This is a genomic window from Streptomyces yerevanensis (assembly GCF_000716805.1).
Taxonomy (GTDB): domain Bacteria; phylum Actinomycetota; class Actinomycetes; order Streptomycetales; family Streptomycetaceae; genus Streptomyces; species Streptomyces flaveus.
On the sequence record NZ_JNWJ01000030.1, the window covers coordinates 1 to 56741 of the forward strand.

50 protein-coding genes and 3 pseudogenes (1 of these 53 running past the window's edge) are annotated in these 56741 nt (G+C 69.6%); 22 read left to right on the forward strand and 31 right to left on the reverse strand.

Annotated features, from left to right (window positions below; genetic code table 11):
• Positions 1 to 670: 670 nt before the first annotated feature.
• The gene (locus OP79_RS28360) at positions 671 to 2200 is read right to left on the reverse strand and encodes a glycosyltransferase family 39 protein (RefSeq protein WP_033324134.1); all 1530 of its coding nucleotides are present in this window, start codon (positions 2198 to 2200) and stop codon (positions 671 to 673) included.
• 128 nt (positions 2201 to 2328) lie between these two features.
• On the opposite strand from OP79_RS28360, the gene OP79_RS28365 reads away from it, so the two are divergent.
• The 4 genes from OP79_RS28365 to OP79_RS55405 all read left to right on the forward strand — a co-directional run bounded on the left by OP79_RS28365 (position 2329) and on the right by OP79_RS55405 (position 5878).
• Positions 2329 to 3009, forward strand: a complete 681-nt coding sequence (locus OP79_RS28365; protein WP_033324135.1) for a response regulator transcription factor — start codon at positions 2329 to 2331, stop codon at positions 3007 to 3009.
• Positions 2996 to 4492, forward strand: coding sequence for a sensor histidine kinase (locus tag OP79_RS28370; RefSeq protein ID WP_033324136.1), 1497 nt, complete (start codon positions 2996 to 2998; stop codon positions 4490 to 4492). The genes OP79_RS28365 and OP79_RS28370 overlap by 14 nt, the downstream gene beginning before the upstream one ends.
• A 114-nt stretch (positions 4493 to 4606) precedes the next feature.
• Positions 4607 to 4981 (forward strand): transposase family protein, encoded by a 375-nt coding sequence (locus OP79_RS52210; RefSeq protein ID WP_169786222.1) that lies wholly within the window; start codon positions 4607 to 4609, stop codon positions 4979 to 4981.
• Positions 4982 to 5551: 570 nt separating this feature from the next.
• On the forward strand, positions 5552 to 5878 hold the full coding sequence (locus OP79_RS55405; RefSeq protein WP_157857373.1) for a hypothetical protein: 327 nt from the start codon (positions 5552 to 5554) through the stop codon (positions 5876 to 5878).
• 26 nt (positions 5879 to 5904) lie between these two features.
• On the opposite strand, the pseudogene OP79_RS58615 reads toward OP79_RS55405, so the two are convergent.
• The 3 genes and pseudogenes from OP79_RS58615 to OP79_RS28390 all read right to left on the reverse strand — a co-directional run bounded on the left by OP79_RS58615 (position 5905) and on the right by OP79_RS28390 (position 8388).
• Positions 5905 to 6334 (reverse strand): annotated as a pseudogene (locus tag OP79_RS58615) (hypothetical protein).
• Between the two features lie 232 nt (positions 6335 to 6566).
• Positions 6567 to 7238, reverse strand: coding sequence for a response regulator (locus OP79_RS28385; RefSeq protein WP_033324140.1), 672 nt, complete (start codon positions 7236 to 7238; stop codon positions 6567 to 6569).
• Positions 7213 to 8388 (reverse strand): sensor histidine kinase, encoded by a 1176-nt coding sequence (locus tag OP79_RS28390; RefSeq protein ID WP_033324142.1) that lies wholly within the window; start codon positions 8386 to 8388, stop codon positions 7213 to 7215. The genes OP79_RS28385 and OP79_RS28390 overlap by 26 nt, the downstream gene beginning before the upstream one ends.
• Before the next feature lie 203 nt (positions 8389 to 8591).
• Between OP79_RS28390 and OP79_RS52220 the strand changes: the two genes are divergently transcribed.
• The 3 genes from OP79_RS52220 to OP79_RS28400 all read left to right on the forward strand — a co-directional run bounded on the left by OP79_RS52220 (position 8592) and on the right by OP79_RS28400 (position 12198).
• Positions 8592 to 8807 (forward strand): hypothetical protein, encoded by a 216-nt coding sequence (locus tag OP79_RS52220; RefSeq protein ID WP_078492054.1) that lies wholly within the window; start codon positions 8592 to 8594, stop codon positions 8805 to 8807.
• A gap of 5 nt (positions 8808 to 8812) precedes the next feature.
• Positions 8813 to 10996 (forward strand): MMPL family transporter, encoded by a 2184-nt coding sequence (locus OP79_RS28395; RefSeq protein WP_078492055.1) that lies wholly within the window; start codon positions 8813 to 8815, stop codon positions 10994 to 10996.
• A gap of 416 nt (positions 10997 to 11412) precedes the next feature.
• Positions 11413 to 12198: an alpha/beta fold hydrolase gene (locus OP79_RS28400; protein ID WP_033324270.1), complete on the forward strand. Its 786-nt coding sequence runs from the start codon at positions 11413 to 11415 to the stop codon at positions 12196 to 12198.
• Positions 12199 to 12311: 113 nt separating this feature from the next.
• On the opposite strand, the gene OP79_RS28405 is transcribed toward OP79_RS28400, so the two are convergent.
• The 3 genes from OP79_RS28405 to OP79_RS28415 form a co-directional block, all read right to left on the reverse strand.
• On the reverse strand, positions 12312 to 13409 hold the full coding sequence (locus tag OP79_RS28405; protein WP_033324143.1) for a Gfo/Idh/MocA family protein: 1098 nt from the start codon (positions 13407 to 13409) through the stop codon (positions 12312 to 12314).
• A complete protein-coding gene (locus tag OP79_RS28410) occupies positions 13402 to 13794 on the reverse strand; it encodes an ester cyclase (protein WP_033324145.1) in 393 nt (130 codons plus the stop codon). Before OP79_RS28410 ends, OP79_RS28405 begins: the two co-directional genes overlap by 8 nt.
• Positions 13795 to 13996: 202 nt before the next feature.
• Entirely contained in the window at positions 13997 to 14602 is a 606-nt protein-coding gene (locus OP79_RS28415) for a TetR/AcrR family transcriptional regulator (protein WP_033324147.1), read from the reverse strand.
• A 148-nt stretch (positions 14603 to 14750) separates the two neighbouring features.
• Between OP79_RS28415 and OP79_RS28420 the strand changes: the two genes are divergently transcribed.
• The 3 genes from OP79_RS28420 (at position 14751) to OP79_RS57205 (ending at position 17082) form a co-directional block, all read left to right on the forward strand.
• Positions 14751 to 15722 carry an aldo/keto reductase gene (locus OP79_RS28420; protein WP_033324148.1) on the forward strand — a complete coding sequence of 324 codons (972 nt, stop codon included), beginning with the start codon at positions 14751 to 14753 and terminating at the stop codon, positions 15720 to 15722.
• A gap of 222 nt (positions 15723 to 15944) precedes the next feature.
• Positions 15945 to 16301 (forward strand): hypothetical protein, encoded by a 357-nt coding sequence (locus OP79_RS28425; RefSeq protein WP_245685471.1) that lies wholly within the window; start codon positions 15945 to 15947, stop codon positions 16299 to 16301.
• A gap of 376 nt (positions 16302 to 16677) precedes the next feature.
• Entirely contained in the window at positions 16678 to 17082 is a 405-nt protein-coding gene (locus tag OP79_RS57205; protein ID WP_245685472.1) for a transposase family protein, read from the forward strand.
• 508 nt (positions 17083 to 17590) lie between these two features.
• On the opposite strand, the gene OP79_RS28435 is transcribed toward OP79_RS57205, so the two are convergent.
• Together OP79_RS28435 and OP79_RS28440 are read right to left on the reverse strand one after the other, a co-directional pair.
• Positions 17591 to 18286 (reverse strand): DUF899 domain-containing protein, encoded by a 696-nt coding sequence (locus OP79_RS28435; RefSeq protein WP_033324149.1) that lies wholly within the window; start codon positions 18284 to 18286, stop codon positions 17591 to 17593.
• A 190-nt stretch (positions 18287 to 18476) separates the two neighbouring features.
• The gene (locus OP79_RS28440) at positions 18477 to 18887 is read right to left on the reverse strand and encodes a hypothetical protein (protein ID WP_051744985.1); all 411 of its coding nucleotides are present in this window, start codon (positions 18885 to 18887) and stop codon (positions 18477 to 18479) included.
• A gap of 155 nt (positions 18888 to 19042) precedes the next feature.
• On the opposite strand from OP79_RS28440, the gene OP79_RS55410 reads away from it, so the two are divergent.
• Together OP79_RS55410 and OP79_RS28445 are read left to right on the forward strand one after the other, a co-directional pair.
• The gene (locus tag OP79_RS55410; RefSeq protein ID WP_157857374.1) at positions 19043 to 19198 is read left to right on the forward strand and encodes a hypothetical protein; all 156 of its coding nucleotides are present in this window, start codon (positions 19043 to 19045) and stop codon (positions 19196 to 19198) included.
• A gap of 378 nt (positions 19199 to 19576) precedes the next feature.
• On the forward strand, positions 19577 to 20212 hold the full coding sequence (locus OP79_RS28445; protein WP_033324150.1) for a hypothetical protein: 636 nt from the start codon (positions 19577 to 19579) through the stop codon (positions 20210 to 20212).
• Between the two features lie 269 nt (positions 20213 to 20481).
• Here the strand turns inward: OP79_RS28445 and OP79_RS28450 are convergent, their stop codons facing one another.
• From OP79_RS28450 to OP79_RS58095, 3 genes are read right to left on the reverse strand one after another with little or no spacing between them, the layout of a single operon-like run.
• On the reverse strand, positions 20482 to 21204 hold the full coding sequence (locus OP79_RS28450) for a hypothetical protein (protein WP_033324152.1): 723 nt from the start codon (positions 21202 to 21204) through the stop codon (positions 20482 to 20484).
• The gene (locus tag OP79_RS28455; RefSeq protein ID WP_033324154.1) at positions 21204 to 23324 is read right to left on the reverse strand and encodes a coiled-coil domain-containing protein; all 2121 of its coding nucleotides are present in this window, start codon (positions 23322 to 23324) and stop codon (positions 21204 to 21206) included. Before OP79_RS28455 ends, OP79_RS28450 begins: the two co-directional genes overlap by 1 nt.
• Positions 23324 to 23458, reverse strand: a complete 135-nt coding sequence (locus tag OP79_RS58095) for a hypothetical protein (RefSeq protein ID WP_281193260.1) — start codon at positions 23456 to 23458, stop codon at positions 23324 to 23326. The genes OP79_RS28455 and OP79_RS58095 overlap by 1 nt, the downstream gene beginning before the upstream one ends.
• Positions 23459 to 24173: 715 nt before the next feature.
• On the opposite strand from OP79_RS58095, the gene OP79_RS28460 reads away from it, so the two are divergent.
• Positions 24174 to 25349, forward strand: coding sequence for a low temperature requirement protein A (locus OP79_RS28460; RefSeq protein ID WP_033324156.1), 1176 nt, complete (start codon positions 24174 to 24176; stop codon positions 25347 to 25349).
• Between the two features lie 61 nt (positions 25350 to 25410).
• Here the strand turns inward: OP79_RS28460 and OP79_RS28465 are convergent, their stop codons facing one another.
• Positions 25411 to 26478 (reverse strand): ferritin-like domain-containing protein, encoded by a 1068-nt coding sequence (locus tag OP79_RS28465; RefSeq protein ID WP_033324158.1) that lies wholly within the window; start codon positions 26476 to 26478, stop codon positions 25411 to 25413.
• 437 nt (positions 26479 to 26915) lie between these two features.
• On the opposite strand from OP79_RS28465, the gene ilvC reads away from it, so the two are divergent.
• Positions 26916 to 27914, forward strand: a complete 999-nt coding sequence (gene ilvC / locus OP79_RS28475; protein ID WP_033324161.1) for a ketol-acid reductoisomerase — start codon at positions 26916 to 26918, stop codon at positions 27912 to 27914.
• Positions 27915 to 27993: 79 nt separating this feature from the next.
• Here ilvC and OP79_RS28480 read toward each other — a convergent pair whose 3' ends face one another.
• The 6 genes and pseudogenes from OP79_RS28480 to OP79_RS57210 form a co-directional block, all read right to left on the reverse strand.
• Positions 27994 to 29412 carry a sugar porter family MFS transporter gene (locus OP79_RS28480; RefSeq protein WP_033324163.1) on the reverse strand — a complete coding sequence of 473 codons (1419 nt, stop codon included), beginning with the start codon at positions 29410 to 29412 and terminating at the stop codon, positions 27994 to 27996.
• Entirely contained in the window at positions 29396 to 30466 is a 1071-nt protein-coding gene (locus tag OP79_RS28485) for a Dyp-type peroxidase (protein ID WP_078492056.1), read from the reverse strand. The genes OP79_RS28480 and OP79_RS28485 overlap by 17 nt, the downstream gene beginning before the upstream one ends.
• A gap of 57 nt (positions 30467 to 30523) precedes the next feature.
• Positions 30524 to 31039, reverse strand: coding sequence for a hypothetical protein (locus tag OP79_RS28490; protein WP_033324165.1), 516 nt, complete (start codon positions 31037 to 31039; stop codon positions 30524 to 30526).
• A gap of 65 nt (positions 31040 to 31104) precedes the next feature.
• Positions 31105 to 31908 carry an SDR family oxidoreductase gene (locus tag OP79_RS28495; protein ID WP_033324167.1) on the reverse strand — a complete coding sequence of 268 codons (804 nt, stop codon included), beginning with the start codon at positions 31906 to 31908 and terminating at the stop codon, positions 31105 to 31107.
• A 124-nt stretch (positions 31909 to 32032) separates the two neighbouring features.
• Positions 32033 to 33248: pseudogene (locus OP79_RS49870) on the reverse strand (serine hydrolase domain-containing protein).
• Positions 33249 to 33695: 447 nt separating this feature from the next.
• Complete coding sequence (locus OP79_RS57210; RefSeq protein ID WP_033324169.1) at positions 33696 to 33965, reverse strand: hypothetical protein; 270 nt, start codon at positions 33963 to 33965, stop codon at positions 33696 to 33698.
• Here OP79_RS57210 and OP79_RS57215 point away from each other — a divergent pair.
• Positions 33906 to 34055, forward strand: a pseudogene (locus tag OP79_RS57215) (GNAT family N-acetyltransferase); the annotation flags it as partial. The gene OP79_RS57210 and the pseudogene OP79_RS57215 sit on opposite strands and share 60 nt — an antisense overlap.
• A gap of 120 nt (positions 34056 to 34175) precedes the next feature.
• Here OP79_RS57215 and OP79_RS28510 read toward each other — a convergent pair.
• The 3 genes from OP79_RS28510 to OP79_RS28520 form a co-directional block, all read right to left on the reverse strand.
• Complete coding sequence (locus OP79_RS28510) at positions 34176 to 34943, reverse strand: SDR family NAD(P)-dependent oxidoreductase (RefSeq protein WP_033324171.1); 768 nt, start codon at positions 34941 to 34943, stop codon at positions 34176 to 34178.
• Positions 34944 to 35053: 110 nt separating this feature from the next.
• Positions 35054 to 35773 (reverse strand): sigma factor, encoded by a 720-nt coding sequence (locus OP79_RS28515; protein ID WP_033324173.1) that lies wholly within the window; start codon positions 35771 to 35773, stop codon positions 35054 to 35056.
• Between the two features lie 182 nt (positions 35774 to 35955).
• A complete protein-coding gene (locus OP79_RS28520; protein ID WP_033324175.1) occupies positions 35956 to 38769 on the reverse strand; it encodes a helix-turn-helix transcriptional regulator in 2814 nt (937 codons plus the stop codon).
• A 180-nt stretch (positions 38770 to 38949) separates the two neighbouring features.
• Here OP79_RS28520 and OP79_RS28525 point away from each other — a divergent pair, with 180 nt between their 5' ends.
• On the forward strand, positions 38950 to 40686 hold the full coding sequence (locus tag OP79_RS28525; RefSeq protein ID WP_051744986.1) for an FAD-binding protein: 1737 nt from the start codon (positions 38950 to 38952) through the stop codon (positions 40684 to 40686).
• 21 nt (positions 40687 to 40707) lie between these two features.
• On the opposite strand, the gene OP79_RS28530 is transcribed toward OP79_RS28525, so the two are convergent.
• Positions 40708 to 41109: a winged helix-turn-helix transcriptional regulator gene (locus OP79_RS28530; protein WP_033324178.1), complete on the reverse strand. Its 402-nt coding sequence runs from the start codon at positions 41107 to 41109 to the stop codon at positions 40708 to 40710.
• 105 nt (positions 41110 to 41214) lie between these two features.
• Here OP79_RS28530 and OP79_RS28535 point away from each other — a divergent pair, with 105 nt between their 5' ends.
• Complete coding sequence (locus OP79_RS28535; RefSeq protein ID WP_033324180.1) at positions 41215 to 41823, forward strand: malonic semialdehyde reductase; 609 nt, start codon at positions 41215 to 41217, stop codon at positions 41821 to 41823.
• 16 nt (positions 41824 to 41839) lie between these two features.
• On the opposite strand, the gene OP79_RS28540 is transcribed toward OP79_RS28535, so the two are convergent.
• The 3 genes from OP79_RS28540 to OP79_RS28550 form a co-directional block, all read right to left on the reverse strand.
• Positions 41840 to 42181, reverse strand: coding sequence for an antibiotic biosynthesis monooxygenase family protein (locus OP79_RS28540; protein WP_245685473.1), 342 nt, complete (start codon positions 42179 to 42181; stop codon positions 41840 to 41842).
• 15 nt (positions 42182 to 42196) lie between these two features.
• On the reverse strand, positions 42197 to 43057 hold the full coding sequence (locus OP79_RS28545; protein ID WP_033324183.1) for a helix-turn-helix transcriptional regulator: 861 nt from the start codon (positions 43055 to 43057) through the stop codon (positions 42197 to 42199).
• 143 nt (positions 43058 to 43200) lie between these two features.
• A complete protein-coding gene (locus OP79_RS28550) occupies positions 43201 to 44634 on the reverse strand; it encodes an aldehyde dehydrogenase family protein (RefSeq protein WP_033324185.1) in 1434 nt (477 codons plus the stop codon).
• A 211-nt stretch (positions 44635 to 44845) separates the two neighbouring features.
• Between OP79_RS28550 and OP79_RS28555 the strand changes: the two genes are divergently transcribed.
• Positions 44846 to 47524, forward strand: coding sequence for a helix-turn-helix transcriptional regulator (locus OP79_RS28555; RefSeq protein ID WP_245685481.1), 2679 nt, complete (start codon positions 44846 to 44848; stop codon positions 47522 to 47524).
• Positions 47525 to 47661: 137 nt separating this feature from the next.
• A complete protein-coding gene (locus tag OP79_RS28560; RefSeq protein ID WP_033324188.1) occupies positions 47662 to 48087 on the forward strand; it encodes an OsmC family protein in 426 nt (141 codons plus the stop codon).
• Between the two features lie 16 nt (positions 48088 to 48103).
• Here the strand turns inward: OP79_RS28560 and OP79_RS28565 are convergent, their stop codons facing one another.
• The 5 genes from OP79_RS28565 to OP79_RS28585 all read right to left on the reverse strand — a co-directional run bounded on the left by OP79_RS28565 (position 48104) and on the right by OP79_RS28585 (position 54123).
• Positions 48104 to 50875 (reverse strand): ATP-binding protein, encoded by a 2772-nt coding sequence (locus OP79_RS28565; RefSeq protein ID WP_033324189.1) that lies wholly within the window; start codon positions 50873 to 50875, stop codon positions 48104 to 48106.
• Between the two features lie 83 nt (positions 50876 to 50958).
• Positions 50959 to 51300: a hypothetical protein gene (locus OP79_RS28570; protein ID WP_033324191.1), complete on the reverse strand. Its 342-nt coding sequence runs from the start codon at positions 51298 to 51300 to the stop codon at positions 50959 to 50961.
• A 96-nt stretch (positions 51301 to 51396) separates the two neighbouring features.
• Positions 51397 to 52116, reverse strand: a complete 720-nt coding sequence (locus tag OP79_RS28575) for an alpha/beta fold hydrolase (protein ID WP_033324193.1) — start codon at positions 52114 to 52116, stop codon at positions 51397 to 51399.
• A gap of 152 nt (positions 52117 to 52268) precedes the next feature.
• Entirely contained in the window at positions 52269 to 53219 is a 951-nt protein-coding gene (locus OP79_RS28580) for an alpha/beta hydrolase (protein WP_033324195.1), read from the reverse strand.
• Positions 53220 to 53331: 112 nt separating this feature from the next.
• A complete protein-coding gene (locus OP79_RS28585; protein WP_033324277.1) occupies positions 53332 to 54123 on the reverse strand; it encodes a DUF427 domain-containing protein in 792 nt (263 codons plus the stop codon).
• Positions 54124 to 54320: 197 nt separating this feature from the next.
• Between OP79_RS28585 and OP79_RS28590 the strand changes: the two genes are divergently transcribed.
• The 3 genes from OP79_RS28590 to OP79_RS28600 all read left to right on the forward strand — a co-directional run.
• Positions 54321 to 54791, forward strand: coding sequence for a carboxymuconolactone decarboxylase family protein (locus OP79_RS28590; RefSeq protein WP_033324196.1), 471 nt, complete (start codon positions 54321 to 54323; stop codon positions 54789 to 54791).
• A 190-nt stretch (positions 54792 to 54981) separates the two neighbouring features.
• Positions 54982 to 56532, forward strand: coding sequence for an MFS transporter (locus OP79_RS28595; RefSeq protein WP_033324198.1), 1551 nt, complete (start codon positions 54982 to 54984; stop codon positions 56530 to 56532).
• Between the two features lie 78 nt (positions 56533 to 56610).
• Positions 56611 to 56741 carry the 5' end (the start) of a cupin domain-containing protein gene (locus tag OP79_RS28600; RefSeq protein ID WP_033324200.1) on the forward strand. Its footprint extends 364 nt past the window's final position, so only the first 131 of its 495 coding nucleotides appear in the window; it begins with the start codon at positions 56611 to 56613; its stop codon lies off the right edge, out of view.

Genomic DNA, 56741 nt, shown 5'->3' on the forward strand with positions numbered 1-56741 from the left:
GAGAGCCGGATGCCTGGAAACGGGCACGTCCGGTTCGGACCGGGGGTCGTGGGAAAAGGGCCTGCCTCGCAGGCACCTCGCCCACGGCCTACCGGTGCATCAGCGCACATGGCTGCGGGTTTCCGTGGCAGTTCCCACGCGCACGTTGATCGTTTCCCAGCCTGCATGGTGTGACCCATCGGTGGATGTTCCGAGACCGGGAACGCTCAAGGCCGGCGTCGCCCCGGATCCAGGTCGTCAGCAGGTTCTGCCTTCATCCTGCCGCCCCATTCGTCGTCGCGGTGCGTGTGCGGGCACGCAGGCGGCCCGCTCGTCGCATCGGGAGGGCGCCGGTTGCCACGGTCCGGTCGGTGGCTCTGCTGCTCGTCGGGGTCCGAGGAGATCGACATCGCCGACATCCCCGACGTCCCGGATCTTCCCCCGGCTGTTGTCGGTCAGCCTGGGTCCGGGAAGGTGCCGAGCCGACTGATCGTGTCGGCGATCTCTTCCGTCCATGGCCGGTGGCGGGCGAATCGCAGGCGCCGTTGGCGTGCGGTCGCGATGAGGTGGGCAGCGGCGGAGAACAGCCGCAGCCTCCCACGGCAGCAGCGACCGGCAAGTCAAGGTCCGCGGCTTCCGGGTCGAGACAGCGTGACCGCGGTGGTGCCGGCCCGGCCGGCACCAGTCGCGGTCACCTCATCACCCCACCGCTCGCTCCCGGGCTGTTGGATCCAGGACCGGCCTTCGGAGACGGGTCGTGGTCTCGGACATAGACGGTGACTCGCGCCCCGTTGACACGGGTTGTTCCGTACTCGCGGAAGTGGCGCCGCAGGGTGCTCGTTTTCGCTTCCTCCTGCGGGTTGGCCGGCGGGTGCGCACCCGCTGCGCGGACTGCGACGATCCGGTCGAATTCCAGCATGCGTGCCGCTATTTCCTGGGCGGGAAGCTCGACACCTGCCAGTGTGTTCGACGAAACGGGATCCTGTGCCAGGGCGAGATCTGTCAGAAAACGGGTGTCCTCGGGGTTGGCCGCGGTCAAGATCCGGTGCTGGCCGGCGAGATAGAGCAGCCCGTCGCCGGGACGGCCTTCCTTGCGTACGGTGGCGCCGATGGCGGTGACGTCATTGCTCCGGCTCTGGGGCGTCCTCAGCGAAAGGCTCGGCGGGACGAGCGCGGCCAGTACGGCAACCGCCGCGATCCACGCGTTGCGGGAAGACCGCTGCCGCCGATGGAAGTAATCCATCCAGGCGCCCAGCAGCAAGGCGATTCCGAGATTGCTGTAGAGCACATACCGGTCGACGAAAAGGGGCTTGACCAGTGAGGCGATCAGCAGCAGAAGGCCCGGAAGCACAAGAATCAGCACAGCCAGCACGGAAAGCTGAACGGGCCCCCTCACCCCCAGGGGTGCTCGGGCACACGCCACGCCCACGACCGCCACCACCAGGAAATAACGAAGCCGCACCGGTCCGCCGATCCAGGACACCTGCTCGGACTGCCCCGCACTGTAGATCGCCAGCGGCAACAGCCCGGCCACAACGCCCGCGGCAGCCACACTCCACGCTCTCAGCACCGGTCGTGGAACACGGGAGACGACCAGTGTGACGCCATGTGCAATCAGGGCGAGGACCGCGAACTCATGGAGCAGACAGGCCAGCAGCATGGTGGAGCCATAGACGGCCCACCGCCACCGGGCGCGATGCGGGACGCTGACCACGAGCGCATAGGTGGCCCAGGTGACCAATGCACAGACCATGGCATACGAGCGGCCTTCCTGCGCGTACTTCTGTACCTGGGGAAGGAGTGGAAACACCAGCCCGGCCAGCAGCCCGGCACGGGGCCCCGCCAGGCGTAGCCCCAGAAGCCCGACTCCGCTCGCCGCCACGGACATGGCCAGCACGGACGGCAGCCGCAACGTCAGCAGCCCTCCGGCGAAGAGACCGAAGATCTCATGCATCACGGCGTAGTAGAGGGCATGGACCAGATCAATATGCTGGGCGGTGTGCCATATCTGTGAAAGATCGCGGTGCGCGAGCTGATAGGTGACGGACTCGTCCCCCCACATGGTGTTCTGCCTGCGGATACCCCAGAGCCCCAGAGCGATGGTCAGCGCCAAGGGCGCGATGACGACTACGGCTTTGGCCGGGCTAGGTGATTGTCGACGGGCGGGTACGGGAGGGGAAACCGTCCTGGCCACGGCGGGGGCACGTTCATCAAGGGACATCGGCGGCAGGGCCTTTCAGCAGTGGCGAAGACATTCCGCCAGCGTGCCGGGACCTCGTTGACCGGTTGCTGATCCAACCTGACCGGCCGATCAGGAAGGCGGGCCGGTGCTGTGCGAGGCTGCACCACATGCGCATTCTGGTGGTCGAAGACGAGGTGGACCTTGCCCACACCCTGCACACCGGTCTGACCGCCGAGGGCTACAGCGTCGACCTCGCCCATGACGGCCGGCAGGGACTGTGGATGGCCCGGACCGGCGAATACGCCCTTGTCGTACTGGACTTGATGCTGCCCGGACTCAACGGCTACAAGGTCTGCGCCCAGCTGCGCCGGGAGGGCAACGCGACCCCCATCCTGGTACTCACCGCCAAGGACGGGGACTGGGATCAGGCAGAGGCCCTGGACACGGGGGCCGACGACTACCTGGCCAAGCCCTTCTCCTACATGGTGCTCGTCGCACGGCTGCGGGCCCTGGTCAGACGAGCCGCCACGGTCGCCCCGCCCGTCCTTGCCGTGGGTGACCTCTCGTTGGATGTCGCCGGCCGGGTCTGCCGCCGGGCCGGGGCCCGGGTGGACCTCACACCCCGGGAGTTCGCCGTGCTGGAGCTGCTGGCCCGCCGGGCGGGCCAGGCGGTCTCCAAAACGGATCTGCTCTATCACGCGTGGCCCGACGAAGCCTGGGATCCCAACCTGGTGGAGGCGCGCGTCAGCGCACTGCGCAAGAAGGTGGACGCCGCGTTCCACCGGCAGTCCCTGCAGACCGTACGAGGTACCGGCTACCGGCTGGTGGACGACCGTGAACGCGACTGAGCCGCGACGCCGCTGGTGGCCTCGTTCGGTACGAGCCCGCACAGCCCTGGCCGCCGCCCTGGCCGCCGCCGTCGTCCTGGTCGGCATCGGCTGGTGGGTGCACCAGGAGGTCTACCGCGAGAGCATGACCATCGCCGAAGAACGTGCCGAGCGGAATCTCGCCGCTCTCGTCGATCAGCTGAGGGATGGTTCGGTTCCCGGTCCCAGAAGCGCCGCGCCGTACGAGGTCGTCGCGACCGGCCGACGCACCGCTGTCGCCTCCGGCGGAGCCATGCAGGACTTCGATCCCCGCGCCCGCCATGTGCTGCCCGCCCCACCCGCGCTCTCCGCCCCGACACGGGATGACAATGACGGTGGGGGCTATGCGATGCGGCCCCTCCGCATACCCGAGCGCCGCGACTACAACTCCGTGTACGGATACGACTTGGCCGGCAAGACCTATTTGGTCTTGTACAACGACATCTGGGCCGGTGAACTGGGCAAGGACAAGGCCGCCGCCCTGGGCGTCACCGCCGGCGCCACGCTGCGGGCCTATGTGGTGGTGCTTCCGGACACAGCCGAGGAGATCGCCGGCACCACCGACGACCTGCTGCTGCGGGCCGGTCTCGTCGGCCTTGTGCTGATCGCCGCCATCGCCTACTTCACCGTCCGCATCGCGCTGCGGCCGGTCGAAGCCATCCGCGTCCTCACCGCCTCGGTCACCGCGAGCGACCCCCGCGAACGCGTCACCGTCCCCGCCACGGGACACGAGATCACCGCCCTGGCCACCACCATCAACACCACCCTCCAACGCCTCGACGACGCCGCCGCCCAGCAACGCCGCTTCGTCGCGGACGCCGCCCACGAACTACGCAGCCCCCTCACCACACTGCTGGCCAGCCTGGAAGTCGCGCTCGCCTACCCGGAACGCACCGACTGGCCCGCCGCGGCCACCACCGCCGCACGACAGACCCGCCGCCTCCAGGCCCTCGCCGAAGACCTGCTGCTCCTCGCCCGCCTCGACACCCGCACCCCCATAGCCGGCCCCGACACCGTCGACCTGACAGCCCTCGCCTCTCGGCTGACCGAGCAATACCCCCTCACCGAAAGACCGTTGACCCTCACCTGCGACAGCACCGCCCCCGCACACGCACACGGAAACCCCGACGAATACGAACGACTGCTGCGCAACCTCATCGACAACGCCGCCCGCCACGCCGCACACCGCATCCAGATCACCATCCGAAACCAGGACGCCTGGGTGGTCCTCACGGTGCACGACGACGGACCGGGCGTGCCCACCGAGGACGCCGAGCGCATCTTCGAACGCTTCGTCCGACTCGACGACGCCCGCTCCCGCGACCACGGCGGCACCGGCCTGGGCCTCGCCATCGCCCGCGATCTGGCCCACCGCCACGGAGGCACCCTCACCCTCACCCCTCGGAGCCTCGGAGCATGCTTCCAGCTACGCCTTCCCCAAGCCCCCACCCCGGCCGAGGAATGACGCGCTTCACCGCGGCAGCCCTACAGAACCGGAAGACCACCAGATGACCACGCCCACCGCCACTGCCGCAGAAACGATCATTCACTTCACCCGCCACCTGGCTGAGCCCGGCTGCTGTGGACCTCCACCGCCCGACCCGCGCGCGGCTCGGAGATCACTGCCTGCCGCCACGACGACCTGGTCGGCCGACTCCGTGCGACCGGCCTCGCCGCGATCGCCGACCTCGGCTTCGTCGGCCTCGACGGTGGTGGCGACAACAGCAGCGACCCGGTGGTCATCACCGGCTACAAGAAGCCCAAGGGCAAGAAGCTCCCGCACGCGAAGAAGCAGGTCAACCAGCTGATCGCCGCAGAACGAGCCGTTTGCGAACACGCCTTCGCACACCTGAAGAACTGGCGCGTACTGACCCGGCTCCGCCTCGACGTGAAGTGGGCCACCCGGCTCGTCCGCGCGCTGATGGTCCTCAACTGGCACGAGATCGCCCGCTGACCGACGATCTTCACCGCAGACAGCCGCCGCCGACCAGCACAAGCATGACTTCACCCACCCATGCCACCCCCGTGACCTGCACGTTCAAGATGAACACAACTGACTGAGGGTCCTGTTCTGTGAAGGAACGCTAGACCCGATCGATGGCTCGCCGGAACGGCCGTAGGAAGTTGTCCGGCGGGCCCATCGGGTCACCGAGATCCTCGTGGGTCCCGGGCCAAGTCCCCAAACGGATCACGGCTTTTGTAGCGCATCCCACGGGGCAGACAGCCAACTTCCATCCGATACGGGGCAATTGCCGCGTGTGGATTCAGTCCTTCATGACGGCAGCCGCCCCCTGGACCCGATGTTATCTAGGGTGCGGAAGCACTTTGCGCAGGTCAGGCGCTACGCTCTGGTGTCAGGCATGTGAGTCGAGTGCTGCTTGGCATGGCCCGGGAAGGCCCTGTGCCCCGGAGGCGTGGAAGGCACCGGCCCTCGGGGCGGTTCCGAACGGAAACTAGCGGCTGCCGCTGCCCCTGGCACGCCTCTAAACTTCCGATTCCCAGAGCAGAGAGGACGGCCCGTCAGATGGCTGCGCCGGAGGATTCGACATCCCAGAGTGGTGATCCTCAGCCCTCCGACCCGCAGCCAGACGGCAGCGACGGCCAACGGACCCTGCGCCAGCGCATCGCGGACAGATGGAACAGCCTCGGGCACGTGCGCCAAGCAGGTGTTGTGATCGGCGGCGTGGCCGTTGCAGTGGCCGGAGTCATCCTCATCTCTCTTTCCAACCCCCGCGCGACTGCGCCCTCCGCGTCGGAGGAGGATGCGGAGGAGGAGGACACCGACCTGCTCATCACCCGCCGGTGGACCAACCATGGGCGCTGTCAACTTATCGAGTGCGTCGTCGGGTGAAGGGGTGTCGGGGTGTGGCTATGTGCTCAGGCCGCAGCGGGCCGGCCGGTGACTCCGGTTACCTGGTCCCAGGTCGCGAAGCGGACGGTCATCTCGGCCCGATGGCCGGGAGCGGTCATCAGATGGCGGCGGGGGCGGAAGTGGGGTGAGATGCCGCTGAACGCGGACAGGAACCGCTGGGCTCCGCCGGTGCTGCGGAAGCTGCCGACGGCGCAGTGCGCTGGCGTAGGTCTGCGCGAACTTCAGACACCAGCGGCGGGCCGTCTCGTAGGACACGACGACACCGCGCTCGAGCATGAGCTCCTCGGCCTCGCGGAAGCTGAGCGGGAAGCGGTGGTACAGCCACACACCGTGGGAGATGACCTCGGCCGGGTACCGGTGCCCCTTGTACGACGGCGACCTGCTCTTCACAAACGCCCCTCCGGCATGATCAACCCGGAGATCATCCCACGTCATCAGCCAACGTGACAGCGCCGTCGTGGCTCATGACTTCGATTGGGCCGCTCGCCAACCACGTGATCATCCGCCAACTACGGCGAATGATCACAATGTCCTTTGACAGTGAAGTCAGTCGTTCGCTCGGCGCTGACCTGCGACGACTAACTTGACTGGCAAGGGAGCTGGTGAGGCCCCTCCGGTCCAACAATGAATCCCCGGCTATCACAAGAATCTGGTGGTAGCCGGGGATTCAGTCCGTCAGCCAACCGGGGCTGACCATGCGGTACTCATAGGCCATGACCACGACTTGCGACCTGTCCCGAGCACCGAGTTTGGCCATGATGCGGCTGACGTGAGTCTTCGCGGTCAGAGGCGAGACCACCAGTCGTGCGGCGATTTCGTCGTTGGTGCATCCGGCGGCGATCAGCTGCATGACTTCACGTTCGCGGCTGGTCAGCGCGTCGAGGCGCTGGTCGGGCTCCCGGGGGTTGTCCGGCCGGCTGGCGAATTCGGCGATGAGCCGGCGGGTGATGGAGGGGCTGATGAGCGCGTCGCCTCGCACGGCGACGCGCACCGCGTGCAGGAGTTCCGCCGGTTCGGTGTCCTTGACGAGGAAGCCCGTGGCGCCGGCTCGCAAGGCCCCGTACACGTACTCGTCGAGGTCGAAGGTCGTCAGCATGACCACCTTCACCGCCGCCAGTTCCTCGTCGGCGGTGATGTGACGAGCGGCTTCGAGTCCGTCCATGACTGGCATGCGGATGTCCATCAGCACCACGTCGGGCTGCAGTTCACGGCAGGCGGCGAGGGCGGCCTGCCCGTCGGCAGCCTCGGCGACCACGTGCAGGTCGTCCTCGTCGTCGAGGATGCCGCGGATCCCGGCGCGCACGAGGCGCTGGTCATCCGCCAGCAGGATCCTGATCATCAACTGCTCCGCCGATCGGCTCGTGGTGGTCTGAGAACGGTAGCTGGCCCCGGACGATGAACCCGCCCGCACGGCCGGGCTCGGCGCTCAGTGTTCCGCCCAGTGCGCGCGCCCGTTCCGTCATGCCCGCGATCCCGCTGCCGCCCCCGTGCCCGGAACGGGTCGCACCTTGCCCGTCGTCCTGGACGCTGAGCGTCAGTTCCCGGTCGCCGTGGTGGATCCGGACGACGACGTGCCGGGCGTCGCTGTGCTTGACGGCGTTGGTCAGTGATTCCTGGACGATGCGATAGGCGGCGAGGTCCGCCGATGCCGGTAGCGGTGAGTGGGTTCCGCTCTGCTCGATGCGTACGTCCAGACCCGCCCGAGCGGCTGAGGAGACCAGCTCGTCGATCCTGGACAGGCCCGGCGACGGCGCGGTGGGAGCCTCGTCGTCGACCTGACGCAGTACGCCGAGGGTGGCGCGCAGTTCCTGCAGGCCCTCCTTGCTGCCCTGCTTGATGGCGGTCAGCGCTTCCTGCGCCTGGGTGGGGTCCTTCCGCAGCCGGTGCAGGGCGGACGACGCCTGCACGTGGATCATCGACATGTTGTGGCCGATCACGTCGTGCAGTTCACGGGCGATGCGCAACCGCTCCTGCGTGGCGCGCAGCCTCGCCTCCTCCTCGGCGTAAGCGACCCGGCCGTGGCGCATCGCCCCCAGCGCCACTACCGCGACCAGCCAGCCGGTCAGCATGAACACCGCTGTGCCGTTGACATCGCCGGTGCCAACCAGAACACCCGCCCCCACGCCGATGACCATCACCGCCGCCATGACGACCGATGCCTGCGTCCGTCCCTGGGCCGCCAGCGCGTACAGCGCGGCGATCGGGATCACGACGAGCGGGCCGTCGACCGTGCTCAGCAGGTAGTAGACGCCTGTGCCGATCACCGTGAACCAGCCGACCGCCACCGGGTGGCGGCGGCGCAGAGGCAGCGCTGCACACACCGCCACCGCCAGGAGCCAGGAGCCGATCACCGATGTGGTCGCGTCCCAGTTCGAGCCCAGTCGCTGCCCCTCGGCTACCCCTGCCAGCACCAGCACGACCCCGGCGAGCGCCATGTCGGCACGTGGCCCTGTGGGCAGGCGGAGGCGCGTGGCATCGAGGTGCGGCATTGCTTCATTCTGCCTGCGGCACGACGGGGACTAGGGCTTTATGTCCGTATTTGCGTCGAGGTTGTGTGCTGGAGAGGTACGCAGCAGCCGCGCCGTACATCGGCTGGTGTACGGCGCGGACGTCGCTTCCTGCCGCTGGTGCAGGCCGACTGTCAGCCGTAGGCCGACGCCCGCACCCGGGGTTCACGAGCACGATCGAGGGCATGTCGTCGTCTCTCACCCCCGCCCGGATCAGTGCTGCCTTCGTCGGCGCACTCGTGGGTGCCGCTGCCGGAATTCTGCTGGTCACCGTCGCCGGAACGTTCTCGATCACGGTCAGTGGTGTGTTCGCCGGGCTGGCGCTTGGTGTACCCGCTCTTGCAGGAGCGGTCGTGGGCGTGGCGATGACCCCAGGCAACACTCGCTCGAATTCGAGGTAGGCATCATGTCTTCCCCCCGCGGCTCCGCCGCGTCCCTTGCCCCGCCTGCGCCACAGGGCGCCGCTTCCGCGCCCGTCGGACGGTTCGGTGCCCTGGCAGGCTGGGCGCAGCGTCATCGCTGGGCCGCCCTCCTGCTCTGGGTGGCCGTGGTGGCCGCCATCACGCTGGGCTCCACCGCTGCCGGCTCCGCGTACAAGAACGACTTCTCGCTGCCGGGCACCGATTCCCAGGCCGCCACCGACCTGTTCAAGAAGCACGGCAGTGACCAGGCGGGCGACAGCGTCGAGATCGTCTTCAAGGACACCGCCGGCATCAAGAGCGCCCAGGACAGCCTCGAACCGATGCTGGCCAAGGTGAAGCACATGGCGGGGGTCGCCGACGTGCGCAGCCCCTTCGCCGATGCCTCAGCGGTGTCCAAGGACGGCGCGATCGCTTACGCGTCCGTCACACTGGAGGGCAAGACAGAGGACGTCCCCAAGGAGGACGTCGCCAAGATCATCGACGTCGCGCAGAGCATCGCCACCGAGCACCTCCAGGTCGAGGTGGGCGGCGAGGCCGCGCGCAATGCGGAGGACAAGGCGGGACCGACCGCCGAGCTCGCCGGGATCGTGGCCGCCCTGGTCATCCTGGTGCTGCTGTTCGGTTCACTGCTGGCGGCATCACTGCCGCTGATCACCGCACTGTTCGCGGTCGGCGGCGCCATTGGCCTGATCGTCCTGGCCTCGCACATCTTCACCGTCGCCGACTTCACCCCGCCCATCCTGATGCTCGTCGGCCTCGGCGTCGGCGTCGACTACGCGCTGCTGATCTTCTACCGCTACCGCCATGAACTCCTGGCCGGTGCCCAGCCCGCGGAGGCCGGCCGCAAGGCCCTCGACTCCGCCGGCCGCACGGTCTTCTTCGCAGGTTGCACGGTCATCGTCGCCCTGCTGGGCCTGGTCGCCCTCGGGCTCGGCTCGCTGCAGGGCATCGCCCTCGCGGTGGCCATCACCGTCCTGATCACCATGGCCGCCTCCCTGGTTCTGCTGCCTGCCCTGCTGGCGCTGTTCGGCAGGCGTATCCAACGCCATGTCCTCAAGCAGCAGGCCAAGGCCACCGAGAAGGGCAAGACCGAAGGTAACCGCTGGCGCGCCATGGCACGTGCCGTGCAGCGACGCCCGATCCCGACCCTGCCGGTCGGCGTGATCGCGCTCCTGGCCCTGTCCGCACCGGCACTGGGCATGCGCCTGGGTTTCGCCGACTCGGGCAACGACCCGCAGGAGACCACGTCCCGCCACGCGTACGATCTGCTCGCCGAGGGCTTCGGCCCTGGCTTCAACGGTCCGCTCATCGTCCTGGTGAAGGGCGATCAGGAAGCCGGCAAGGCCGTCCAGGCAAAGCTCGCCACTACCGCCGGCGTGGCCGAGGCCAGCCCTGCGCTGCCCTCCGCGGACGGCGCTCTGTCCACCGTCTTCGTCTACCCGACGACCTCTCCGCAGGACGAGGGAACCGTGGACCTCGTGCACCATCTGCGCGACGACGTGGCCCCGCCCTTGGAGCACACCACTGGCGCCGAGGTGTTGGTCGGCGGTGCCACGGCCGCCTCCCAGGACGTCTCCGAGACACTCGCGAACCGGCTGCCCCTGTTCGTCGCCGTCGTCGTGGGCGTCTCCTCGCTCCTGCTCCTGCTGGTTTTCCGGTCGATCTGGATTCCCGTCAAGGCCGCCATCCTGAACCTGCTGTCCATCTCCGCCGCGCTGGGCGTGATCACCCTGGTGTTCCAGCACGGCTGGTTCGGAGCTCAGCCGGGCCCCATCGAAGCCTTCATCCCCGCGCTGATCTTCGCGATCGTCTTCGGGCTGTCCATGGACTACGAGGTTTTCCTCATTTCCCGCATCCACGAAGAATGGACGCGCACCAAAGACCCTTCGCAATCCGTACGCGAAGGGCTCGCTTCCACCGGCAAGGTCATCACCGCCGCCGCAGCCATCATGATGTTCGTCTTCGGGGCGTTCGTCCTCAGCTCCGACCGCATGCTCCAGCAGTTCGGACTTGGCCTGGCCGTCGCCATCCTGCTCGACGCCGTGGTCATCCGATGCCTCATCGTTCCCGCCGCCATGCAGATGCTCGGCAAATGGGCCTGGTGGCTCCCTGCCCCGCTGGCCCGAAAACTGCCCGAGGTGTCCATCGAGCGCCCTGAGCAGAACTGACCTCGCCTCGGCGCAGCTCGGATCACCACAAGCCCACGTCGCCTCCGCAGTGAGCGGCGGTGCCGGTGAGATCGCAGCGGCGCAGATCACGGTGCACGCCGTGACCCGCGCCGCTGGAGGAACGCATTCCCTTCGCGGGTGGCCCGGTTGGAACGCGTCTCTCGCTGCCGCGGAGGGGGAAGCCCGGCCGTCCAGGGCGAAAAGGGAGATCAAGCCGATCGTGACATCAGCGCCTGGCTGCAACGCATTGACCTTGAGGTCTCCGAGAGTGCTAGGCACTAGGGCGCGTATCGAGTCGTGATCATTGGATGGTCCGAGTGAGGATCAAGCTCTCCTACTGGGCCGATCCCACAGACTGATCAGGACCGATACGCGCCTCGTTGGCCCATATGCTGTGGTCCTGCGATCATCCGCACATGCTCATGCTCGACGATGACCTCGGACACCTTGCCTACGACATAGCCGGTGACGGCTCGCCCGTCGTGCTCGTGCACGCCGGTGTTGCCGATCACCACATGTGGGACGCGGTCGTGCCCTCTCTCGCAGAACGGCACACCGTGATCCGGTACGACCTGCGCGGCTTCGGCGAGTCCGCACCCCCGACCGGCCCGTTCCGCGAGACCGACGACCTGCGCCGTCTCCTGGACCACCTCGGCCACGAACGTGTCCGGCTCGTGGGCGCGTCCTGGGGTGGCCGCGTGGCCCTGGACTTCACGCTCACCCACCCGGACCGGGTGCACTCACTGGCGATGCTCGCCGCGCCCTGGCCGCGATACCACTGGTCCGCGGACATGATCGCGTACGACGAGGCCGAGACGGCGGCTCTGGACGCGGGCGACCTGGACGCCGCCGTACGTATCAACCTGAACATGTGGCTACGCGGACCCGCTCGAAGTTGGGATGAGGTGGCCGACGGACTGACCGACCAACTCCGCGGCCCCCTGCGGACATCGCTGGTGAACCAGGCCACCGTGGGCCAACACTCCCAAGGTCCCGCAACCGGCGACCTCGCCGCCATCTCCGTCCCCACACTGGTGGGCGTCGGCAAACTCGACGTCACCGACTTCCAAGACATCGCCCGCCGCTACGCCACTGAGATCCCCGACGCCGCCCTGGTCGAGTTCGCCACTGCCGCCCACCTCATCGCAATGGACGCGTCCGCCGAACTCAGCGCGGTACTGGGTCCGTTCCTCGCCCATTGAGACCTGTGCAACATGAAGTACGCAGGTCACGGGTCTGGTGTGCGGGGCGGGCGGGGTACTCGCGCTGGTCGTCGGCGGGTGTCCATGGTGAAGATCGTCTGATGGCTGCGCGCCTAAGGATGGAGGGCTTTTCGTTGGCCTGTGGCGGCGGACCGTACGATCGCGTCAAGGAGTCGGTGGCGCTTGACGGCGTGGGTGAAGTCCGGGGCGACAGCCGTTCCGTGGATGAGGTCGTCTCGAATCGCGGCGTAGGCGTGGACCAGCGTGTGGATCACTGTTCCGGCCAGGCCGGGATAGTCGTCGTAGCCGCTGGGCAGCGTGACCTTCGTAGGCCGACCGCCGCTGCGTGTGCTACGCACCGTGACCGGACCGATGTGCGGGAACTCGGCGGCGGTAATCTCGAGTCTCCCCTCCGTGCCGTCGATGATCAGAGAGAACCCTGCACTCGATGCCGCGCCTCCACGGTGGTGGACGGACAGGATCGCCCCGCCCGCCACGGTGCCCGAGATCGCGATCTGGTCCTCGGCGGTCATCGGAACGACCTGCCCGGTGCGCCCGAGGGGAACCTGGCGGCGTCGGGTCGCGGTCGTAGCGACCACGTCCTGAAGCTCGCCGACGACCATCGACACCAGGTCGATCGCGTGTCCGAACGCGATGGTCAGCATCGTGGCCCCGAGCTTGCGGTCGAGCGTGTAGACCATGTTCTGAGACACCGGAGTGCCCCATTCGGTCGAAGACGCCACGACGGTGGCGGAGAGCACTTCCCCCACGAATCCCTCGGACACGAGGTCGGCCAGCCAGCGGAAGGTAGGCGAGGATCGTCCCTGAAGACCGACGAAGGTGCGCGTCGTCCCGGCGGCACGCTCCATCTCCTCGGCCTCGCGCAGGTCGACGGCGAGCGGCCACTCGGAGAGCACCGGCACTCCCGCCTTCAGCACGGGCAACACGAGTTCGCGATGCTGAGGCACTTTGACGGCGACAACAACGAGGTCGACGTTCTCGTCGCCGGCGAGCTGCTCGACCGACGTGTACGCGGGTACGCCATACGCCGCTCCCGCGGCCTGGGCCGAGGCTTCGGAGCTCGCCGCCAGCGCGCGAAGCTCGATCCCGTCGACGGCGCTCAGCGCGGGCAGGTGAGCCCCGGCCGCCCAGCCTCCCGTGGCGCTCAGGCCGACGATGCCGACGCCGATCGGCTTACGGGGGTCAGGCACCGAGCTGCCGCCTTAGGGTCTCGGCGTCGTGCAGGGCTGTCATGTGCACGAACCGCCCGTCCCGAACCTGGTAGATGGCGTACTCGACGATCTCGAACGAGGCGCCGGTGGGAGCCACGCCGAGCCACTCCTTGGCGGGCGTGCCCGTGTTGGTCAGACGGGCGGCCAGGCGATCACCATCGACCGCGGTCTCGCGGGGCTCCCAGTGGAAGTCCGGGACCGCGTCGATGGCGCCGTTCAGCACAGCGATGACCTGGTCTCGAGTGCCCGGCTCGCCGTTCAGGGTGGTCTCGTCGTTGATGAACTCGTCCATGCGGGAGATCTCGTGGGCGTTGAGCGCCCCGATGTAGCGCAGGTATAACTCGCGCAGGTCGGTGTCGGACATGATCTCCTTCTTCGGCCCCCGGAGCGGAGGTCATGCTCGGTGTTTCGCGACGGCCCTTGACGGTTTCGTCGCGGTGATCGTCGGCAGGGGGAGGAACCACTGCCCGAAACTTCTGTCCCGAACGGTACAGAAGTTTTGCCGCACCGTCACGGCCCTCGTGCGAGGAGAATGTCTCACCGGGGCGAGCGAAGGGGCGCAGCCGCTACGCAGGCCAGCCGAGCAACGCCGTGTCGACGATCTCATCGAGCTCAGCAGGACCGAGGCCGTTGGCGGCCTGCACGGCGATGCCGAAACCCATCGTCATGATGAACCGGGCAAGACGCCGAGGGTCGACGTTGCACGGAAGATCACCCTCGTTGACGGCGCGCCGGAAGCGCTCCTCAAGGCGGACCCCCGCGTCGTTGCGCCAGTCGACAAGCAGGTCGTGGACGGCCCGGCTCTCCTCGCTCGACGCCAGCGCACCCTGCACGGTCAGGCACCCGGAGGGGCCGCCGGGAGGGGTCGTGGTGCAGACCGCTCCGCGGAGGAACGCCAAGGCCACAGCCCGTGCGGTGGGCTCCTCCAGGGCGCGCGTGGCGTAGGCGGCCGGCCCCGCACCGTAGCGCTGGAGGGCCTTGCGGAACAACTGCTCCTTGTTGCCGAAGGCCGCATACATGCTCGTCTTGGTGATCCCCATGGCGCCGGTCAGTTCAGCGAGGCTTGCACCTTCGTAACCTCGCGCCCAGAACACCCGCATCGCACGTTCCAGCGCCTGGTCGATGTCGAATCCTCGAGGCCGACCCATGACGGCCCTACGCGAGTCACCCATGCCACAAGCGTACCCCTCGGTACAGATCCCCACTGACCAGCAGTTTCATCCTCACAAGGCGACGAACGCAGTTCAGTACCGGCCGGTCTTGATGTGCTACCGTTCTGCACCGACCGGTACTGAACTGATGGGAAGGGAAGTCCGCGCCATGAAAAGCATTTCGCTCGGCAGCCTCAAGGTCTCGCGCATCGGTCTCGGAGCCATGGGAATGTCGGCGTTCTACACCGGCGCCGGCCAGTTCGACGACGAGTCGATCCGCACGATCCACCGCGCTCTGGACCTCGGGGTCACCCATATCGACACCGCTGAGGGGTATGGCCCCTTCATCAACGAGGAGTTGGTCGGCCGGGCCGTGCAGGGGCACCGAGACGAGGTCGTGCTGGCGACCAAGTTCGGACTGATCTCCCACACCGGTGGCTCGGCTCCGGACAGCACCCCGGCCAACATCCGCCTGGCCGTGGAGGGATCACTGAAGCGCCTGGGTACCGACTACATCGACCTCTACCACCAGCACCGGGTGGACCCCGGCACGCCCATCGAAGAGACCGTTGGCGCGCTGGCCGAACTGGTGGCCGAAGGCAAGATCCGCCACATCGGCCTGTCGGAGGCCGGCCCCGCCACGATCCGCCGCGCTCACGCCGTGCATCCGGTCACCGCGGTCCAGTCCGAATACTCCCTGTGGACCCGCGACCCGGAGGCCGAGATCCTGCCCGTCCTGCGCGAACTGGGCATCGGCTTCGTGCCGTACTCCCCGCTTGGCCGCGGCTTCCTGACCGGCAACATCCGCTCCCTGAACGATCTTGACGCCGACGACTGGCGCCGCACCAACCACCGCTTTGCCGACGGCAACCTGGAACGCAACCTGCGAATCGTCGACGAGGTCCGGGCCGTAGCCGCCGAGATCGACACCACGCCCGCACAGGTCGCCTTGGCCTGGCTGCTCGCCCAGGGTGACGACATCGCGCCCATCCCCGGCACCAAGCGAGTCGCCCGGCTGGAGGAGAACGCCGCCGCCGACCACATCGAGCTCACCGCCGGCCACGTCGCCCGCCTGAACGACCTGCCCCCGGCCTCCGGCGAGCGCTACGACGCGGACAACATGGCCGCCATCGACCGCTGATCGAAGACGTACCATCACGCACGCCGCGGGTCGGCATCCGGGCGAAGAGTGCCGCATTCCCAATGAGACTGTGCAACATGAAGTACGCAGGTCACGGGTCTGGTGTGCGGGGCGGGCGGGGTACTCGCGCTGGTCGTCGGCGGGTGTCCATGGTGAAGATCGTCTGAGCCGAGGAGTTGGCCAAGCAGCTGGCGAAGGTCCAAGCCGAGCGAGAAGAGGTTGGTGATCGCCGAGCGGGTCCTGCACCGGCTGGCCGAACAGGACCGGGCTGTGCAGGAGGCCGCCGCGGCCGTCGCCCCTGCTGCGGCCCGGGTGGCGGGGCAGGCGGTTTTGCTGATCCCGCACCGCGGCGAGACGGGCGACGAGGCCGCGCTGCCCGCTGACTACCGCAAGATCCTGGCGATCGTGCGGGCTGCCGACGGCCCGGTGCAGGTCAGGGCCGTCGGAGAGGAGTTGGGCCTTGAGGTGACGGTACGCGGGAAGCTGGAACCGTTGCGGGCGAAGATGACCAAGCTCGCCGACCGCGGCTGGCTGCACAAGCGTCCCGACGGCAGGTTCACCGCACGCGCGCAGGCGTAGGGAGGCGGGCGCCGGCGGGACGTAACTGGCGGGCCTCCGGCGGCAGTTGAGTTTGGTGTGAAGAAAAACAACCATCCCGTCGAGGGCCCTGACGGCCTTGTCTACACCGCCCGCCTGCCGCTGTCGAGTGCCACCCTGAACTGGCTCGCCGACCTGATGCGCGGCCACCTGAAGAAGATCGGCTCGCGGTGGCGGGCCCTGCCTCCGGGATGGATCGCCACCATCGTGCTGGCGGTGCTGCGCTGTGACCAGCGGCCGGGTGACCTGGCCGGCGGCAACGGGATACACCGCACCACCGTGACCCGGTGGGTCAGGGAAGTCCGGCAAAGAGAACCGGAAGAACTACTCCGGCAAGAGCAAATGCCATGGCCTGCTCGTGATCGCGTTCACCGACGACCGCGGCCGACTGCTCTGGGTCTCGGCGGCCCGGCCCGGACGGACCTCGGAGATCACCGCCTGCCGCCACGACCAGCTCACCGCCAAGCTGCGGGCGGCCGGTCTCGGGGCGATCGCCGACCTGGGCTTCGTCGGGCTCGATGACAGCGGTCCCGACGCCGACCCGGCGGTGATCACCGGCTACAAGGCCGCCCGGAACCGGCCCCTGACCCGCGGCCAGAAGCTGTCGAACACCGCGCTGGCAGCAGTCCGGGCACCGGTGGAGCACGGCTTCGCCCACCTCAAGAACTGGCGCGTGCTCGGCAAGGTCCGCACCGACCCGACGTGGGCGACCGCCCTGGTCAGGTCCCTGCTCGTCCTCACGAACCGCGAAGTTTCCCGGTGACCGACGATCTTCACCGAAGTCATCCACCCACGACCAGCACGAGCATCCCGAACCCCGCGCACACCAGACCCGTGACCAGCAACTTCACGATGCACAGTGCTCAGTGGCCGGTTCTGAACCACTCTGGGCCTGATGGAGGCTCGATTCCCTGAGGATCGAGTCATGGCACGTCCGTCCCCTACCCCACGTTCCCTCTCTGCCTGTGGCCATGCAACTGGCACGGGTCGGGCGCTTGCAAGCTGCGCAGCCGGGTTGCCGTCACCACGGAACGCCGGGTCGTCCCGGCGACGACCTCGACCACCGGGCCCGGTCCGGTGATGCGGTAGGCCTCCCCCGCGCGGGTTCGGGCACCTCGGGACGAAGTCCAGCCGATCATCGACCACGGCGCACACCTCGCCGTCCAGCACGGTGCCGATCGGCACCTGCTGCCGCAGCTCGTCAGTCACCCTGTCGCGCTCCGGCAGCATCACCGAGTTCACCCCCGCTCATCGGCCGTGATGCAGGTCGTTCAGCCGCCGCCGGAGCCCGGCCCATAGAGCGCAGCGATGTCTTTGGACGTCGCCCACCGGCTGTAGGTGGGTGACTGCGGCCAGCCCTCGGGCGAGTCCTGCCACTCCTCCTGCCGTCCGTACGGCAGGACGTCGATCAGCGGGAAGGTGTGACTGAGCTGTTCGGTGCCCCGGCCGTTGGTGTGCCAGGTGCGGTAGACGGTGTCGCCGTCGCGCAGGAACACGTTGACCGCGAATCCTGCGTCGGGCGGTGCGCCGACGTCGGCGCCGAAGGAGCTGTCGGCAGTCGAGTACCACGTCATCTGGTTGCCGACCCGCTGCTTGTAGGCGAGTGCCTCCTTGATCGGGCCCTGGGTGACGATGACGAATCGCGCATCGTAGTTGTCCAGGAACTCCAGGCGGGTGTACTGCGAGGTGAACCCCGTGCAGCCCGGGCACTGCCATTCCTTGCCGACGAACCACATGTGGTTGTAGACGATCAGTTGCCGCTTGCCCTCGAAGACGTCCGCCAGCCGAACGGGGCCGTCCTCGCCCTCCAGGGTGTAGTCGGGCATCTCGACCATCGGCAGGCGACGACGCTCGGCGGCGATGGCGTCAAGCTCCCGCGTCGCGGCCTTCTCCCGGGCACGCAGCGCCTCGAGTTGGCGCTCCCACGTGGCGGCGTCGACGACGGGTGGTAGTGCGTGGGTGGTCATGGTCCCCTCACAGAACTCGTGTACAGCTTTCGCTCGTGCAGAGGTAGACCCCACCGGGCCCCGGAACTCATCGGACCGAGCCGCCCTGTGCCGCTCGCACCACTCTGCATGGCGGGCAGTTGCGCGCTCAACTCCTTCCTGTCAGCGAGGCCTTGAGGCGCTCTGGGTCGCGTCCCGAGCGCGGCATGCGTCACCTGCGGTGACGGCGGGCTACTGCTGGCGCCGGCACTGCTTCCGCCCGGTGCACGATGACGTTGAACGCGTCGTTGGAGCATTCGGTGTGGCCGTCGATGAGGACGGCAGAGGCTTCGATGAGAGTGCGTCCGTAGTGGTCCCAGACGGGGGGCGCGAACACCAGGTTGACCATGCCGGTCTCGTCTTCGAGTGCGCCGAAGGCGACGCCGTTGGCGGTGGGCGGGCGTTGCAGGTACTTGGCGAGTCCGCCGACCCGGACCCGGGCCTGGTCGGCCAGGGTACGTACCGCGGCCGCGGGCAGGGCGCCTTGTCGTTCCAGGTAGGCGCGGACGTGCTCGATGGGGTGGGTGGTGGCGCTGGCGCCGGTGGTGGCCAGGTCGGCGGCGGTCTGTTCGGCCGGGGTCATGGCGGGCAGGGCGGGGGCGGGCGCGAGGGCGCCGAGTCCGGGCAGGCAGGGCTGGTGGCTGTGGGGGAAGGCGCCGGCCGTCCACAGGGTGGTGCGCCGGTGTTCGCCGAAGCCGTCGAACGCCCCGGCGATCGGCCGCTACCTGAGCCTCCCCCGTGGAGAACCGCCCGGCAGAGGACTTCGGCTTCCTCGGCATGCTCCTGTCCGTCGACCAGCCGGCCTCCGCCGCACTCACCAACGAACTGCTCGGCTGGCAGCCGATTCAGCCTGGGCTCATAGAGGACATCGGCAAGGGCCACTACTTCATCTGACCCCTTGTTGCCGCCTTTGCGGCCAGGGGGCGCAGCTCGAATTCAAGGACGGGCTTGTTCGGGCTGTTCGGGTCGGGTTTCCGGATCGCCGGTGAGCTGCCGCGAGGGGTGTACGCGGGCGCGTCCGCCGAGCGTGTGGTCGGGACGACGCCGTCTCGCCGCGCTAGCTGAAGGGCTGGCGGTCGGTAACCGGCGTCGTCCGGTCGGAGGCAATCCGGCCTCCAACTACGGCAGTAGGACTAGGCTGTCGCAGCCCGCAGCGGTCGCGGCCTGCGAGCGGCCCAGTTGTCGCAGACGAATACATTCCGCATCCCTTCGCGGACTCGGCACCTGCTACTTTTCACCGCCACGGCCGCGAACTGAAGAAAGGCCCATGCCATGCCTGAAAACCCGGCTCCCGCCACCGAACTCACATCGCAGTACAGCGCCCAGGTGGCGGGCGACCTCGAGCGCAACACCAAGGAACAGGAACGTATCGGTGCGGAGATCGAGGCACTGCAGGGGCAGTTGGATGCCCTTCAGCACGACCACAGTGTGCTGGTGAGCATGCAGCAGGCACTCGGCGGCGCCAGCCTGGCCCGGCCGGACACCACGGCTGTGCCGTCAGCGCCTGAGCAGGCTTCTGCTGAATCCAAGCCGGCCAAGGGGAAGAAGGCAGTCGCCGCAGGCGCGAAGAAGACGGCCTCCAAGAAAGCTGCTGCCAAGAAGACCGCGGCCAAAGCCTCGTCCGTGAAGGCCGCCACGACAGCCGCGACGCCGACTCTCGTCGAGCTGATCCGCACTCACCTGGAGCAGCAGAGCGAGCCGCGCTCCGCCGCGGAAATCTCCTCCGCGCTGGGGCAGTCCCATCCCGACCGCAACATCAAGACCGCCGTGGTGCGCACCACCCTCGAAGGGCTCGTTGCCAAGGGTCGTGCTCACCGCACCAAGCAGGGCTCGTCCGTTTTCTATACCGCCGCGGCCGCTCCGGAGCCCGCTGCGGTCGAGCCGCAGCCGGAGGCAGCGGCCGGCTGAGCATCCGCCGGCCCGGCCATCGCATTCCTCCGTCCCGCAATCCGATGGCCCCGGCGCCGAAGGTCACTGCGCGGGGCGCAACCGGCGTACCGCAGTGCGCGGCTGGGACAGTGCCGAGCAGTCGGGTGACGGAGCTTGTGCTGGGGTCTTGTCCCGTAATTTCGGTGCTGTTGTCGAGTCGGCAGTGCGGCAGCAGGCAGTCGCAGGGCGGGCAGTCACCAGCGGCGGGATGTGGGCGCCTACGATCTCAGCGATTGCGCCCGGATGCATCAGCGCGGGCGCCAGGTGCGGATCTCCAGGTGGATGATGTGCGCATCCGGGCGGATGCGGCCGGTTTCCACCAGCCATTGATGGACGGCTGCGGTGACGTCTCCGCCTGCGGCGTCGACGCGTTGGGCGAAGTCGGCGGCGTCGTGCCCGCCGGTCTGGGCGGAGCCGTAGGAGCGTTCCTCGGTGTGGTCGGCGCGCTGGATGACGTCGCGGCGGATGCCGGGTGAGTCGGTGCGGCTGCCGGAGGGGTGCAGGTAGCCGGTTTTGGCGAGGCGGAGGGTGAAGGCCAGGCGCAGGCCGCGGCGGGCGGCTTCTGCGATCAGGGGGCGCAGTCGGGAGGAGCCGGAGGCGATCGCCTGGGCGCCGACGCGGCCGGTGCCGGAGCCGGTGGGGGTGATCAGGACGGCTTTGCCGCGTACGCGGGCGCGGGCACCGGAGGCGGTGGTGCGGCGGGTGATGTGCTGGCTTGCGATGGAGGCGAGGTCGGGGAGGTCGGTGATGCCGCCTGTCTGGACGGCGGCCAGGACGTGGCGCAGGGCGGGGACGAAGGCAGCGCCTTTGTTCTTTGTGTAGAACTGGGAGACCAGAGAGGCGTCACGGTTGATGATGCGGGCGATGTCGCGCTTGGAGTAGCCGGCCGTTTGCAGCTGGTCAGCCAGCTGGGCGGCCTCGTTCAACTCGCCTTGTCCAGCGGGACGGTTGCGGCGGGGGCGGGGTGGCATCAGGCCTCTCCTGCGTTCGGGGTGAGGGCGGTGCGTCCGGCGTCCCGCAGGGCAAGGAGTTCTCCCTCGGTGGTGGGGGCGGCCACGGGACCGGTGAGGTGGCCCTTGAGAAGGTAGTCGCCGGGCTGGTGGTGGTGCGGCCAGGCCTGCGGCTGGGTGAGGTAGAGGGCGTCGGTGCGGAAGGCGACGACGGTGCCGGGCTCAGTGTGCAGGGCGCCGGCGTAGATGCCCTCGTCGCGGTGGCGCTGGGTGAGCAGGGCGGCGCGGGCGCCGGACCAGATCGCGGCGGCCCATTCGGGGTGAGCGTTGGGGTCCCGGCTGAAGCCGGTCGGCTTCTGCCAGGTGATCCGCTCGTCGTCGAAGCCGATGATTTCGGCGTCCGGCGGTACGTCGCGCTCCAGGGTGCGGGGGGTGGTGCCGGTGACCATGCGGGGTCGCTGGGCGAAGGAGCCGATGCCGTACAGGAGGATGGCGCGCACCGCGCGGGAGGCGAGGTGGGCGGCGCGGGCCTGCTGTGCGTCGCCCTGGAAGTGGGCCTGGGCGGAGAGGTTGGTCCAGGTCTCTTTGAGTTTCTTGGCCCAGTCGTCGAGGGGTTTGCCGTCCTCCCACAGGATCCCGTCGAGGATTTCGATCTTCCACGGGGTGATGGGGTTGGTCAGGGCGGTGTGGATTTCGGGGCCGCCGGCCCAGGTGGTGAAGGGGGCGTTGGGCGCGGCCGGGTAGTGCCAGGCGCGCTCGCCCGGTGCGGGGGCGGGCAGGATGCCGACGTGGTTCCAGGTGTCGGGGACGGTGACCCGCACCTGCCAGTGGCCGCAGCCGTACAGGGCCCGGGTCTGCTCCTTCTCGCTCCAGGAGGCGAAGGTGGCGGCCGTGATCCGGCGGGGGGTGCCGACCGGAGACTTCCAGGTGTGTTTGGCGTAGGCGAAGGTGCGGTCGTACTCGACGAGCTGGGGCAGCTGTTCGGGCACACGGGGCGGAACGATGAGTTCGTTGCGGCCCTGGCCGGCGGTAGCGTGCAGCAGGCCGCGCAGTTCCTCGGACAGGACGGGGAAGCCTTCGGCGTGCTGGCCGCGGGTGGGGATGGTGCGGGTCCACAGGTCGCGGCCGGTCTGGGAGGGGGAGCCCATGATGACCGCATCGGGCCAGTGGCGGCGCAGTGCCTGCCACAGCAGCACGAACGCGTCCCGGACAGTTGCCGGGTCGTCGCCGCCGGTGTCAAACCACTCCCCCACCGAGCGGATCTCCACGTGGCTGTCGCCATCGTCGCGCTGGTAGCGGCCGACGGGGTTGCGGGCGTGGACGAAGTGCCCGGCCATCCGGTCGCGGCCGCGGCCGGTGTCGGTGCGCCAGCCTGGCGTGGGGGCGTTGAGCCAGGCCGCGACCGCATCCCGCAGGTAGGGGTAGCGGTCGGCGTCGCGGTGCCAGGGGTCGCCTGCGGTGATGTAGATGCGCTCCGTGCCTTCGGGAAGGGTCTGGAAGACGGCGGTCAGGATGGCGGCGACCGAGGTGTCGGCCAGGTCGAGGCGGTAGGTCTGGCTGCGGTGCACCAGCACGCCCGTGTCCGTGTCCAGGAAGACCGTGGAGCGGGCCTGCTGGGTGAAGTTCGGTGGCGTGGAGAGCAGGTTCGGGGTGTGCGTGAACCAGCTGTTGCCCGCTGCCCCGTCGGGGATCGACGGGAGGGCACGCGGCGCGTCCGGGGTTGCGGGCTTCGCGGAGGCACGGTCCCCGGCAGGAGCGGCCGGCGGCGAGGCGGCGACGGGCTGCGCTGCTGTGGCGGCGGCCATCGCGGGCGCCACCGCTCCCCTCTGGGCGGTGGGGTGGGGCGGAGTCTCGGTGCCGTCGGCGGCGGCTGGGGCGCCCGGCTCAAGGTGAGACGGGGCGGTCTCGGCGGCGGTGAGGCGGTCGGGGGCCAGCGCGGGGGCCAGGCTGACGACGTGGGCCAGGCTCAGCCCGGCCGCCGGGGCGATCCGTTCCGCCTTCGCCTTCTCGTACCCGGCCAGCTGTGTGATCTGCCGGTCCCGCTCGGCCTCCAGCTTCGCCAGGGCGGCCCGGGTCTTTTTGATCTCGTCCCGTACGGTGCGCAGTTCGGCGAGGGCTGCGGTGTAGCGCTGTGCGTCCATCACGCTTCCTTGTCCGGACGACGGTCGGCGGCGGGTGCGGGGACGTAGGCGATCGCCCCGCCCGAGTGGGAGACAAGCCGGCTGCCCAGCAGCAGATCAGCGAGCATCCGGTCGGCCTGCGAGGATGCGATCACGTGAGCGGGCCGCCGCACGTGGGCGTGGTCCGAACACGTACCGCCGCAGCGAGCCGTCAGGAGAGCAGATCGCTGCGCAACGCTGTCGCCTCGTAGCGGAGTCGAAAGGTGTGAGCGTGGCTGTCGTCCATCCAGTACACCGTCATGGCGGACAGCATGCTCTGCTTCACCCATCTGGTGCGGGCGGGCGTGCCTGCGTCCTGATCGATGATCCACGCCTCGACTTGTTTCGGCAGTCCGAACGTCAGCGTGTAGGCATCCGGTTTTGTCGGCCCTATCCGCCTGGTGCGGCAGCGGCCCGCTGCACGTCGGCTGGGCTCGATCCCTACCCATAGCGGTGGGCCGCCCTACACCATCCCTTCGTGCGCGGCGCCGGTGGTCGGCCCCATGACGGTTACCGCCGAGCCGTCTATCGGCATGCCGGGCACAGGTTGTCGTCGTTGTACTCGTAATCAAAGAACTGACCTCGGCCTCTCCTCTGCTTCGGACACGCCAGGTCCGTGGTGGAGTGTGTCGTCACTGCCATGAGAGGCGGGGTGATGAGCGGTGACGCCTTCGCCCACCGAAGGTCTGTCACAAATTCTCGCCGGGCCCGGTCGTAGACAACGGGCCCCGGCCGACACAACCCGCTTCGGACGGTTCTCGTCGCCAGCGGCCTTCCCGCCCTCCTCGCACGCCGTTTCCGATGCTGTTCCGCCCGAGAGATCAGGACGCCATGAGTCAGTCCACGCACGCGTTCACCGCCTGGTACCGGCCGATGCTCGCCCGCCATGCTGGTGAGGAGCATCGTGCCGCCAGCGCGCTGGAGTTGTTCTTCGACCTTTGCTTCGTTGCCGCTGTCGCCCAGGCGTCGTCGGCGTTCGAGCATGAGATGGTCTCGGGCCATTCGGGGCGTGGTCTGCTGGGTTACGCGCTCGTGTTCTTCGCGATCTGGTGGGCCTGGATGAACTTCACCTGGTTCGCGGCGGCTTATGACACGGATGACGTCCCGTACCGTCTTCTGACGCTGATTCAGATCATCGGTGCCCTGATCGTGGCTGCGGGAGCCGCTGAGGCCCTGGAGAGCGGGGACTTCACTGTCATCACCTGGGGCTACGTGGTGATGCGGCTGGCCATGGTCAGTCAGTGGCTGCGCGCCGCCTGCACGGACCGGGAACGCCGGCGCACCGCGCTGCGGTACGCCGTGGGCATCCTGGTCCTGCAGGTCGGCTGGCTGGTGCGGCTGGCTCTGCCGGTCGACGGCGGGACAGCCACGTTCGCCGTCCTCGCCGCCTTGGAACTCGCGGTGCCGGTCTGGGCCGAGCGTGCCGAGGGCACCACCTGGCATCCACAGCACATAGCCGAGCGCTACGGTCTGTTCACTTTGATCGTGCTCGGCGAGTCCGTCATGGCCGCCAGCCTCGCCGTCGGTACCGCTCTGGACACCCACAAGAACCTCGGCTCCATCCTGCCCATCGCGCTGGGCGGGCTGCTGACCGTCTTCGCGCTGTGGTGGATGTACTTCGCCCAGGACGCGCCGCGCCGTCTCAGGACACAGAGGACGGCGATGCTGTGGGGCTACGGGCACTACGTCGTGTTCGCCGCCGCGGCTGCTGTCGGCGCGGCGCTCGCGGTCAACGTCGCCCACGTCACCGGCAGCCGTACGCTCACCAACGTCCAAGCCGCGGCTGTCTACACGGTGCCCGTCGCCCTCTTCGTCACCTGTGTGTGGCTGCTGCACCGACGGGCCGATCAGTTGTCCACGGCGGCCAACGTTCTTCCGCCTGTCGCGGCTCTGGCCATCCTCTCCTCGACGGTCACACCCTTCCCCGTACTGGGCACCGGCATCATCGCTTCCCTGCTCATCGCGGGCTCGCTCGTCCTCGTGCGGCACGAAGGTTCCGACGCCTGAGGGCACCCCGCGTCGGTCGGAGCGCCCTCAGTACCCTGCCGCGGAGCGTCAACAGTGCGCGCTAGACCCGGTCTTCGGGGGCGATGTACTCAAAGGTCGGGCCGGCCGCCAGGCCGTCGTCGTCCTGCATCGCCATCAGGCTCTGCGCCTGGCCCTTGGCCGCGTACATCGTGCCCACGGACATGCCCAGCATCGCCGGGTTGCCGTTGAAGGCCTGCTCCAGCATCTGCAGCATCTTGCAGTACGTCTGGTTGAACGTCTCCTGTGCGGTGCGGATCGCGCTGCCCTCGGGGTGGTCCGCCAACCGCTGGTTGGGGCGCACGGGCTGGACCCCGGCCAGGTCCACGGTCACAGGGTCGCCTGTGGGACCGGATTCCGGTGTGTCGCCCGGCTGATAGCGGCGCCCCACGGTGAGCTCCTGGAACCGGTAGTAGTGGGAGACGGCCTTGGTCTCGGGGTGGAACAGGTCCTTGTCCCCGTCCCAGACGTCGGCGCGTGCCGCACCCTCCCCCTGTTCGACGATCTCCTCCAGCGCCGCGAGTGCGGTGTTCAGGTCGGTGACGGGGGCGAGGTGGCCCGCCGTGTGAGCGAACGGGCCGCCGGAGACCTGCCGGGCGGGGTCGCCGGTGAAGACCCGCTCCTCGCCCAGTTCGGCGCACAGGTCCCGCAGGCCCTTCTCGACCGCGTCGTAGAACTGCCCGATCGTCTCGTAGTTGTCGCCTTCCGCCGGGTCTCCGGGGTGCGCGGGCTGTTCGAGGCGGAGGAACATGCCGAGGGCTTCCTTGCCGAACGGCAGGAGCGACAGCTCGATGGAGGGGTCGGCGTGCGGCATGGTCCGCGGATGCGGCGGCAGCATCTGCGGTGTGTCCAGGCGGGGTTCGCCGCCGACCGCGTTCAGCAGGTTCGCGACCAGGGCGAGATGGATCATCTCCTCGACGAACACGCCGCTGATCAACTGGGCGGCGTCCGCGTTGCGTTCGGGGTCGAGGGAGTAGAGCGCCGTCAGGTACGGCGGCAGTGTGGAGTGCTCGATCTCGATCGCCCACTGCAGGTGCCTGCGTAGGTCTTCCAGGGTCGCGATGCCGGTCGTCGCAGCGGCGGCGAGCGTGGTGGACTGGTCCTGAGGCATGGCGGAAAGCTCATTTCTGCTGGTCGGCGTAAGGGGTGCTCATGCAGTGGCCACAGGCTGAACGCCGCCGTCCTCACGGAGCGGAGAACGGGCCGGCCGTCCACGGCGGTGCGGGCACACCCTCTGAGGTCAATCCACTGACCGGCGAGTCGGAGCATCTGTGACATGCGCAGGTGCTGGCCTGATGTCACCACCCATGACACTGTTCGCAATATTCCACACTGATTCGATGCACAGCGAACGTGAGATAGTGTCAGTGTTCACGGGTGGCGGGCCTGCGGGCTGTGGCATCCGGGCGCTGGTGGCGGAGGGACAACTTCCCCTCCAAGCCTTCCTCGCCTGTTCCTTTGCGTTCCCGCTCTTCCGGGAGGCCGTGCTCATTCGCAGCTTGGTTTCGGCTGACGTGCCCGAGGAGTCGTCCAAGAAAGGTGTGTTCCATGGCTGAGCTGTTTTACGATGCGGACGCCGATCTGTCCCTCATCCAGAACCGCAGAGTCGCGGTCATCGGCTACGGCAGCCAGGGCCACGCCCATGCGCTGTCCCTGCAGGATTCCGGCGTCGACGTGCGCGTCGGCCTGCACGAGGGCTCCGCGTCCAGGGCCGTGGCCGAGGAACAGGGTCTGCGGGTGGTGACGGTGGCCGAGGCCGCCGCCGAAGCCGACGTCATCATGATCCTCGTACCGGATCCCCTCCAGGGCGAGATCTACGAGGAGCACATCGCCCCGCATCTCAGGGACGGCGACGCGTTGATCTTCGGCCACGGGTTCAACATCCGGTACGGCTTCGTCAAACCGCCGGCCGGCGTGGATGTCTGCATGGTCGCTCCCAAGGGCCCGGGCCATCTGGTGCGCCGTCAGTACGAGGAGGGCCGCGGTGTTCCGTGTCTGGTGGCCGTCGAGCAGGATGCGACCGGTCAGGCGCTGGCGCTGGCGCTGTCCTATGCGAAGGGCATCGGCGGCACCCGTGCCGGTGTCATCAGGACGACCTTCACCGAGGAGACCGAGACGGATCTCTTCGGCGAGCAGGCCGTTCTCGCCGGCGGTGTTTCCGCCCTGGTGAAGGCCGGTTTCGAGACGCTGACCGACGCCGGCTACCAGCCGGAGATCGCGTACTTCGAGTGCCTCCACGAGCTGAAGCTCATCGTGGACCTCATGTACGAGGGCGGCCTGGAGAAGATGCGCTGGTCGATCTCGGAGACGGCCGAGTGGGGCGACTACGTCACCGGCCCGCGGATCATCACCGATGCCACCCGGGCAGAGATGAAGAAGGTCCTCGCCGAGATCCAGGACGGCACCTTCGCCCGTGAGTGGATGGCCGAGTACCACGGCGGTCTGAAGAGGTACCACGAGTACCGGAAGCAGGACTCCGAACTGCTGCTGGAGACCACCGGCAAGGAACTGCGCAAGCTCATGAGCTGGGTCGACGAGGAGGCGTAGGTCGCGCGCCGCGGACGGGGCCGGGCTGTGCCTCCCCGTCCGCGGCGGCCCGTTCCGGGCCGCGGTACGCAGGTCGGATTCAGCCCATTTCCTCGAGTGCCTTGCCCTTCGTCTCCTTGACGAACTTCAGGACGAAGGGAATGGATAGCGCGGCGAAGAGCGTGTAGATCACGTACGTGCCGGAGAGGTTCCAGTCGGCCAGCGAAGGGAAGCTCGCCGTGATGGCCCAGTTGGCGATCCACTGCGCGGAGGCGGCCACTCCGAGGGCGGCGGCGCGGATCCGGTTGGGGAACATCTCGCCGAGCATGACCCAGACGATGACGCCCCAGGAAAGGGCGAAGAAGAGGACGAAGGCGTGGGCGGCTATCAGGGCGACCCATCCCTGGCCGGCCGGAAGCTCGCCGTCGACCGAGCGGGCGGAGAACGCCCACGCCTCCAGCGCCAGGGCGGCGGCCATGCCGACCGAGCCGACGATGGCCAGCGGCCTGCGCCCGACCCGGTCGACGAAGATCATCGCGATCATCGTGCCGACGATGTTGATGATCGACGTCGTGAACGAGTAGAAGAACGAGTCGGTCGGGTCGACGCCGACGGACTGCCACAGCGTCGAGGAGTAGTAGAACGCGACGTTGATGCCGACGAACTGCTGGAAGATCGACAGTCCGATGCCGACCCAGACGATCGGCTTGAAGAAGAAGCCACCGGCGCGCAGGTCCGCGAAGGTCGATCTCTCCTCCCCTCGCATGGCCGTCTCAATCTCGGCGACGCGGACATCGAGGTCGATCCCGTCGCCCTCGACCTCTTCGAGGATGCGGCGCGCCTTCTCGTGATGGCCGATGGAGATCAGGAAGCGAGGGGACTCCGGTATCGCGAAGGACAGCAGTCCGTAGAGCACGGCCGGAACCACCATCACGCCGAGCATGACCTGCCAGGCCTCGATGCCCAGCAGCTTGCCCCGCTGGTCGCCGCCCGCTGCGTTCAGCAGGCCCCAGTTGACCAGTTGGGAGATCGCGATGCCGATGACGATGGCGGCCTGCTGGAAGGAGCCGAGCCGGCCGCGGTAGGCGGGCGGGGAGACTTCGGCGATGTAGGCCGGGCCGATCACGGAGGCCATGCCGATGGCGATCCCGCCGATGACCCGCCACATCGCCAGGTCCCACAGTGCGAAGGGCAGGGCGGAGCCGATGGCGCTGACAGTGAAGAGGACCGCGGCGATCTGCATGCAGCGGATCCGGCCGATGCGGTCGGCGATCCGGCCGGCGGTCGCCGCGCCGATCGCACAGCCGATCAGGGCGATGGCGATGACCTGGGCCAGCACCGCCGAACCGACGTCGTACCGGTCCCGGATGGCCTCGACCGCGCCGTTGATGACGGAACTGTCGTAGCCGAAGAGGAAGCCGCCCATCGCGGCCGCAGCCGCGATGGAGACGACGTGGGCGAGAGGGGCGGGGTGAGCCGCCTGGGCTGGCGACGGGGGTGTCTCAGCAGTGCTGGTCACATGAACTCCTTGTGCCACTGGTCTGGGAGCGCGGTGTCTCGTCCTGAAGACCGGTGGGGCCCGGACGGTGTGACACGGTTGCGTCGGCCGATCGGTTCTGGCTGTCCGGGAGTTCGGGCAGGTCCTCCAGGAAGTCCGCGGACGGCGTGAAGAACAGGGCGCCCGTGACTGCGGTGGAGAAGTCCAGGATCCGGTCGTGCGACACCGTTTCCGTGCCCAGGAACATGCGCTCCAGCATCGTCTCGGTGACTTCGGGGCTGCGGGCGTACCCGATGAAGTACGTACCGAACTCCTCGGTGCCCACCGTGCCGAACGGCATGTTGTCGCGGAGGATCTCCCTCTCGGTGCCGTCCGCGTCCGTCACGGTGGTGAGGGCGACGTGGGAGTCCGGCGGTTTGACGTCCTCCGCCAGTTCCACGTCGGAGAGTTTCCGTCGGCCGATCACCCGCTCCTGGGCTTCGACCGGCAGGGCTTCCCAGGCGTCGAGGTCGTGGAGGTACTTCTGCACCACCACGTAACTGCCGCCTGCGAAGCCGGGATCCTCCTCCCCTACGAGCACGGCGGCCTGTGCCTGGGCACCCGTGGGGTTCTCCGTGCCGTCGACGAACCCGAGGAGGTCTCGTTCCTCGAAGTACTGGAAGCCGTGTACTTCGTCCTGCACCGTGACCGCTCCGCGCAGTCGGCTCATGATCTCGGTGGCGAGGGCGAAGCACAGGTCCTGTCGCGCGGCGCGTATGTGGAGCAGTAGGTCGCCAGGGGTGGCGACGGCTCGGTGCCGCGAGCCGTGCAGTTCCTTGAAGGAGCGCAGACGGGCCGGGCGTTCTCCGGCGAACAGGCGGTCCCAGGCGTGGGACCCGACGCCGGTCACACAGCTGAGCAGGCCGTCGGGGTGGGCGCGGAACCCCACGGCACGTTCCAGTGAGCCGATGTCCGGGAGGAGTTCGCGAACGGTCCTCTCGCCGCCTTCGTCAATCGTGACGACCAGGAAGATCGCCGCACTGGTCAGTGGAGACAAGATCGTCTGAGGCACGGGTTCCTCGACCCCTTCGGACATGGATCATCACTTTCGGCTGCGGCAGCGGTGGTGGGCGGACTCAGCGCCAGGGGGCGCTCAATGGCTCAGTCGATCGGTTCGGGACAGTTCACGCGCTTCCTCGCGCGTCAGGGGACGCGGTGTGGCCGCCGCCGCGATGGCTAGCGAGCGCCCCTCGTCCAGCACCCCGCGCGCGTGCAACTCCTCCAGAAGTTCCGCCAGCGCCCGGGAGTTCGCCATGACCCTTTCCGCGGTCCGGGCGAGGAACGGCTGGTCGACCAGGTCGGGCACCTCGGCCTCCTGGACCTCCTGGACCTCCATCCGGTAGATGCAGATCTCGCGGCGGCCCGTCGAGACTTTGCTCCAGCCGTCCAGGACGCGCCATCGCCCCTCGCTCCCGCGAAGGGGCGGTCCCTCGGCCGTGGCGGCCGCCTGGAGTTCGGCCTCCAGCTCCTGGTGCCGCTCGTCCGGCACATGCAGTTCCAGGGCGAATCGGCGCAGGGGCCGTCCGCTGTGGATGGACGTGTCCGAGGGCAGCTGTGCGGCGGCGAGTTCGCGCATCGCACCGAGCAGCTCGATGTCCAGTGTCGTCATCTGTGGCTCTCTTCTGGCGTAGGGGCGGTTCTGTGGTGTCGCGGGCAGGCGGTCGCCGTGCCGGGTCAGGAACTGACCTCGGGCGCGGGGCGGCCGGCGAGCCATTCCCGGTAGCTGGTCTGCGCGACGAAGGCGCCGGCGCCCGGAAGAAGGTCCACGGGGCGCGGACGGGCGCCGAAGAAGGGGCTGTGGGCGTGTGTGCGGACGGGCCGGCAGTCCGCGTCCGTCGCAAGGGCGATACGTACGAACCGGTCCAGCCCGAACTGTTCGGGACCGGCGATCTCACGCATTCCGCCCAGGGGCCGGGACACCGCGATGTGCGCGAGGTACATCGCCACGTCCGTCAAGGACACCGGCTGCACCCTCAGCGCTGGCACCTGGACGACTCCGTCCTCGGTGGCCGTGTCCGCGATTCCCTCGGCGGCCTCGAACAACTGCGTGCTGCGGAGGATGGAGTAGGAGGTGCCGGAGCGCTCGATCATGGCTTCCCGCGCCTGCAGCGCCCGGAAGGCGCCTTCACCTTGCACCCGGTCCACGCCGACCGCGGAAAGGCACACATGGTGTCGCACCCCGGCGGCGATCGCGGCACGGAGGAGTCGGCCGGTGGAGCTGAGCCACGAACCGAGGTGAGCCGCCTCGTCCCCGGCCTGACCGTTCCTCGTCGGGAACGTGCCGGTGGCCGGGGACGGTTGATGAGCGAGATCGATCACCACCGCACAGTCGTGCAGGGCGTCGGCGACCTCCTCCGGCGTGAGGGAGTCGAGCCCCATGGGCGCCGAGACCATGCCCACCTCGTGCCCGTGGTCTCTGACCCACAGAGCTGTCTCGACGCCCATGAGTCCGCCGTCGTCGAACACCACGATCTTCATGCCACAACCTCCTCTTGCGACCGGCCTCGCGGGCGTTCACGGACCGTGCCGGTGCGGGAACGCCCGGGTCGGCTGAGGGGTTTGACCGGGCTGGTGCCCGATGTGTGACACCTGGGGTCGTGGCTCAGGGGCGCGGGACCTGGGGAGCGACGTCCCCGGTGACCGGCTGGCCGGCAGAGCGGGTGGTCTTGCTCTTGGCGACCGGGTCGACGCGGCAGAACGCGGCCTCCAGCGTGCCCCCGAGCACGGTGTTTACGGTGTCGTTGTTGGACGTGTTCGCCATGGACGTCATGCTGCGTCTGCCGTCATCCGTGGTGAAGGCGTAGGTGTAGTAGCCCTGGACGGTGCCGGTGTGGCCGTAGACCGTCACGCCGCAGGACAGCTTCCTGCCACGCAGTCCCAGCCCGTAGGACTGGGTGCCGTCCGCGTTCACCGAGACCATGCTCATCATGGCCTGCAGTTGCGGCCTCGGAACCAGCTTGCCGGTCGCCACGGCGCCGAAGAACCGGTTCAGGTCCGCCGCACTCAAGATCACGGCTCCGGCGGACTGGGCCCAGGAGGCGGTCTGCTCGGTGGAGTCCACCAGCGGCAGCGTGGCGTCGTCGTCACGGACGTAGCCCCGCGCGTAGGCGCCGGTGAGGGTCGTTCGCGGATGCACGTACGAGGTGTTCTTCAGGCCGGGCGGCTGGAAGATCCGCTGATCGTAGTGCGTGGCCATCGGCACACCCGTGACGTGCTCGATCAGCTCGCCCAGGACCACGAAGTTGGTGTTGGAGTAGCTGTAGGCGGCCCCCGGCGCGTTGGTGAGCTGGTGTGCGGTCGAGAGGTCAATGAGTTCCTGGTACGTGAACACCTTGTTCTGGACCGCCTCGAAGCCAGGAACAGTGTGATAGAACATGTCATTCGTATAGTCCCACAGGCCGCTGCGGTGGCATCAGCAGATACCGCACCGTGATCCGGTCGTCCGGCAGCGGCTCGGCGAGGTAGTCGTTCGCGGGCGCGTCGAGGTCGATGCGCCCCTCGGCGACGAGTTACATCAGCACGACGGTGGTGAAGCTCTCGGTGACGCTGCCGACGCGGAACCTGCGGTCGGCGTCCATCGCAGTGCCGGAGGCGGTGTCCGCCTTGCCCGGGGAGATCCGGTAGCGGGACGTACTGGAGTCGATACGGGTGAGCGCGCTGGGCGCTCCGTCGGCCATCGCCTGCTTCTGGACGGCCAGTACGCCCGCGACCGACGGGGCGGGAAGGGTGGTTGTGCGGGCGGCGCCCGCGGGCGTCACGGCCACGGCGACCATCACGACGGCGCCTGCGAGCACGGTGCTCGCGTTCCTGATACGCATCCAGTTCCTTGTGACGTGATCGGGTGGAGACACTCACGGCACGGCACCCAGGCAGAGGCGGTCCTGGCGGTCGATGACAGGCCGGAGAGCGCCGGACGCAACGATAACGGACACAGTGTGGAGAACCGCAAGGTGAGGGAGATGTTGTCAATGGTGCAACCCGCGCTGATGACTTCGGTGTTCGCCAACTTCCGTCAGTACCTGCTGGGTTGGGGTACGGAGAGGTGGCCGGCAGACGGCGTCGACCGGTTTCGCAGCGGACTGGCCGCCCCTCAGTTCAACGGCGTGGTGCGGCTACTGTCGCCGTCAGCGGTCGGGGCGGTTCGCCGGGAGCTGACGGGAGTGCCCTGGTGGTGGTGGGTCGGGCCCGACAGTCCGGAGAACACGGCCGGTCTCCTGCGACGCCACGGCGGACGGCAGGTCGCAAGCCTTCCGGTCATGGTGCGCTCACTCGCGCGGCCGACCGGACCGCAGGAAGCGCACGCGGGGCTGCGGGTGGAACGGGTCCGGGATGCGGAACGGCTGGCGGAACTGGTCGGCACGTACCGGACCTCGATGGGTGTCGGGCCCGAACTGCAGGCCGGGATGGTGCGCATCGAGTCGCGGCGCGAGGACAACGCGGACATCGTCCGCCTGGCCGCGGTGCTGGAGGAAAGGGTGGTCGGGACCACTGTGGTGATCGCCGCCCACGGCGTGGCCGGGATCTTCCTCGTCCATGTGTCCGAGGCGCACCGCCGGCGGGGTGTCGGTGCGGCGTTGACAGCCGCCGCGCTCCGGGTGGGGCGGGAGCGGGGCATGGGCGCGGCAGCACTCGTGGCTAGTCCCGCCGGTGAGGCACTGTACCGGCGGTTCGGCTTCACGCCGGTGTGGGCGTATCGCCTGTTCGACTTCCCTGCCTGGGACGCGGTCCCCCGACAGGCGGGAGCGTCAGATGAGTTCCAGTCCGCCGTCGACGGTGATCACCTGGCCGGTCGCGTGCCGTCCCGCGGGGTCGGCCATCCGCAGGACCCAGTGAGCAACCTCGTCGGCGCTCGCGATGTGGTGGGTGGGGATGCGCTCGCGTTCATAGCCGTACATGTCGTCGGCGGCCTCCGGCGTGAGTCCGGCGCGCAGCATGACGTCGGTGCGCGTGGGGCCGGGAGCGACGGCGTTGACACGAACGCCCTCCTCCGCCAGCTCCAACGCCCAACTGCGCGTCATCTGTTCGATGGCGGCCTTGCTGGCTGAGTAGTGCGCGCCTCCCGCCATGGGCCGGTGCCCATAGGTGCTGGAGAGGTTGATGATCGTGCCGGAGGTCTCGCGCAGGTGCGGCAGAGCCGCGTGGGCGAGGAGGCTCGGCGCGACGACGTTCAGGGCGAGCAGGTTCGTGATCGTCCGCTCGTCGGTGTCGGCCAGTCTCATCACCGCTGTGGCACCTGCATTGTTGATCAGGTGGTCGATGCGTCCCCACCGCTGTATGGCGGTTCTGATCACCTCGGCGGGTGCTCCCTCACCGCAGACGTCGATCGCCAGGATGTCGATGCCGCGGTGCAGCGCGGCGGTCTCCTTCAGCGGTCCCTCACGCCGCCCCACCCCGAGCACCTGCGCGCCGGCCTCGGCGAAGGCGACGGCCGTGGCCCGGCCGATACCGGAACCGGCTCCGGTCACGACGGCCACGTGGCCCGCGAAGATCTGGTCGGAAGAGTCTGCGGACATCGCACGTTCCTTACTTTCTTCACTACGTTCTTCACTGGTACGCACACACAATATGGTGTGTTATCGCGCGACCGTCAAACATTGAACAGTGTGACATGGTCAATGGCTTGTCACGCGGCGTGCCGGACGGGCCGGGCGGCGGGGCCGGGCGCCGGCGGCATTCGGCGCACCTGGCCTTCGGAGGCGAGCACCTTCACCAGGCCGTCCAGGTCGCCGGTGTGGGCGGCTGTCCGGAACGCGGCGGCGAGGCGACGGTGCGACTCGACGGGGACCGGGCGCTCCCGACCGGACTCCAGACGGGCCTGCGCCCGGTGGACCACCACGCGTGCGTTCGGGGCGCTGATCCGCAGCAGCCCTGCCAGTTCGGCGTAGGCGTAGCCGAAACCCTTGCGCAGTACGTAGGCGGCCAGCCGGTCCGGCGTCAGCCGCGCCATGAGCAGGGCCAGGGCCCCCTCGACCGCAACGGTCCGCTCGACGCTCAGCACGGGGTCCGGGGCGGCCCGGTCACCGAGGTCGGCCAACTGCGGCTCGATCGGGACCTCGTGGCGATGCCGAGCGGAGCGGACGACGTTGATGGCCAGCCGGGTCGTGGCCGTCACCAGGAACGCGGCCGGATTGTCGATCTCCGCGCGCTGGGTGAGCTGCCAGCGCAGCCACACCTCCTGGACCACGTCCTCGGCTCCGGTGACGTCGCCGAGAATGCGGTAGGCGATACGGAAGAGCCGTGTCCGCTCGGCCAGGAAGGTGTCGAGGGCGGCGTCCATGTCGTCGTCCCGGGCCGGCCGGGCGATCGCGGGTTCGGTCGTCGTCTGCGTGCCGGTCGCGGGCATGGGGAACTCCTCATCGTGGAAGGGCGCCCGGCAGGGCGTGGTTCCACCCTCGCTGCGGGACACCGGCCCCCGCGCCCTTACTTCCCGTGGTGGAGTCCGTGGGACCCCATGGGCCGCGCGTGGAAACCCGTGGGCACCCCGTAAGAACCCGTGGTCGAGTCCGTGGGGCCCCGCGGCCGGCGTCAGGCGCTCCGCATCGTGTCCTCGTCGTGGAGGTCATCGGCCGGGGCGTCCCCCAGGGCACCGGGCAGCGCGCGACGTGAGTTGATGCCGAGCTTCATGTACACCTTGCGCAGGTGCCACTCCACGGTGTGCGGGCTGATGAACAGCTCCGCGCCGATCTTCGCGTTCGTCATGCCGTCGGCGGCGAGCGCGGCGACCTGGGACTCCTGGGGAGTCAGGGCGCTGGTCGGCCTGTCCTCCCGCACGCTGACGTGCTCGCCGGTGGCGAGCAGTTCGCGGCGGGCCCGCTCGGCGAAGGCGTGCGCACGCATGCCGTCGAACATCTCGTGAGCCGTACGCAGTTGTTCCCGGGCCGACGAGCGGCGCTGGCTGCGGCGCAGCCACTCGCCGTATAGCAGGTGGGTGCGCGCCACCTCCACGGCCACACCGCCGCGCTCGAACTCCTCGATCGCGGTCCGGTACAGCCGGTCGGCCGCGTCGCCGTCGGCGAGGAGTGCCTGGCCGCGGGCGGCGGCGCCGCGTGCCCATCCGGAGTCGGCGGACCGGGTGAGTTCGATCAGCCGGGCCAGCGAGGCGCGGGCCTGGTCGAGTTCACCGCACCGGGTGGCGGCCTCGACGTGTTCCACCAGCGACAGACCGGTGAAGTTGAATCCGTCGTGCTCGATGCCCGCACGCGCGGCCTCCAGCGCCTCCTCGTAGCGCCCCAGGCCGTTGAAGAGCACCCCCTGGATGTAGCCCGTGGCGCCCAACAGGGAGACCTCGCCGGTCTGTTCGGCCCGCTGTCTGGCTTCGTCGATGATGCCGGTGGCGACCTCCGCCTCGCCGCGCCACGCGGCCAGGACCAGGGTCGCGTACTTGTGCGGGGCGTGGCCCGTGGCAGCGGTGAGCGCGTCGGCCTCGTCGATCATCCGGTCGGCCTCGGGGAAGTCTCCGTAGTGGATGTGCACTCCGCCGGCGTAGATGAGGGCCGGGGGCAGAGCGCCGAGCGCTCCGACGTCGCGGGCCAGGCGCACTGCCCGGCCCGACAGCGCGTCCCATGCGTGCAGGTCCCAGGCGTAGTGAATGAACGCTTCCAGGGCGACCGGGACCAGCAGCAGCCAGCGCATGACCGCTTCCCGGGTGGCGAGTTCCTCGTGTACGAGCAGGTCCAGCGCGCTCTGCAAGGCCGGGAGTCCGGTCTCGTACCCGTCCGCGAGAAGCGCGGCGACGCCGTCGAGGAGACGGTCGGCGGCCACCGAACCGGAGGGGGACGCCCCCGAGTTGCGGGCAGCGATCGCCGCCGCGCGGGCGCCGGTCGGGCCGTGGACGCGGCCGGCGAAGATGGTCGCGCTGATCGCTTCCAGGTAGGTCTCGCGGGCCAGCGGCGACCCGGCGGCGGTGAACTGCGCGGCGGCCGCCAGCAGCAGAGGTGCCGCCTCGTCGCTGCGGCTGCGGGCGAAGAGGATCCGGGCCCGCAGGCGCGCCAGCCGGGCACGGTCCAGAGTGCTCAGGGGACACAGTTCGGCCACCGTCGCGAGTTCGGTGGCCCGGTCGGGCGCCGCGGCGGAGAAGTGTGCCTCGGAAGCTGCGAGGGCCCGGCGGCCGCGCGCCCACGCGTCCGGTGTCACCTCGGCCGCGCGCTCCAGCAGCACCGCCTCGGCAGCGATGCCGCCGCGCTGCCGTGCGCGGTCGGCGGCCTGCTCAAGGCCGGCGGCGACGTCCTCGTCCGGCCCGTCGGTGGCCTGGGCGGCATGCCAGGCGCGCCGGTCGGGGTCAAGCACCGGGTCCGTGACGTCGGCCAGCGCCCGGTGCACCGCCCGGCGTTCCTCGGGTGTGGCTCCCTGGTAGACGGCGGAACGGACCAGCGGATGCCGGAACCTGACGGACTCCCCGAACTCGATCAGTCCGGCCGCCTTGGCCGGTGCCGCGTAGGGAACGATCTCGAGCCGGGCGGCCGCGCGCACCAGCAGGCGCGCGTCACCGACCGGTTCGGCCGCGGCGATCAGCAGCAGGGTGCGCGTCGCCGCCGGGAGGGAACCGATCCGGCCGGCGAAGTCGCGTTCGACGCGGTTCGCGACCGGCCCGTAGGCGCCCGGCCGGGCCGACGAGTCGAGTCCGTAGGCCAGCTCGGCGGCGCTGCGGCCGCGGGAGAACTCAAGCAGCGCGAGGGGGTTGCCGTCCATCTCCGTCACGAACCGGTCCCGGACCCGCTTCTCCAGCCGGCCGCCGACGACGGATTCCAGGAGCTGTCCGGCCGCGGCGGTGTCCAGACCTTCCAGCCGAAGGGTCGGCAGCCCGTTGAGGGCGGCCCCGCCCTCGGGGTCCCGCACCGAGAACGCAATGGCGACGGCCTCGGCGAGCAGTCGGCGCGCCACGAACTCCAGCGTCTGCAGGGACACTTGGTCCAGCCACTGGGCGTCGTCGACCAGGACGAGTACCGGCCGGGCCTCGGAGGCCCGGGTGAGCAGGGTCAGCACGGCGAGTCCGACGAGAAAACGGTCGGGGGGATCTCCGGCGGCCATGCCGAACGCCACGCGCAGGGCGTCGCGTTGAGGTTCCGGAAGTTCGTCCAGCTCGCCGAGGAACGGTGTGCACACCTGGTGCAGGCTGGCGTAGGGCAGCTCCATGTCCGCCTCGATGCCGTGCGCCCAGGTCACCTTCACCCGCGACGCCTGCGCGGCCGCGTACTCCAGCAGCACCGACTTCCCCGTGCCGGCCTCGCCGCGGACCACCAGGATGCGAGGCCCGCCTTCGCTCAGCCCGGCCAGCAGGTCCTCGAGCGCCGCGCACTCGCGTTGCCGGCCGACCAGGTCGGGAAGCGGGCTGGCGATCATGCGACGCGGCTCCTCGGGACATCTGGGGACGAAAAGATCCCACAACATGGTCGGAACAAGCCTTGTAACGATATCCGGAGCGCCTCACACCCTGTGTGTCCGTTGCCTGTGACAGTCTCCACGTCCGGAAATCCTCGGGAGTTGTCACAAAAGAGCCCGCTGTCCGGTCGACCAGTGCCGATGATCTCGCCCGTCGCCCGCCGCAGGAGGCCCCCCGTGTCATCGCTCGGACACCAGCTCGCCACATCCGTGCTCGTTGTGGGAGCCGGTGGATCAGGCCTGCGCGCGGCCATCGAGGTCGCGGAGGCCGGTGTCGCGGTCATCGCCGTGGCCAAGCGCACGGCCGAGAGTACGCCCGCGGCCATGGGAACCTCGGGCTCCGCGTGGCCGTCGGCCGGCTCCAGTCCCGACGACGTGTGGCAGCGGCATGCTGCCGAAACGCTGCGGGAGGGCCGTCTGCTGGCCGATCCCCGCACCGCCCAGGTCGTCGCCCGCTACGCGGAGCAGGGCTTCCAGGACGTGGGACGCTACGGCCCGCGCCGGTCCGGCCACCCGTACGACAGCGCCGCGTTCACCGGTGAGCATGCCGGGCCGGGGGTGCACCGGGCACTGCAGACCCGCGCGGCGGAGCTCGGCATCCCCGTCCTCACCGGCGTGTACGTCACCCAGCTGCTGGTCGACGACGGAACGGTCTTCGGTGCCTACGGGTTCGACCTCGTCGACGGCTCGCGCTACCTCGTGCACGCAGACTCCGTGATCCTCGCGGCCGGAGGGCACACCCGCATCTGGCGGCGCACGTCGTCGCGCCGTGACGAGAGCGGCGGCGACGCCTTCCGCCTCGCCGTCGAGGCGGGCGCCCGGTTGCGCGACCCCGAGCTGGTGCAGTTCCATCCCCTCGGTCTGGTCGGGCCGGAGCACGTGGCCGGCCTGCTCGTCGACGAGGCGGCACGCGGTGAGGGCGGAGTGCTGCTCAACAACCTCGGTGAACGGTTCATGGCGCGCTACGACACCGAGCGCATGGAGCGCTGCAGCCAGGACAGGGTCGCCGCGGCCGCCTATACCGAGATCAAGGAGGGGCGCGGCACCCAGACCGGCGGGGTGTGGCTCGATCTGTCCCATCTCCCGCGCGAGACCGTCCTGACACGGCTCCCCCAAGTGCACCAGACCTTGCTGGACGTGCAGACACTCGACATCACCCGTGATCCGGTCGAGGTCACGCCGACTGCCCAGTATTCCCTGGGCGGGGTCTGGGTGAGACCCAAGGACCACAGCACCGATGTCAACGGGCTCTACGTGATCGGGGAGGCGGCCGGCGGACTGCACGGCGCGAACCGACTGGAGGAGAACTCGTTGATCGAACTCCTCGTCTACGGCCGGATCGCGGGCCGGGCCGCGGCGGAGTACTCGGCCCGGCTCACCGTGCAGCAACGCTCCCCCGCGGCGGTGCGCGCCGCGGAGAGTGACGTGTCCCGCCTGCTGGCTGCCAACGGCGACCAGAACATCCGCGCCCTGCTGCGCTCGGTGCGCCACCTGATGACGGAACACGCCGGCGTCGTGCGCGACGAGGCCGGGCTCGCCGCCGGGCTCGCCGGACTCGCCGAGATCGAGGCTCGCACGGCTCACGCCGGGATCCACATCGACATCGGCGGCTTCCAGGACCTCGCGTACGCCTACGACCTCAGGTCCACCCTGCTCGCCGCGCGCGCGACACTGGAGTGCGCACGGGAGCGCAGGGAGACACGGGGCAGTCACCACCGGTCCGACCACCCTGATGTCGACCCCGACCTGACGGCCACTCTGGTGTGGTCCCCGGCGACCGGGGTACGGCGCGAGCCCGTCCCGCCCATCCCCACCCATATCGCCGAGTTGGTGCGGGACGTCTCGGCCGACGCCGGGTCACCGGAGCGGAGACGGTGACCCCGGGAGAAGGCGTCCGGCTCAGTTCTTGCCGTGCCGCGGGGCGGTCGGCGTCTCCGGCAGGTGACGCGACGCCCACCTGGCCAGTTCGCTGAGGATGGGCATGAGGGCCGTTCCGTCCGGGGTGAGGCGGTACCGGACCATGACCGGCGGTCCGGGCTCCACCTCGCGCACGGTGAGTCCCGCGCCGGACAGTTCGGAGAGGCGCTCCGAGAGGACGGAGTCGCTGATGCCGTCCACCGCACGCCGCAACTCGGCGTAGCCCAGGGGCCCGTGCTGCAAGGTGGCCAGGATGACGCCGTTCCATCGCTTGCCGAGAAAGCCGAAGGCCCGTGTCAGAGCCCCGTCGCACGCCGCCGGATGGTGCTGCCCGGTAGGGGCGTCGCCCGCACCGGGCGATCGGGGGTCCGCTGCTTCCTTCATGCACACAGGATAGCCAGGGTGCTACTCTCCTCGATGTCACTCTGTTTTCCGAAGTACCATCGAATGATGAAGTAGCTTCACATTTGCGAGCAAGGAGAGTTCGACGTGACCACCTCGGTCCCCCTTTCCCGTGTCAGCGACGAAGCCAAAGCCGCGCTCTTCGCCGACGCGCGCACCACGTACTCCTTCGCCGACACGGCTGTCGCCGACGCGACGCTGACCGACATCTGGGAACTGGCCCGCTGGGCCCCGACCGCCGCGAACCTGCAGCCGCTGCGTGTCCTGTACGTCCGGACGCCTCAGGGCAAAGCACGCCTGCTGCCGCACCTCGACGAGGGGAACCGGCCCAAGTCGGCCTCCGCGCCCGCCGTCGCGATCCTGGCCGTGGACAACCGCTTCCACGAGCACATCCCGCACATCCTGCCGATCCGGCCCCAGATGAAGGAGTACTTCGCCGACGACCCCGCTCAGCGGGACAGCATCACGTCCTTCAACGGCCCTCTCCAGGCGGGCTACTTCATCCTCTCCGTCCGTGCCTGCGGCCTCGCCGCCGGACCGATGGCCGGCTTCGACGCCGCAGGGATCGACAAGGAGTTCTTCCCGGACAGCGACTGGCACTCCGTCCTCGTCGTGAACATCGGCCACCCGGCCGGTCCCCCGGAGTTCGACCGCATGCCGCGCCTCGCGCACGAGGACGCCGTCGCCTGGGCCTGAGACGACGGGCACCGGGTCAGGACGGTTCGAACTGGACGACCACGCGGTAGCCGGCGGGTTCCGAGGTGATGTGGAGACCGGGATCGTCGAACATCCGCTGCATCGAGGAGAGCCACTCGGGATCGGCGGTGGCGCGGTCGAGGGCGAGGCCCGAACTCCAGTCGGCGATGTGGACGAACCGCACCTCGGGCGCGTCGGCGAGCGGCCGGTGCAGACGGGAGCGGAGAAAACCGGGCTGGTGCGCCATGATCCCGGCGTTCTCCTGGTAGACCTCGATGAAACGCTCAGCTTCCTCCACCGGCACGCTGTAGCTCTTGATGACCGTGACCGGGCCGTCGACACCAGTCTTCGTATCCAAGGACTGACTCATACGCTAACGACCGGGCACGGCCCGGTTCTGTGACAGGTGAGCGGGGAGCAGGGACAGCAGTCGCACATTGGTGTGGCTCTCGGTTCCCGGTGTGGCGGTGTAGACGACGAGCCGTTGGGACTGGTCCGGGTCGACGAGTGTCTGGCAGTGCAGGTCCAGCGTCCCGAGCTGGGGGTGGAGAAAACGCTTGGGAGCGCAGGCGGGCCCCAGTACGGGACGCTTCCGCCAGATGTCGGCGAACTCGGAGCTCTCCTCGATGAGTGCGTCCACGAGCTCGGCGGCCCGCGAGTGCGCGCCGTCGCGGGTGTAGGCACCGTGGAGATCCGCCACCATCAGACGGCTCTGCTCCGCGTGCTCGCTCTCCGGGCGGATCAGGCGGGAGGCGGGGTCGGTGAACCAGCGGTAGTGGGCGCTGCGGGCCAGTCCGGTGTACGCCGTCACGTCGCCCAGCAGTGCCACGGCCGGACGTGTCTGCTTCAGCGTCTCCCCGAGGTGGTTCATCACCAGGGCGGGAGTGTCCTCGAGCCGGTCCAGGATGCGCATCATTCCCGGATCGACGTGATCCTCCCTCCGCACCCGGCGCGGCACGCCATGCCCTCCGAGCCGGAAGAGGTGGTCCCGCTCCTCCAGGGACAGGCGCAGGCCGCGGGCCAGCGCGGCGAGCATCTGCTCGGAGGGGTGGGGGCCTCGTGGCTGCTCGAGGCGGCTGTAGTAGTCCACCGACATGTCGCACAGTGCCGCGACCTCCTCGCGGCGCAGTCCTCCGGTGCGCCTGCGGCGCCCACGGGGAAGGCCGACGTCCTCCGGCTGGAGCGCCTCGCGGCGGGCCCGGAGAAAAGCTGCCAGAGCTGCTCGGTCCGCCATCACTGTCCTCTCTGCCGGGACGTGCGTCGTCCTCACCTTTCGGCTGGGTGAACGATGCGATCAGGACGATGCATTCCCGTGACACGGTGTGTTCCGCTGCCGCGGACCGTGCTGTCCTCTCCGTGCGACGCCGCCGGGCCGCCTCACCGGGTGATCGCCTTGGTCTCCAGGAATTCTTCGAGCCCGGCACGGCCCATCTCCCGGCCGTTGCCGGACTGTTTGTACCCGCCGAAGGGCGCCTGGAAGTTGTGCTGCCCGCCGTTGACGTCGACCTGGCCGACGCGCAGGCGCCGGGCGATCGCCATGGCGTGCTCCTCCTCACCGGACACCGCACCGTTGAGCCCGTAGATGGTGCCGTTGGCCATCTCGACGGCGTGGTCGTCGTCGGCGTAGGGGATGACCACGAGGACGGGGCCGAAGATCTCCTCCTGGGCGATGACCGACTCCGGGTCGACGTCCGCGAAGATCGTGGGTCTGACGTAGGCACCGCTCTCCAGGCCCTCCGGCCGGCCGGGGCCGCCGACCACGAGCGTGGCGCCGTCGGCGACGCCGCGGCGGATGTAGTCGTCGACGCGGCGGCGCTGGGTCTCCGAGGCGAGCGGGCCGATCCGCGTGCCCTCGTCGGTGGGATCACCGACGACGTACTCCTCGGCCGCCGCCCGCAACTTCTCCACCACCGTCTCCTGGAGCCCCGCGGGCACGAGCATCCGCACGTAGGCGCCGCAGGCCTGGCCGGCGTTGGCCCAGGCGAAGGCCAGGCCGCGGGTGACGGCAGCGTCGAGGTCGGCCTCGGGAAGGATGATGTGGGCGGCTTTGCCGCCCAGTTCGAGGGCGACCCGCTTGATGGTGCCGGAGGCCGCCACGAACACGGCCCGGCCGGCCCGAGTGGATCCAGTGAAGGAGATCATGTCGACCTTCGGGTGCCGTGTGAGTGCCTCGCCGACGACCGGGCCGGTGCCCTGCACCACGTTGAACACACCGTCGGGCAGGTCGGCTTCGGTGGCTATTTCGGCGAACATCCGCGCGCTGAGCGGGGAGAGCTCCGAGGGCTTGAGGACGACGGTGTTACCCGCGAGCATCGCGGGGACGACCTTGGTCACGAGTTGCTGGAGCGGGAAATTCCACGGAGTGATCGCGCCTACGACACCAATGGGCTCGCGGACCACGAGCGAGTTCTCCACCACCGACGTCCACTCGAACTGCTCGGCCGCCGCGATCGCGGCCAGGATCGAGGCGACCGGGAAACCCACCTGCGCCTGCCGGGAGAAGCTGATCGGCGCGCCCATCTCCTGGGTGATGGTGGCCGCCAGTTCCTCACGGTGCTTCTCCAGGCCCTCGGCCAGGCGCCGCATGACGGCCGCCCGCAGCTCCACGGACGCCGACGCCCACCCGTCAAACGCGGCGAGCGCGGCACCCACCGCCAGGTCCACGTCCTCGGCCGTGCCCTCGTGGAACGTGGCGACGACCGATTCGTCGGCGGGATTCACCACATCGATCAGCGGCCCCGAACCGCGGACGGCACGGCCGTCGATCCAGTGGGACGGAGCAGGGAAAGGAACCGTGTGTTCTTCGTTCATGCCGCCAGGGAACACCGGTCGCCGCACGGCATCCATGCCCTCTCAGACCCATGATCCGCGTCACTCCCCCGTCACGGCAGCGCCTCACCGCGACAGCATCGGCCGCCGGAGCTGTTGTTATGCTCCCCCTCGTGCAGAGGTCAGGGTGAGCAGCCGGGACGATCCGAGGCAGCTGCGGGGCCGCCGCCGTGAGCGCGAGGCGCTCGACGCTATGGCCGCTGAGGTGGAAGCAGGACACAGCGCCGTTCTGGTCCTGCGGGGCGACGCCGGAATCGGGAAGTCCGCTCTGCTGAATCATCTGGAATCCCGTGTCACGAGGCACCGCATCGCCCGTGGGGCGGGGGCCGAGTCGGAGATGGAGCTGCCGTTCGCGGGACTGCACCAGCTGTGCGCCCCGTTCCTCGACCGCCTCGACCGCCTTCCGCCTCCGCAACGAGAAGCCCTGGCCACCGCGTTCGGGATGAGTGACGGCCCGCCTCCCGACCGATTCCTCGTCGGCCTCGCCGTACTCGGACTGCTGACCGACGTCGCCGCCGAGCAGCCCCTGTTCTGCCTCGTGGACGACACGCAGTGGCTCGACCGGGTCTCCGCGCAGATCTTGGCATTCGTGGCACGGCGGATGCTCGCCGAGCCCCTGGCCCTGGTGTTCGCCTCCCGTGAGCAGCGCAGACGCGACGAGCTGGCGGGTCTTCCCGAGCTGACGGTCGGTGGACTCGACGACACCGACGCCCGCAGCCTGCTGAGTGCCTCGGTCGGCGAACCGATGGACACCCAGATCCGCGACCGCATCCTTGCCGAAGCCCGCGGCAACCCGCTCGCCCTGCTGGAACTGCCGCACGACCGCCCTGACATGGGAACGACGGACGGACTCCACCGCAGCGGTCCTGGTCCCGTGTCGGGCCGCATCGAGCGCAGCTACCTCGGGCGGGTCCACGCGCTGCCGGCCGCGACACAACGCCTGCTCCTCATCGCCGCCGCCGAGCCGATCGGCGACGTGGCGCTGCTCCGGCGTGCCGCCGGGCACCTGGGCATCAGCCCGAGCGCGATCGACCCGGCGGTGGCGGAAGGGCTGCTGGTCGTCGGCGCACTCGTGCGATTTCGGCATCCGCTGCTGCGCTCCGCCGTCTATCGCTCGGCCGGCCTCGCGGAACTGCGGGAAGCCCACCGGGCGTTGGCGGAGGTGACCGACCCCGCCCTCGATCCCGACCGCCGTGCGTGGCACCTGGCGCGGGCGACGGTGCGGCCGGACGAAGCGATCGCCGGTGAGCTGGAGGCATCGGCCGGGCGGGCGGCGGCGCGCGGCGCCACCGCGGCGGCGGCCGCCTTCCTCGCCCACGCGGCCGTCCTGACGTCCCACCCCCGGCGCAAGGCGACGCGTGCCCTCGCCGCGGCCCAGGCGAAGATCCGCGCCGGTGCGCCCGCCGCCGCGCGCGAACTCCTGGCACTGGCCCGCAGCGGAGCCCTCGACGAACTCCACCGCGCCCGCGCGGACCTGGTCCAGGCCCAGATCGCCTTTGCCTCAGGACGCATGGATGAAGCGGTCCCCCTGCTTCTCGGCACCGCACGCCGCCTGCTGCCGCTCGACACCGACCTGGCCCATGAGACCTTCCTGGACGCTCTGTCGGCCGCCATGTTCGCCGGCCGCCTCGCCGCTGACGCGGACGCGCGCGAGGTGGCAGCGGCCGCGCGACGGACACCGCCGTCCTCCACCGGGCCGACGCGTACCGCGGACGTACTGCTGGACGCCCTGGCCACGCGGTTCACCGACGACTACCGCGCCGCGGTGCCTTCCGCGCACAGCGTGCTGCGCCTGTTCCGCCGGGAGGCCGACCCGGAGCAGATCCTGCGCTGGTCGTGGCTGGTCTCGGCACTTGCGGCCGAGATGTGGGACGACGAGAGCTGGACGGAGCTGGCGGCACGCCACGTACGGACCGCCCGCGCAGTCGGCGCGCTGGCCGAACTGCCGCTCGCCCTCAACTCACGCGTGGTCGTCCACACATGCGCCGGGGAACTGGCCGAGGCGGCCCTCCTCATCGCGGAGATCACCCGTGTCCAGGAAGCGGTCGGCGGCAGCTTCACACCGTTCGGCACGATGTCACTGGTCGCCTGGCAAGGACGGGCGGGCGAGGCCCTACCGCTGATCAAGGCGGGCCTGGAGAGCGCCGTGCAGCGCGGTGAGGGCATCGGCGTGGCCATAGCGCGAAGGGCGGAGGCCGTGCTCCTCAACGGTCTGGGCCGGTTCGAGGAGGCGTTCGAAGCGGCCCGTTCGGCGAGCGCGCATCCGCAGGACCTCGTCGCGGCCAACTGGGGACTGGCCGAGCTGGTGGAGGCCGGCGAGCGCAGCGGCCGCCACGACGCCGCCCGCGCCGCCCTGGATCGCCTCGTGCGGGCCACCGAGGCCGCTGGCACGGACTGGGCCCTGGGCGTCCAGGCACGCTCCCGGGCGCTGCTCGGCCAGGGCGCCGCAGCCGAGGAACACTACCGCGAGGCGATCGAACGCCTCGGGCGTACCAAGGTGGCGATGGAACTGGCCCGGGCACACCTGCTGTACGGGGAGTGGCTGCGGCGGGAGAGCCGCCGCAGCGACGCCCGGGAGCAACTGCATGAGGCACACGCCCTGTTCACGCGGTTCGGAGCGGAAGCATTTGCCGACCGCGCCGTCCGCGGGTTGCGGGCCACCGGTGAGTCGGTGGCCCGGCGTGACAGTCGCGCCACGGCGACCCTCACCGCCCAGGAGGCCCAGATCGCGCAGCTGGCACGGGACGGGCTCACCAACTCCGAGATCGGCGCCCAGTTGTTCCTGAGCCCGCACACCGTGGAATGGCATCTGCGGAAGGTGTACGCCAAGCTCGGCATCGCCTCCCGGCGGTCCCTGCACACGGCGCTGTGACCGGCAGCTGCTGAGCAGGGCGGACGGGGCGGTCCGCACCGGCCAGGGGCCGGATGTCACACGTTTGTCGTCGGCACGGTCTGTGTGGCGGGGACATGTTTGGCCACGGTCCCGTATCCCGGCCGAGAGGAAGACCCATGATCACACGCCTCGTCTCCGTCGCCGAAGGCGAGCGGCTCACTCGCTCCATCGCGATCGGCACCCACATGCTGACCGCCGACGAACCGGAGCCCTCGGGCGCCGATGCCGGCCCCACTCCGGGAGAGCTGCTGCTGGCCGCGCTCGGGTCGTGCACGTCCATGGCCGTGCGGGCCCTGGCCGAACGGCGCGGCTGGCGACTCGACCGTGTGGACGTGGCCGTGCGGTTCGGCGGGCAGGGGCGCATCGTCAAGAACGTGGGGCTGACCGGTGAGCTGGATCCGGCCCAGCGGGAGCAGTTGCTGGCGGCAGCCGGGCGCTGTCCCGTGCACCGCCTGCTGACGCGCGAGATGACGATCGTCACCGTGCCCGCGTTGTTGGCGGAACCCGAGGGCGTCTCCCCTGCCCAACCGTTGTCGCCGTGAGCGGACCGTGGCCCGGTCAGGACTTGGTCGCCAGGGTGTCCAGCTCCACGGAGCCGATCTCCTTGCGGGAGGAGATCCCCAACTTCGCGAACACCTTGCGCAGATGCCATTCGACCGTGTGCGGGCTGAGGAACAGCCGCGCGGCGATCTCCGGATTCGTGAACCCGTCCCGGGCCAGCCGCGCGATCTCGGCCTCCTTCGCGGTGAACGTGACCGACGTCGCCGCGGCCCGTCGGCGCACCTTCACCCCGGCGGCCTGCAGTTCCCGTCGCGCGCGCTCCGCGAACGCCTCGGCCCCCGCTTCGCTGAGCATCTCGTAGGCCTCGCCCAACCGGGATCGCGCGTTCGCCCGTCGCCGTTCGAGGCGCAGCCACTCGCCGTAGCGGAGCCGTGCCCTGGCGCTGTCCATGCGGGTCTGGGCCAGGTCGAGCTGCTCGATCGCCTCCCGGTGCAGGGTTTCGGCGGCCGCTCCCTCTGCCACCAGAGCACGGACGGCGGCCGAGGTGCCCAGCGCCCAGGGCGTTCTGCTGACCTGGGCCATCTCCTCGATCGTGCGCACCGACTCGGCCACGCGCGCGGTCCGGCCCAGCCGGACCGCCGCCTCGACGAGTTCCACCCTGGACTGCAGGGACAGGCCGAGTTCCTGAGGGTTCTCGCAGCCACGCTCGGCGGCGGTGTAGGCCTCCTCGTAGCGGCCGAGGCCGTTGCAGAGGACCGCCTGCGCCCACTGGGTGGCAGTGATGACCTTGCCCTCGCTCTGGAGGAGACGGTCGTGCGTGACGGCCGCGATCGCCTGCCGGGCTTGGGCCTCCCTCCCCTTGAAGGGCTCCACGACGAGGGATCCGTAGTGGGCGAAGAAGCCGCTGCCCGTGGCCTCACCGATCGCGTCGGCTTCCACCGTGAGGGAGTCGGCGGCCCGAAGATCGCCCGCGAACACCCGGTTCGACAGACGCAGCAGCAGAGCGGGGGGCAGCACGGCGAGCGCTCCGTCCTGCCGGGCGTACTCGACCAGACGGGCGGAGAGTTCGGACCAGGCGGCGAAGTCCCACACGCTGTGTGCCATGCGGCACACAAGCGGAAGCCAGCCCAGGGCGTCCTGCGGTGTGCGGCGTTCCGTCCGGAAGGCGTTCACGGCGTCGAGGACGAGCGGAGCACCTGCGGAGTACCCCTCGGTGACCATCCGCGAAATGCCGGTCAGCAGGAGATCCTCGCGGTTGGCCGGGCGGTCGCGGCCCGGCACACTCAGCACGGCCTCGGCGACGTCGCGGACCCCGCCCGTGGCCAGCCGGCCCGCGGTCAGCGCCGCGTAGATGGCGTCCCGGTAGGTCTGGCGGGCCAGTTCGGAGTCGTACGGCTGGAGCTGCCGGGCCGCTTCGAGCAGCAGGGGCAGTCCCGCACTGGCGCTCTGGGCCGCGGACGTGATCTGTCCCCGCAGCAGGTTCGCCCGGCCGGTCCCCACCTCGCCGTGCGGGTTCAGGTCCGCCATGTCGACCAGTTCCCGCGCGGTGTCGTAGGCGCCCGCCTGGAACTTGGCCTGCGCGGCGGCCAGGGTCCTGGCTCCGCGCCGTTCGGCATCGGGGGTCAGCTCGCTGGCCCGGTGCAGGAAGGCCGCCGCGGCCGCGACTCCCCCGCGGCGGTGGGCGCGGCCGGCGGAGCCCTCGAGTTCCGCGGCCACGGCCTCGTCGGGCTCCGTGGCCGCGCTCGCCAGGTGCCACACCCGGCGCTCGGGGTCGAGGCTCGCGTCGATCGAGTCGGCCAACGCCTGGTGCACGCGGCGCCGTTCCTTGAAGTCGACGGCGCGGTACGCCGCCGAGCGGACCAGGGGGTGACGGAAGCGGACCCAGGTGCCGAGCGTCAGGAGGCCCGATGCCTCGGCATGGGTGACGGCGGTGTCCACCGGGATGTCCAGGCGTTCGGCGGCCTGCCGCAGCAAGGAGACGTCGCCGACCGGCTCGAGGGCGGCGATGAGCAGCAAGCGTTGTGCCTCGGCGGGGAGTGCCTGGATACGGCGGAGATAGCCCGTCTCGATCTGGCCGGCCAGGGGCCGGGCCGTGGGGCCGTCGAAGCCTCCTGCCATGTCCACGGCGGTCAGGCCGCGCGGCAGTTCGAGCAGGGCCAGCGGGTTTCCACGCGTCTCGGCGACGATCCGGTCCCGTACCCGTGGGTCGAGCGGTCCGGTGACGACCGCGTCGAGGAGTTGTTGGGAATCCCGTTCGTTCAGCCCGTGGACGAAGAGTTCGGGCAGGTCGGACAGAATCTCGCGGGAGCCGGACTCGCGGACGGCCAGGACCAGCAGCACCGATTCGGCGAGCAGTCGGCGCGCGACGAACTCCAGTGTCTGGGACGACACGCGGTCCAGCCACTGTGCGTCGTCGACCAGGCACAGCATGGGCTCGTCGCCGGCGGCCCCGGCCAGCAGGCTCAGCGTGGCCAGTCCGACCAGGAACCGGTCGGGCGCGTCTCCGGCCTGCATCCCGAACGCCGTGCGCAGGGCGGTGCGTTGTGGCCCGGGGAGATCATCGAGATGGGACAGCAGCGGGGCGCAGAGTTGGTGCAGTCCGGCATAGGACAGTTCCATTTCGGACTGCACGCCGGCCGCCCGCACAACGCGGAATCCACCGGCCCGGTCGATGAGGTGGTTGAGCAGTTCGGTTTTCCCGATCCCCGCCTCGCCGCGCACCACCACGACGCCGCTGCGACCGTCCCTGGCCTGCGCGAGCAGGTTATCGAGGACCCGGCACTCGTCTCGTCTCCCGATGAGCCCGGTCCGAGCCCCACCCCTCACCATGGCCGCCTCCTGCGGCCACGATACCCCCGGCGTTCACAGTGCCTGGGGCTGGCTCGAGATCGATGCTCTTCCCGCGGCTCGGGTCAGGGGCGCGAACTCACGAGGAGCACCGTGCCCACGAAGGTCAGCAGGGTCAGGACGGCCACCGCGATCAGCATCCAACGCATCCAGCGCAGGAAACGCCGATGGCGGGCCGAGTCGGCCTCGGCGACGCTGTCGGCGATGTGCTGCGTCACCACCCCGGCGACGTACTTCTGCTCGTCGAGGTACCACTCTTCGATGTCCCTCTTCTGCTGGTGGGTCAGCCCCACCGACTGCGCGATGAAGGCGGCCACGCGCTGACGGGCGGCACTGAGGTGAGCCTCCCGGTACAGGTAGGCCTCTATGTCGGCCAGCCCGCGAGCGGCCTGCTCTTCCGTGCTCATTGATGCGCTCCCGAAGTCGGCGGCCCGGCGCCCGGAGCGAAGCCGGGCCGCGAGGACGGCGCGATGACTCCGACCGCGCCTCGGTACCACGGTGGCTCAACCGGTGGCCTGTACCGCCTCGTCGACCAGGCGGGCGACGTCACCGGGACGGGAGACGGCGACCGCGTGGGAGGCGTCGACGGTCACGACCGTGGCCTTCGCGCGTTCGGCCATGAAGATCTGTACCTGGGCCGGGATGTTGCGGTCCTCGGTCGCCACGAGGACCCAGGACGGAATGTCCCTCCAGGCGGGGGCGGAGGCTCCCTCGGCCAGCGCGGCGTCGGCCACGGGCCGCTGGGTGGCGGCCATGACCGCCGCGGTCTTCTCGGGGACGTCGGCGGCGAACTGCTGGTGGAACTTGCTCTCCTCGATGTAGAGATCCGCCACCCGGCTGCCGTCGGGGAGGGCGATCGGCACGGCGTGGAGCGTCTCCCCGAGGGTGCTGCCCGGGAGCTTCCCGGACAGGTCGACCGCGCTCTCCCCTTCGTCCGGCAGAAAGGCCGCGACGAAGACGAGCGCCTTGACCCGGTCGAGTCCGCGTGCGGCGCTGCTGATCACCGAACCGCCGTAGGAGTGCCCGACGAGGACCACGGGGCCCGCTATGGACTCCACGAGCTGTCGGACGTAGTCGCTGTCCTTGCTGAGCCCGCGCAGCGGATTGCTCGCGGATACCACGGAATGGCCGTGGGACTGGAGCCTTTCGACTACGCCGTTCCAACTCGAGGAGTCCGCGAACGCTCCGTGGACGAGGACGACGGTCGGCTTCTGTGCACTCATGAAAGGGGCCTTTCATTCAGCCGGTGGCATGCGGCCTGCGCCCTGCGCGTGCCATCGGATGGAGGGTTGTACTGGTTCGAGGGACGTGCGGTCTTTCGGCGAGCGCGGAAAACAAACAGGGATCGTTTTCCGCGCCGTTGCAGCGCACGGAATCAATTGGTGCCGAGGGCTTTGCGCAGAACGTGGACGGCCTGCTCGATCGCCGCGGTGGAGGCCTGGGTTCCGCGGACCGGGTTCAGCATCATGAAGTCGTGCAGCGAGGCGTTGTAGCGGACGCTCGTGGTCGGCACACCGGCCTGGATCAGCTTGCGCGCGTAGGCCTCGCCCTCGTCGCGCAGCACGTCGTTCTCGTCGACGGCGACGAACGCCGGCGGCAGTCCCCGGAGCTCCTCCAGGGTCGCGCGCAGCGGGGAGGCGGTGACCTGGTCCCGCTCGGTCGGGTCGGTGGTGTAGGCGTTCCAGAACCACTCCATGGCCTTCGCCGTCAGGTGCGGCCCGTGGGCGAAGGTGCGGTAGCTCTCGGTGTCCTGCCCCGCGTCGGTGACCGGGTAGTACAGCGACTGGTGCAGGAACGTCACGTCGCCCCGCTGCTTGGCCAGGTGGGTGAGGGCGGCGCTCATGTTGCCGCCGACGGAGTCACCGGCGACGACCAGGCGGGAGCCGTCCAGCCCCTCGTCGCCGCCCTGGGCGGTGATCCAGCGGGCAGTGGCGTACGCCTGCTCGATGGCGACCGGGTACTTCGCCTCCGGGGAGCGGTCGTACTCGACGAAGGCCAGGGCGGCCTTCGCGCCCACGGCGAGTTCGCGCACCAGGCGATCGTGGGTGCCGGCGTTCCCGAGGATCCAGCCCCCGCCGTGGACGTAAAGGATCACGGGCAGGACGCCCGTGCTGCCGACGGGCTTGATGATGCGCACCCGCACATCGCCGACCTCCGCGGGGACGGTAATCCACTTCTCGTCCACGTCGGGCTTCTCGACCGGTCCGGACTGGACGTCGTCCAGCAACTTGCGGGCGCCTTCGACGCCCAGTTCGTACAGCAGCGGCGGCTTGGCGGTGGCGTCGGCGAATTCCTGCGCGGCGGGTTCGAGAACGATGTCACTCATGGCACGGTCCTTTACGGGCGGTGAGTTCGGGAGGTCTTTCCCTCCCATGAGACCGGGCCGGGGGTCATTGTGTGACGTGCCGGGGAAAGGGATGCGGAATGCACCCCGCGGGTCACTGGTCGGCTGAAGTCCGGTCGGCATCCGCGGGCTTCGGCAGCAGAAAGCCGTCGATGTACAGGTCGACGTGCTCGTTGTAGAACGCGGTCAGGCCCGCGATGCGGTGGACGTGGGCGGTCGGGAAGTCGTAGGTCCAGGCGATGTCCTCGTGGGAGGCGGCGTCACTGTCGAAGGACCAGTAGCTGCTCGTCGTCCCCTTGTACGGGCAGCGTGTGACCGTGTCCGAGTGGCGCAACCGGGTCCAGTCGATGGTCGCGGGGTCGAGGTAGTAGCGGGTCGGCAGGCCGGTCTCGAAGAGCTTGACGCAGTTGTCGGCCTCCGCGAGCACGACTCCGTCCAGCTCGACCCGGACCCTGCTGTTCGAACGCAGGGCGTCGACACGGGAGTAGGGGCTGCGGGGGTGCACGAAGACCGGCTCGTCCTCTTCGAGCCAGGTGTCCAGTGCTTCCCACTCGAAACGCACGGTGTCATGCAGAGCGCCCGGAGCGCCCTCGCCCCAGACCCACGCCGCCCCTTCGCGGACCTCCGGTCCGACCTGAAGAGTGTGACGGTGCGCCGGGCCGGCACCGAGCTGCTCCATATGTCCGTCGTCGCGGAGCTCCCCGTCGACCAAGTCCTCGACGGGGATGCTGAATTGCGGGTATGCCTGCCATTCCCACACGTACAGGGCACGGCGGGTGTCGAAGACGACCCGGCCGGCGACCATCCCCCGGATGCGGCGCGGGACGGGTTCGACGTGCCCGATCGGAACGATGAGGCTCGGATGCAGAACACTTTCGGTTGCCATGGTGATCACCTTGTATTCGCTGACGGTGTGCCGTGATGCTATCGGGCTGTGTACGGCCGTCCGGACGTGGTGCCTGGTACCAGCATCTTCACACGGTGTCACATCGCTATCCCGGTGAACCGGGACCCGCGGTGTCACAGATCCGGCAGGTTCCCGGTCAGTGGACCGTAACTGTTCCGCACCTGAGGAGATCCCCCGTGGAAGCTCGCATCAACTACTTCGGCAACGCTCTCGCCGGCAAGGTCATGAAGCACCTGAACTCGGCCGGGGCGGCGGTGCACTCGACCCTGCCGGTCGCCACTCAGGAGCTGGTGAAGATCCGTGCCAGTCAGATCAACGGCTGCGGCTTCTGCACCGACATGCACACCAAGGACGCCACCGCCGCCGGCGAGGAGCAGCAGCGGCTGAACCTGGTGGCCGTGTGGCGCGAGGCGTCGGTCTTCACCGAGGCCGAGCGCGCGGCCCTGGAACTGACCGAGCAGGGCACGCGCATCGCGGACGGCTCGGCCGGGGTGTCGGACGATGCCTGGGCGAACGCCGCCAAGCACTACGACGAGGACCAGCTCGCGGCGCTGATCTCGTTGATCGCGGTCATCAATGCCTACAACCGCATCAACGTCATCAACCGGCAGCCGGCCGGCGGCTACAAGCCCGGCATGTTCGGCTGAGCCGACCGCTCCGGCCCGGCCGGACGCGCGGGTCCGTCACCCGGCCACCCCGGCCATCGGCCGGGCGACGGACCCCGGCCCGCCCGGTGTCCGCCCGGTATCCGCTCGCCCCACTGCACCGACTGCCGCCGTCGCCCGGAGTGATCCCGCCCCGCCGGCCCGTGGTCACCGGACGACGCCAGGACACGACATGAAGCACTCTCCCGCCACGGACGGCGCCGCCCCTGTTCCCGTTCCCTTGCTCCGGATCGCCAGTGCCCGCGGCCGGTGGACCCTGCTGGCCACGGTGCTGGGATCGAGTGTGGTCCTGCTCGGCTCCACCGTCACCAACGTCGCGCTGCCGCGCATCGGCCGGGAGTTCGGCGCCGATCTCGCCGTGCTCCAGTGGACGGTGAACGCTTACATGCTGGCCCTGGCGGGCCTGATCCTGCTGGGCGGTTCCCTGGGCGACCGACTCGGGCGGCGGCGGGTCTTTGTCGTGGGCGTCGTGTGGTTCGCGGTCGCCTCGCTGCTGTGCGCTCTCGCGCCGAACGCCGGCACGTTGATCGCCGCCCGGGCGCTGCAGGGCGTCGGCGGCGCGCTGCTCACCCCCGGCTCGCTCGCGATCATCGAGGCCTCCTTCCACCCGGACGACCGGCCGCGCGCGATCGGCCTGTGGTCCGGCTTCGGCGGGATCGCGGCGGCCCTCGGACCGTTCCTCGGCGGGTGGCTGGTCGACGGCCCCGGCTGGCGGTGGACGTTTGTGCTGAGCATCGTCCCGGCGCTGCTGTGCGTGCCCGTCGCGCTGAACCACGTCCCGGAATCCGTGGGCGGGCTCCGCGAGGACACGGTGGTGGCCACCGGCGCTGCCGGCCGGGGGCGTTGGGCTTTCGACGTACCCGGCGCCGTCCTGGGCGCCCTGGCCCTCGCCCTGACCACCTACGCGCTGACCGCGGCACGCCACGGTGGGCCGGTGGCCGTCGCCGCGGCAGTCGGCGGCGTCGTCTGCGGCGCCGCCTTCCTCCACGTGGAGCGGCGCAGCGCCGACCCCATGATGCCGCCGGCGATCTTCTCCTCCCGGCAGTTCACCGCCATAAACCTGATCACCCTGTGCGTCTACGCGAGCACCGGCGGGTTCTACTTCCTGGCCGCGCTGCAGCTGCAGATCGTCGTCGGGTACTCGGCCCTGGCGGCCGGCGCGGCCATGCTGCCCACCACCGTGCTGATGCTGCTGTTCTCCTCCGGCTCGGGGGTGCTCGCCCAGCGGCTGGGGCCCCGGATCCCGCTCACTCTCGGACCGCTGGTGTGCGGCGCGGGCATGCTGATGATGCTGCGGGTCGGGCCGGGCGCGTCCTACCCGGCCGACGTCCTGCCCGCGCTGGTGGTGATGGGAACCGGCATGGTCGTCCTGGTCGCTCCGCTGACCGTGACCCTGTTGTCCTCGGTGGACGCATCGAACGCCGGGCTGGCCAGCGGCATCAACAACGCCGCGGCGCGGGCGGCCGGGCTGATGGCCGTGGCAGCGCTGCCGCTCCTGGTCGGGATGGGGCCGGACGCCTACCGGTCGGGCGCCGCCTTCGACGCGTCGTTCCGCAGGGCCATGCCGCTGTGTGCGGGGCTGCTGGCCGTCGGCGCGGCGCTGGCCTTCGCCCTGTTGCGGCAGACCGCCGCGGCCCCGCACCGGCCGCAACGTTGGGCCCACGGCGGGCTGTTGGAGCCGCCGCTGGTCTCCCGCTTCACTCATCACCGAACCGTCGAATGACCCCCGGCCGGGCTTGTCGACCGACGCACCGGCGAACCCCGCCGGTCCTGTCGCAGAGAAAGAGAAGAGGAACCAGTCATGTCGTATCCGTATCCGGAACAGAAGTACTGGGGCGAGGACGGTGAGGTCAGCGCCGTCTTCCGGCCTGCCACCACACCGCCGAACCTCGGCCAGAGCGGTACGGGCAAGGACGCCACCCACTACCTGGC

Coding starts and splice junctions, on each gene's coding strand:
- OP79_RS28410 (WP_033324145.1), bottom strand. CDS start 13,794: ATGTCCGACACCGACCTGCGCGAGTTATACCTGCGCTACATCGGGGCG.
- OP79_RS28490 (WP_033324165.1), bottom strand. CDS start 31,039: ATGACGACACTGGACATCGAGCTGCTCGGTGCGATGCGCGAACTCGCC.
- OP79_RS28460 (WP_033324156.1), top strand. CDS start 24,174: ATGAGTCAGTCCACGCACGCGTTCACCGCCTGGTACCGGCCGATGCTC.
- OP79_RS28365 (WP_033324135.1), top strand. CDS start 2,329: ATGCGCATTCTGGTGGTCGAAGACGAGGTGGACCTTGCCCACACCCTG.
- OP79_RS28595 (WP_033324198.1), top strand. CDS start 54,982: ATGAAGCACTCTCCCGCCACGGACGGCGCCGCCCCTGTTCCCGTTCCC.
- OP79_RS28390 (WP_033324142.1), bottom strand. CDS start 8,388: ATGCCGCACCTCGATGCCACGCGCCTCCGCCTGCCCACAGGGCCACGT.
- ilvC (WP_033324161.1), top strand. CDS start 26,916: ATGGCTGAGCTGTTTTACGATGCGGACGCCGATCTGTCCCTCATCCAG.
- OP79_RS28445 (WP_033324150.1), top strand. CDS start 19,577: ATGCCTGAAAACCCGGCTCCCGCCACCGAACTCACATCGCAGTACAGC.
- OP79_RS28510 (WP_033324171.1), bottom strand. CDS start 34,943: ATGTCCGCAGACTCTTCCGACCAGATCTTCGCGGGCCACGTGGCCGTC.
- OP79_RS28525 (WP_051744986.1), top strand. CDS start 38,950: ATGATCTCGCCCGTCGCCCGCCGCAGGAGGCCCCCCGTGTCATCGCTC.
- OP79_RS28440 (WP_051744985.1), bottom strand. CDS start 18,887: ATGACCCCGGCCGAACAGACCGCCGCCGACCTGGCCACCACCGGCGCC.
- OP79_RS28530 (WP_033324178.1), bottom strand. CDS start 41,109: ATGAAGGAAGCAGCGGACCCCCGATCGCCCGGTGCGGGCGACGCCCCT.
- OP79_RS28485 (WP_078492056.1), bottom strand. CDS start 30,466: ATGTCCGAAGGGGTCGAGGAACCCGTGCCTCAGACGATCTTGTCTCCA.
- OP79_RS57210 (WP_033324169.1), bottom strand. CDS start 33,965: ATGGACGAGGAAGATCCCGGCCACGCCGTGGGCGGCGATCACCACAGT.
- OP79_RS28555 (WP_245685481.1), top strand. CDS start 44,846: ATGGCCGCTGAGGTGGAAGCAGGACACAGCGCCGTTCTGGTCCTGCGG.
- OP79_RS28550 (WP_033324185.1), bottom strand. CDS start 44,634: ATGAACGAAGAACACACGGTTCCTTTCCCTGCTCCGTCCCACTGGATC.
- OP79_RS28465 (WP_033324158.1), bottom strand. CDS start 26,478: ATGCCTCAGGACCAGTCCACCACGCTCGCCGCCGCTGCGACGACCGGC.
- OP79_RS28435 (WP_033324149.1), bottom strand. CDS start 18,286: ATGACCACCCACGCACTACCACCCGTCGTCGACGCCGCCACGTGGGAG.
- OP79_RS28395 (WP_078492055.1), top strand. CDS start 8,813: ATGTCTTCCCCCCGCGGCTCCGCCGCGTCCCTTGCCCCGCCTGCGCCA.
- OP79_RS28585 (WP_033324277.1), bottom strand. CDS start 54,123: ATGGCAACCGAAAGTGTTCTGCATCCGAGCCTCATCGTTCCGATCGGG.
- OP79_RS28400 (WP_033324270.1), top strand. CDS start 11,413: ATGCTCATGCTCGACGATGACCTCGGACACCTTGCCTACGACATAGCC.
- OP79_RS28560 (WP_033324188.1), top strand. CDS start 47,662: ATGATCACACGCCTCGTCTCCGTCGCCGAAGGCGAGCGGCTCACTCGC.
- OP79_RS55405 (WP_157857373.1), top strand. CDS start 5,552: ATGGCTGCGCCGGAGGATTCGACATCCCAGAGTGGTGATCCTCAGCCC.
- OP79_RS28450 (WP_033324152.1), bottom strand. CDS start 21,204: ATGCCACCCCGCCCCCGCCGCAACCGTCCCGCTGGACAAGGCGAGTTG.
- OP79_RS52220 (WP_078492054.1), top strand. CDS start 8,592: ATGTCGTCGTCTCTCACCCCCGCCCGGATCAGTGCTGCCTTCGTCGGC.
- OP79_RS28420 (WP_033324148.1), top strand. CDS start 14,751: ATGAAAAGCATTTCGCTCGGCAGCCTCAAGGTCTCGCGCATCGGTCTC.
- OP79_RS28385 (WP_033324140.1), bottom strand. CDS start 7,238: ATGATCAGGATCCTGCTGGCGGATGACCAGCGCCTCGTGCGCGCCGGG.
- OP79_RS28570 (WP_033324191.1), bottom strand. CDS start 51,300: ATGAGCACGGAAGAGCAGGCCGCTCGCGGGCTGGCCGACATAGAGGCC.
- OP79_RS28575 (WP_033324193.1), bottom strand. CDS start 52,116: ATGAGTGCACAGAAGCCGACCGTCGTCCTCGTCCACGGAGCGTTCGCG.
- OP79_RS28455 (WP_033324154.1), bottom strand. CDS start 23,324: ATGGACGCACAGCGCTACACCGCAGCCCTCGCCGAACTGCGCACCGTA.
- OP79_RS28360 (WP_033324134.1), bottom strand. CDS start 2,200: ATGTCCCTTGATGAACGTGCCCCCGCCGTGGCCAGGACGGTTTCCCCT.
- OP79_RS28415 (WP_033324147.1), bottom strand. CDS start 14,602: ATGGGTGACTCGCGTAGGGCCGTCATGGGTCGGCCTCGAGGATTCGAC.
- OP79_RS28565 (WP_033324189.1), bottom strand. CDS start 50,875: ATGGTGAGGGGTGGGGCTCGGACCGGGCTCATCGGGAGACGAGACGAG.
- OP79_RS28515 (WP_033324173.1), bottom strand. CDS start 35,773: ATGCCCGCGACCGGCACGCAGACGACGACCGAACCCGCGATCGCCCGG.
- OP79_RS28495 (WP_033324167.1), bottom strand. CDS start 31,908: ATGAAGATCGTGGTGTTCGACGACGGCGGACTCATGGGCGTCGAGACA.
- OP79_RS28520 (WP_033324175.1), bottom strand. CDS start 38,769: ATGATCGCCAGCCCGCTTCCCGACCTGGTCGGCCGGCAACGCGAGTGC.
- OP79_RS28580 (WP_033324195.1), bottom strand. CDS start 53,219: ATGAGTGACATCGTTCTCGAACCCGCCGCGCAGGAATTCGCCGACGCC.
- OP79_RS28545 (WP_033324183.1), bottom strand. CDS start 43,057: ATGGCGGACCGAGCAGCTCTGGCAGCTTTTCTCCGGGCCCGCCGCGAG.